This window comes from Vibrio sp. St2, assembly GCF_947311885.1.
Classification (GTDB): Bacteria; Pseudomonadota; Gammaproteobacteria; order Enterobacterales; family Vibrionaceae; genus Vibrio; species Vibrio coralliilyticus.
This window is the reverse complement of record NZ_CAMZNA010000001.1, coordinates 403701-460239: the sequence shown is the minus strand read 5'-3', so window position 1 is coordinate 460239 and position 56539 is coordinate 403701. Positions and strand designations below refer to the sequence as shown.

The window sequence follows — 56539 nt, the reverse complement described above, 5'->3', positions numbered from 1 at the left end:
CATTGAGGATGCAATCTTGAGCTGACCTGCCTTAACATTTTGTTCTGCGATATCGTATCAACAACCATCTTCAGCCCTCTTTTCTTCGGCTTAACCCCAGCCCAGCTACACCGGCAATAAGCACACTACCTAAACCAACGGTTACCGGAGTTTTGTTTGCGACGAGCCAGTTCTGGACATCGTCCCAATCGGAGTTAGGTTGAACGACTGGCTGATAACGGAAGTCTGCGGGTTGTAAGAACAAACTGATGTTTTCGTATTGCAAATCAGGAACCGCATTTTTAATCAGATTCCGTATCTGGGATTCTGAGTTACCTAAGTTCGCCTCCGGAGAGTACTTGATGTACACAGCAGCCGATTTTTCACTGGGTGCTGCACGTCCTGTATTGGTGTTCTTATCGCTTTGAGCAATTGATACTCGTGCGCTGATAACACCATCCATGCTAGATAGTGTTCTCTCCAATTGTTGCTCTTTTAAATAGCTCATCTTGGCGTCTTCCTGAGCTGGGGAAGAGACAAGCTGACCGGAAGGAAATAGCTGCTCGATACCAACGTATTCGGCCTTCGGATAACCATTTTGTCTTAACAATTCAACCGCATTAATGAATTGATCTTTTTCGATCTTCAGTGTTACCTTGCCCGTTTTTGCGTCAGTTTCTGAGCTTGCATCAATATGATTGAGCATAAGCAACGCCACCATTTGGTTGGCTTCAGACTGCGGCAGGTTTTGGTAGAGTTCGACTTTACAACCTGTCAACAGCAAAGCCATTACTAAGGCTAGCCATTTGAACTTTTTCATTGCATTGTCACCAGTTTGTTGATCGATTGAGAAACGCTACCAGCCGTTTTTGCTGCAAGATCGACTTCCACTAAAGCTCTTGTCACCATAGTTTGGCTCTGAATAGCCTGATCGGGTGAAATCCCCATAGGAGCATTCGAGTTAGGCATTGGGCCGATAATGTCATTGAGCTTGGCTGTTTCCTGTGTTCCCTGTTGCATTAGTTGGCTGAACTTATCCACCATGGCTTTATCTGGGTTGACTGTTTCAGCCTGCTTATCCAGAGCCGAATAGGTTGCTTTAGCAATTGCACTCAGTTCCATGTTGACCTCCGGTAATCAGTGAACAAATTTTCTGTGTGTCTGCACTTTCAGTGGTCGATACGTACAAATAACGCAAACCTTCAGCTTGAGGCGTATGTAACCCGTTCAAAGAGCGAATTGCCTGAGCTCTTTTGTCGAGAGCAAAATAGATCAAGCTGGCACAAACTCGTCTGTCTTCTTCATTTTCAATCAGTAAAGGGAAAACATTTACGATGCTAAGTGCATGTTTTTCTAGCCTGTGGTTTGCCGCTGCCAGTGCTGCTTCAACAAGCAGTTGTTTGTCTGAACTGTTCATATCTTCGCTATGATCCCCTGCACCATGTCTTTGACTGCTTTGATCAAGGCACTCTCATACCCTAGAAAGTTGGAATATTGCTGCACTGAAAATTGGGCTTGCAGCATTTGATCTGGGTTGTTGGGGTCCGCTTGTGCCATTTTGGTTTTAATGTCCTGTGCTGATTGGGCAGACATCTGGGACAATTGGTTGATAATCGCATTAAGATCCATATCGACCTCCTATCTTTTGCTACCCGCACGAAACTCGGATGGGCTGCATTGGTAGCGCTTTTTGAAAGCACCAATAAAGTGGGAGTGGCTACTAAAACCGGCATCAAAAGCGACGTCAGCGATCTTACGATCCGTTTCTAAAATCACTTGTTTTGCGTAGTTTAGGCGTTGCTCGGTCAACCAGGTTTTAGTTGATTGGCCGTAATATTTGTAAAAAGCCGTGTTGAGCTTAGTCACTTCCATTCCGAGCTTTTCGGCGTAGCGAGATACTGTCCATTGCTCGTATAGATGCTTGTTTACAAAATCAAAAACTTTATCGTTAGAATTCGCGTATAGGTTAAGAAGATTGGAGAAGTAAGGCTTGTCCATCTCAAGGCAATAGGTAAAGACGAACCGCAACATCACGGCTTTGTTTACTTTGTGAAGCTGCTGAATGACATTCACCAGTTCATCAAACACAGGAACCGCGTTCACTTCGCCAACTGCAGGTTGAGTAGCTGTATCGCTGGATTTAATCAGGTCCGTTAGTAATGGATAAACTAAACAAATTTCACCCGGATAAAAGAATACGCTCATCCAGTCATTGCGGTTTGCCGCATGTATTTCGGCCTCTTCCCCGACCATAACGAGCTGGTTCGCTGCCACCTCTGTTCGCTTTCCTTGATAATCGATATGACCAGGCTTATAGAACAACACCACTTGTAATGCTTTCATATCAACGACCTTCTGTTTTTGTTGTTGTGTTTAGTTTGCCTAGGTCAAGCTAAGGTCGGTATCAGGTGAACACCTGAGTTCTGCTTTAGGAGTGTGGAAAGTGTTTATTTATAAGGGGTTGAACGACTTTTCGCCGTATCCTTACAACATAAACTCGCCTTGAGTATCTGCTGACAATCAAGACGAGTTGTGGGTATTATTAGATAGTTCTGGTTTACCGTGCTTGTTTTGACTTTAGTAAATTAAAACCCATTGGGGTTGTCGATAATGTATAACCAACCACCGTCGACATATATCATCGTCTCAAGCGCCGTTCCTTTTGTGACATTAGGAATCTCCCAATCAGAACGAATCATGGCTATATCACCATTTATATGGACTGAAACACTGCGTGTGATGATTTCTACATCACCTTGCATGAAACTTTTAAGTGCAAGCTTTATCTCTTTATGGCCTTTAGCTTGGTTGCCGTTCTCATCCAAGATCATAACGGCATTTTCATGAAAGAGTGTGCCTAAACCTTCCAAGTCTTGTTGCGCAAAATATTGTCCAAACAGAGAGTGCAGCTCTGAAGGTGATTGTGGTTTTATGTAGTCAGCATTTGCTTGGAAGCTAAACGAGCAAAGAGAGACTAAAAGTAAGATCAAACGCATGGGTGCTCCTTAAACTGAAATCGTGAATATGGGCCAAGTACGTTGACTTAACCCCTGACAAATTACATTAAGGAAATTGTTCACTTTCTAAAATTAGGGTCTGAAAAGTAACTAGTTACCCATTGGTAACTAGTGGGCTGAAGTGAAATTGGCAGTTACACTCATATAGATATAAAAAAGCGCTTGGAATAACGAACCGTGAAAACTTTGCAGTCAGAAACAAAGCACCAACTCCAACCTGATGACTATTGCAGTGTAGATAAATACTTAACTCTTATTTCAACTAAATGGACTGCACATATTGTCTGGCTGTTGAGTGAGCATGAACAAATGCGTTTTGGTCAGATTCGTAAACAATTGGCTTTGGTATCCACCAAAGTTCTTACTGAGCGTTTGAAACTATTGCAACATCATGGGTTTGTATGGAGAAAACAAGAAGAAACTATCCCTGTTACGGTGAGCTACGGCCTTACCTCTAAAGGAAAAGAACTAGCACATGTTGTCGATATCATTGTGCAAAAAGCCGATGACTGGGATGCCATGTAATCAGTCTTCTTGAAACTAATAAAAATGTTACTTCACTGTTCTTAAGAAGCAAAAAGAGTCTGATAACATCAATCATATCAATACCCCTAATCAATAACGTGAACGATCGTTCAAGTTTGAATATACTAGAAAAGCATATGAAATTAATTTAGTAAAGCATCCCTCCTCGTTTACTGGTAATTACAATCAAACGAGGTATTTCAATGAGCATTTTAACCAAACCTTCAGTTATATATCCCGAATACCCCCTCACATCGGATGACATTGTCCATTTTATAGAGAGTTGTCACCCTGACTCCAAATACCGCTCAATCGCTATCGAAATGATAAAGCACACCACGATTCAAGAACGTCAAACCTGTATACCTTTTGATGCTATTTTAGACTTGAAAGGTTTTGAAAGTAGGCAAAACATTTACGAACAGTTTGCCCGAGACTATTCACAGATAGTCGCAGAGCGAGCAATCATAAACTCTGGGTTAACCACTAAAGACATAACCATGGTCATAGCTGTCTCATGTACTGGGTTTATGATGCCGTCTTTAACAGCCCATTTGATCAATGCATTAGATCTTAACCAGAGTACAATCCAACTTCCGGTAGCACAAATGGGCTGTGTCGCTGGTGCTTATGCCATGAATAGAGCTTACGAACATTGCCAACTGTCGAAGAGCAACAATGCTCTCATTGTGGCTCTAGAAACTTCCTCTCTATGCTTTGATCCCGAAGCAAATCAGCTTCAAGACTTTGTTTCTGATGCTATTTTTGGAGATGGTGCTGCTGGTGTTGTGATGAGAGGAGATGGCTTTGGTGAGGGTTTACAAATACAAAACTCAGAGAGCATTTTCTTAAAGGATACAGAAAATTACATTCAATATCAGATGACCGACAAAGGTTTCCAATTTTCATTGGATAAAAAAGTCATGTATTCAATAGAAAAGGTAGCTCCTTACTTACATCACTTTGCTACGACTTCAATAGGCAATAGTACAGGCTTTGACTTCATCATCGCTCATACGGGTGGAAGAAGAATACTGGATGAACTGCAAAAGCACTTAGGATTATCGCCAGATAAGCTTCAACATTCGCGAGAATCTTTAAGAGAACATGGAAATACATCAAGCGTATCAGTCATTGATGTACTACATCGCCACTACCTGACCTCTCAAAATGGTGAAAAAGGTATCGTTGTAGCATTTGGCCCAGGTTTCACATCAGAAGTACTGTATGGTCAATGGCAAAGTTAAGCGAATGCTATAGATATCTATGAATAATAAGTGTGTCATTTACTACGACATCATACATAACTCAGGTAATGAGATGGCGCTATGGCACGCTTACTTTTCAAAATGGACTACTCTGCTCAGTGTTGTTGTAACCCTTTGCGGAGCATGTATCTTCTGAATTAATTCAATACTGTGAGGATTAGTTTTAGGCTGGTTGTATTACGTTGTGATGGATAGTCAGAAGTCGAAGTAGCAATAATGTTTATCGTATTTAGCAGCTCTTATGAATGGCCAAGCTACTCAATATAAGCTCGTTAATACTGTATTTTTCAGTACAGTCTATGTTCTTAGCTCGCAGCATTAGGGTGAGAACAATAGAACACCTCAATGCTGGGCTAAGTACACCAAGTTTTTCGCGTCAAAAGGTTTTTTAGTTACGTCACTGAATGGCTGTATGAGCTTCTTCTGGCAAACCCAACCTTTTTAACGCTACTTTAAGTGCATTATCCGAATTTGTATTAATATCAGGGATAACTCCGCCCTGCTCCCAATTTTTATTAGTAATAGGGTTGATTGCTTCACCAATAGGGATTGCAACTGATAACTCAGCTGTTAACCCAAACAACCTACAAGGGTGAGCTGCACCACCCGTTGCTTCCCCAATCAACACCGCTCGCTCAAGACACTGAAGGTTGTAGGAGAACTCTTCGGCAGCAGACAGAGTGCCTCTATCTGTTAACACATATAGGCTCAAATCAGGGTAACAATGACTACTATTATCAGTCCAGAACTCTTCTAGACAAGAGTCACCTCGCCAGCGAATTGTGTTTAACAAAACAGACTCACTATTATCGAAGAAATATGACGTAACTAGCTTAACCATATCAGGATGCCCCCCACCGTTGTTTCGAACATCGATAATGAGGTGTTCGATACCTTTCAATTGACCCAATATTTCATGAGCAACATTCGATGCAAAAGAAGGTGAGCAGAAACGGGATAGCTGTATATAGGCTATTTTATTAGTAATAAAAACTAGCTTTTCAAAGCCATAGTTGATGCTTTTAAATCGCCTCTCAGGTGGGACTATAGAATCATTAAATATGATCTTGAAATGCTTGTCCTTACATAAAGCAAATATGTCCTGCGTTAGTTTTTCAACGAAGCCTTCAACTAAGTCTTCACTCAGATACAAGCCTCGATCATAGTTTTGTCTCAGCATTAGACTTAGCTCTTTACCAACAATAGGAAATACATAATTTTCCTCAAGCAGACGGGCTAACAAATCTACTATCTTTTGCTTATTTATTTCTTGCATCTGAATTCCTGCATATTATTAATTTACTTATTCGAATCGCTTTCAAAAACTTGTTCTAACGTGTTATTTAAGTAAATCAGGACGACAAGCGATCGCGAAAACACACTCGGATTTGGCGTTCAAGTTATTGTTTTAAGATAACATTCATTTCACTACTGCGATATCAAAGCCATTAAAAATCAACCAACATGTTCCAAAATCGTTGTCTAGTCGCGGGAGAATTGTCTCGGTGTGTGATGTACTGCGCGTGTGATTCCGAAGTCGCTGCAGGGGAAAGTTTGATACTCCACATGGGATCAATCTGGTTTGGTAGCATGGAATAACGGACATCAATAACGCTCAGTTTGTCATTTGGGTGGATAGCTAGATAACCGTTTGAAAAGTGGCAAAAGCGCTCAAGATCTTTAGCCTGTTGTGAATTCTTCTCTAGCCATGGAAGATCTCTATTGATGTCAAACTTGGCAATTGATTCGCCGCTATAAACTTTGGTAGAACTACCTACCCTAATGGCGTCTACGTGATAGTGTTCGTCTGTTTCATAAATCACTTTCCACACCAGTATATTAGCAAAGCTCGGTTTCACCTCCATTCGGTTTGGAGAATGATTTCGCTCTTGGGCCAATTGCCAGCCTTCATTGTAAGCTCTCTCTTTTTGTATGATGCCTAGGGATAGATAGGTTAACCCCCATAGCAAAGCGATCCTTGCTCCCCAAGGTGTTCGCTTTCGAAACGTAACGGCAAGGCATATCAAAATCGGTAAAGTAAAAATGGGGTCGACCACGGACACCATGTTCCATGCATACCGCTCTTGAGAAAAAGGCCAAAGCAACTGCGTGCCGTAGGACGTACAGGCATCAAGCAACGCATGGGTACTAAAGCCAAGTGCGCAATATAACCAGCTTTGACCAAACGCTAGCCCACACCTTCTAGCGAAGATCCAATGCAAGACCAAAGCACAAAGCAAGCTACCGAAAGGGATAAATAGAAGAGAATGGGTAAACTGTCGATGATACTCCAGAAACAATAAAGGATCGTTAGAAGAGCGAATGAGGACGTCCAAATCTGGTGACATCCCTGCAAACATGCCCAAACCACCGGCAACAAGTAAGTGCTTTTTATTGCATACTGACTGAGGCAAAGCAGCCCCAATTAACCCCTGCGTAAACGGATCCATGTTTCTACAAACCTGTACTCTTTTAAGAATCGAATCATCGAAATTTGTCCGAGTTTCAATTGGATAATGTTTAGTTAACTTGCGGTTTGCTCGCTTTCTGTTGTTCCTTTGTCGCTAAGTCTACTTGTTGGTCAACGAAGTTGAAAAAGTTATCTTTGCTAATAAAAGGGTTATTAGAGCTCTCCTCACCCACTCTATCTCGGTTGGAGAACAGATTGTTTTTATGAGGGTGATTAGACAAGTTAACCGTTACAACTGGGCTACTCTCGGCGATTTTTTTGATTCTTTTCATGCTCGCGAAGTATTGCTTAGCGAGAGCAGGATTTTGGAAATTGACTCCATGCCCACCAACGACAAAAGCGCGATATTCGCTTCCGCTATCTTTAACTAAGAAATCAATCGACAAGTCACCTTCGGTATGCCCTGGCGTGATGTAAAACGTAAACTTTGTGTCGCCTAACAAAACTTCAGATTTATCTTCAGCAAATTTAAAGACTTTCGGTGGCATGAATTTATTTTCACCTTTACTCTTTTCTGATTGCTTTTTAGTTAGTTCTAAGCCCTTTTCTGTCATGATCACTTTTGAATTGTAGATGGATTGGAGAAACTCTGCCCCACCCACATGATCGGAATGTCCATGCGTTACAATAATATAGCTCACTGCTTTATCACCTAACCCTAACTTCTGTAAGTTTTGGGGAATCCATTTACTGTACGGAAAATCAAGGGTATCAATAATCACTAAGCCAGATGACGTATCTATCGCATAGGAAGAAACCCATTTGTCGCCAATATAATAAACGTTGTCGAACATCTTAAACGGCTCAATATAGCCGTTCTCAGCACTCATCTTAGGTATACTCGTTTGAGAAAATGTTGATGCTGAGAAAAACACTGTCATCAAACATAGAACTAAGCGCATTCCTTTATCCCTAATGCCAATCAATAGCCAAAGTTCCACCGCCTTTGCCATTTTAGAATTAAACGTTGGTGTTTAGTTTGGCAAGCCTACCATACTGGATGTACAGACAGCACGTTATTATATGCATTTAGCTTAACATTCAATTACTTGGTATGTCGCTTAACTACCACACCCTGCTCATACACCAAATGAAAATTATCGACTCGAGAAATAATGACAAAATGTCATAGAAAGACAGAATTTATAAAAACGTCTAAGAATCATTCACAAGCGATTCTAGCTGAGGTATACCTTACATCAATTCCAATTAAGCAGCTCTACATCTATCCATATTGCTGACTGAACACCCTAATAGTTATCTACTCCTCATTAAAGTTGATCACAGTTCTAAAAGTTATTGGAATACTGCGATATAGCCGCAGCTAAAGTAAGAAAAATCACACATTTTTCAAGGTACTGATACTGCTATATTACTTTGCTGAAGGTAATTGAGATATCGATACGTCAAAGGCAATTAAACAGGTATGTTCTCATGAAAGTAAAAATCGGGGTTACATTCAGGACTGACAACAGAGGTAAAGCGCATTCTGACTATGATTGTGTCGCTATCAACAGTATCAACTTGTTAAAAAATGACAAGGGAGACCCCCTTTTTCCTTTTACGGTGGAAGCTGTTACTTTGCCAAAAGGCGTTTCTGGCTCTGAGACTCCAATCCATGATGCTTCATGGACGGATCTCGATGGTATCGATATGCTTTATATTCCAGGCGGGCCTTTTGCAAACGACACCCAAGTGGCCACATCCGAAGAATCATCTACTGACCATTTAAAAGAAAAAGACTTTAATCGAGTGAATCCAAGCCCGACTAAAGCATCTGATATTCGCAAGCACAAAGAACACCAATTCCGCACTCAGTTTGAGCTCAAGATGATTGGTTACGCCAGACAGCGTGGTATTCCTATTCTTGCTGTTTGTGCTGGTTCTTGGCGCTTATTAGAAGCATACGGTGGCAAAGTCAGAACGATGGAACTCAATGAGAGAGCGGTTCACCACAACCCCAAAAACCCTTGGAGTATCTCTCATGCCGTTAAGTTACTTGGCGGCAAAATGCTAACTCAACTCATGCACAAAAAAGGAGTCAGCCCTTCAGATTTAGCGAAAGTAAACTCCACCCATTGGGCTGTAGCCGTAACAAGAGATCACCTATTAGAAAGTCGTGACTCAGGCACAACTGAAGCCAGTCGGCATTTAGAAATCAGCGCTGTATGTCAGGATACGAAAACGGTCGAAGCCTTTGAATCTTTATATGGCACGCCTGTTTTAGGAATCCAGTGGCATCCAGAATCTTATTTACCCACTATGCCCGGTTTACCCGATACGCCAACTGATGAGGCATATCAGACAGCCATGAAAAGTCAGGCAATATTCTCTTTCATGGTTTGGGCAGCCTATGTCAGGCAAAAAGGCGTTCAGTCAGTCGCTGACGAGGTAAGAAAAGAACATGCCGCCTACCAACACCTAAAAACGGCCAAAGGTCTGTACACGAATAAAGATTTCGATAATGGACGTACGGCGATAAAACAGGCTGAAATTGCACTTCGCCCAGATGCGTGGACACCTAGGATGAAAAGGCTTCGCCAGGAGCTGTTAAAACTGATGGAGGCTCCCAATTGAGGCTGAAGACACACCTCTAATTAGACAATGATTTGGCAACAAGCCCCTAACTTTACTGCGCTCATACATTGAGAGATGGCAGCGTACCGATGAGACCGCTGCCATTCCAATATTTTTGTTACTTCCAGGGGTGAGCGGGTTGTTCAGGACCCGATGCCCATTTGTAGCAACCACCGCCGGATTGTTTGCCGCCATCGCCGCAACTATTAAGCTCATAGCATTGTTGCTTGCTCAGCTCCCCTTGAGGTGCTGGCACCCAGGAGAAATTGTCATAATTCTCCATCCAATAACAGCTTAAGCTGGGCAACGGGTTCGCCAGACTAAAAACAAATGAATAGTCGGTGGCGTAAGACTTACCCAACTCCTCTTCGGCTTCCTGAGCCACACTGGCATAAGCATGACAAGACAAACAGTTAAAACCCTGAGCATAGGTTTCCAGCATAGTGTTTGCCACGGGGACTTCACTCAAGGTTGGCGTTGCGCCGCTGGTAGATAGCGGTGTAATTGGTGGCTTTCCTGGAGGTGAATTGTCATTAACTGCCGCTGAAGACCAGAGGGTATTCACCAGTTGGTAGTTAGCGAAAACAGAGCCGGCGTTGGTCTCTGTAATCAGGGCCTGAGCGGCGGCATTAATGGAAGCCACTTTATTGTCTGTGGTGTCTTGGATCTTAAACAAGCGAGAGACCTGGATAGGATACGGATTACAGTCTTTCGTACCATCTAGATAAAATGCGGGTGAGACATTAACGTCACAGCTAGTTTTAGTGGTAGGCACATCATTGACCGTTTTCGCAGTACATTGGGATGGAACGTCCATCTCCGTGCAACTTTCGGAATAAAAGTTGTAATCACCCAAGTTTTTGGCAGTTGCTAGGTCAGCGTTGTCTGGTGCGTTCATTTTATGTTCAAAAGTTGCCCATATCCATTGTGGTTGGGATGCGGTCTTATGGATAATGTGCAACCCTACTAAAGCGAGGGTTTTATCACTGCATGTTTGTGTAGTTTCATCGTAAACAGATGCTGTAGTGAGCTTATAATCTGTCTTCCAGTTGCCTGTCTCAGGGTTTTCCACTTCCAGCCAAGCAGCTTTTAGTTCTAGTCCACCCAGAGTAACATCATCCGAGGGCTTCACCCCAATACCCAGAGGCATTGCGATGTTTTTGTTAGCTTTGATCATATCTACCTGACCATTGGTGTTGTACAGCTCATTATCTACGATGAAATCGTACTGGTCCTTGCTGAACAAGATCTCGTAATACACCAGATTGCCACGTTTGTCAGCCAGCCAGTTGGGATTATCACTGGGGAATGCCTGAGCCATATCTCCGGACATATTGAAGGTACCACCACTTCCCTCGGAGATACTAGCCTTACGGGAAGAGCTCATGATGCGGTAGGCTTTGTCATCGCTGACGCAGCTTTCCGGTGTAGGTCCATCTCCCCAGGGGGATGTGCGCGCACCAAAGGCTTTGGGTTTTGCACCGTTAGGTAAAAACACAGCATCAGAGTTAGCGTAAGTTTCCCATGTCGATACTGGTTGCGTATTTCCACTACCCGGTTTGCCAAAGTCTGTAGCCTTAGCACTGGAGCTGGGCTGTCCGGGAGTTTTAGTATCGGCTGGCCAGTTGAGACCAATGAATACCTGCCAGGCAAAGCAGTTCACACCATTTTGTGAGGTGATCATGGTGTCGCCTGGCACAAAGTCAGATACGGATGGTGCATTTAAGCAGGAAAATGAAGTCAATGACTGTTGTGATGATGAGCTACCAGAAGATGTAGTGGTGGCCATGGAGGCAAACGTGCAGCTGACAACCGTTAATGCACAGACAGCAGCTTTCAAATAACGCATGTTTTTTTCCTTGTTCAGGTGGTGAATTTCCATGATTGGCCCTCCTATGCATTGATGTAGATTAAGCCTGGCATGGGCTGGGCTGCGTCTGTCGACGCAGGGTTTTTGAGAACGAGCCCTCGAAGTCCAGCTGTCGCAAAGGCCGAGACACTCACTGTGATGTAAAAGTTGAAGTAGCCCCCCTGACTACCAGAACCACCACCCACAGGCGTACCGTCTGAGGTCAGTACTTTATTAACCACGACACTTACGTTGGGGTCAATAGTCGTACCATCACGTTCATATACTTCGAGGGTTGCTGTATTGGCATTATCTGAATCACTTATGTAGTAGGCTTGCAACAGTACATCGGAATAGATTTCGCCTGCTTGCATCGTGACAGGCAATGCCACAAATGGAGGGTTGGGGTTGACGTTAGTCATGGCCTTGTAAACTGAATCGCCAATGAGAAGAGCGGGATAACCATTGGGCTCACCGGTTTTCTGCCCTACTGCAGGCAACGGTGTTTGAGGCTCAGCATCGCCCGCCGGCACAGCCGTAGCGGCAATACCTACTTTGAAAGTATCGGCAATTTGTCCTGCGTATTTAATGGCTTTGGGTTGTTGACTTGGGCCGCTACTACCACCTTCAACTAAAGTACCAATAGTCACATCTTCCAGGGTATAGCCCTCTGGTGCTGAAAATCGCATGTGCAGGATCTGATCATAGGTTTGTCCGTCCTCTCCAGCACGACGACCACGTACTACACTAAACCAGTCGTCAACGGTGGTTCCTTCCGGAAATGTATAATTACTAAAGTCCGGGGCCTGTAAATACAATCCAAGTGGGTTGGTCAGCATAATTTTGACGCCAACGTTTTTAACCACCTGATTCACCTGCTGGCCAATGTGGGGATCACTGTTACGATAGGGGCGTCCAAAGGCACCAGCACACACGAGGCTTTGCATGTTGTAGTTCTCAGGAGCTAGGTCTCTAAGAAGAGTTGCCTGAGAAGCCAGTAGGATTTCAGCGCCAATGGTATTGGGCGGACTGGTCAGGTGAATTGCTCCGCCGCCATCTTTTGTGGCAATGGTACCGCTATTCCATTTGTTAAGTGGATTATAAGCTGGGACCCCAGTGAAGGGATCGTTAACAACATTCCCGTTTTCATCAGTGAGCTGTAAATCTTCTACTTTGACGACGTTACCGGTGTTGAGTAACTCGTTATATAGATCTGCCACTCTTTGCGGTGACACCTTCCAAAGGGTGTACCAGTATTCAGGGTTTTCGCAGGTATAGTTGATTTGGGTAATTTGGCCCTTGTCATTTCTCACTACAGACCATTCACAATACTCATCCAGCCAGCCTCTTGGTCCAAGTGGATCGTAACCATTCCAGGAATCTGGTAGTTCAGTTGAATCACTGGTGACATCTCCCCATGACATTTGCGGGCAAGTTTTTTCTGGTATTTTAAAGGGAAGTCCATTGTTGGTTGGAAACTTGGGCAGTTTACCTGAGTAATCCACATCACCAAAATCAGCTAGATGAAACACTTCGCCATCTGTCATGTTGTAGGGGCTTTTTTCATTGGCTGAAAAATAGATTTTCAGACGGTTTGGAAATGCCGTCCAAAACACTGATTCAACGACATTGATGGCAAGTGGAAATTGAATATCTGTCCTGTTGGCATACCAGTCGCAAGGGGCCTGATAGGTTGCCGTCCATGGGTTGCTAACAATAGCAGCTTGGTTGGCAGCATCCAAACCTGTGTTCCACAATTCATCCAGCTTATTCTGTAGTGTTGGATCATTGGGAAAGTCTTGCACTAATGCAGGGGTCAGATAAATATTGGAAGAATCCGCGTTATCGTTTCCATTCATGAGTAATATCCTATTTATTAAATAGACAGGTAACTGTTTATAAATTCCCTTCAGGAATCATATAGAATATGTACATGGTTTCATATTGTGCAAATTGTTTCTTTCTTTTGATGTGTTGTAATGGCGCAAGCTGTCGGTAAACCCTACCTAATTGATCAAGTAACCTGAAGGGGCTTCTCCTCAGTGGTTAGCACAACTTGTTTGAAAGGTGAATGAAGAAGGGGTCTAAGGTTTGCGTTTCTCTAGGCGGAATGAGCACTTATCACCGACATGCTAAGCAATAAAATTATCATCCTATGAACCGTAAACAACTGATTGAGCGTGTATCACAACAAGCAGAGCTCTCTGAACAAGAAGCGATAGCGTCACTAATTGTTATCATCGACGCCGTGATATTCCCTACGTTCAAAGGCGCCCACTGAGGGTATATTATGAGCCCAGATACTTGCCACTCCCAGCCTTGCACACCGAATGTGTTCCCTCTTCAACTTCAATGACAAACATTCTGTAGCTGTTTATAAAGCCATAGGCATTGCCGTGGCTTTGTCATCTCTGGAGCTAAAAACAGTTGTGCAGCAACCTTGTTGAACAATTAAGAAATAAGTGCGGAACGGTGGTTTCGTAATTTGGCTGCGGACTATTACCGCACTTATCGCTACGTGGGTGATTTTTATGGGCGGGCTGCACATTATCCCATTTTATCGAAGAGCTAACTGCCTATAAAAGGTTTGGGGCAAGAATGAGTTAGAGCAATCTGGCGAGATTATATCTGGGCGAGATTATTCTTAGCCCAGATTGATTTCCTATCTTTCACTATTTACTGAAGCAGAAGAGCAAGTTGACGAATATCAGGGCTCACATCATCTGAAAGCATCAATTGATTTAGTTTCTGTTGAAAGTTATCAATGACGTGATTTCTCTTTTCTAAATCCTTTCTTAACGAAGCATTAGCCGCATTTTTCGCGGCCAACAACATTGCGTGAGACTGCTCCTGTTGCTTAGCTTTCTCACTAGCTAGGTGAAGTTTTTCGTCTTTGTCTTGAACTTCACGGGTACGATCATCCCGCTCTTGCTTGACTGAGGTCAACTCATCAGACAAGCCAGACACCTTCGTAGACAGGCCAGAGATTTTACTAGACATCGCCGACGTCCTCATAGACGTCGCGCCAGACATCACTTCAACTGTAAGTTGGGATTTGATCTTATCTTTATGCTGTTTGAGTTCGTTGTCCGCTTTTTCCTTCGCCTTCTTGGTATTGTCTAAGTTAAAGCCCAGTATCTTGTCCCCTGCTGCACCAGCCCCAAGTTTGGCTAGCTTAGTCGTCGACATCACACTGCCCGCCGTACCAAGTACTGACGGCACAGAAACAGTGCCAGCGAATAGTGTGCCTATTGTCAGCCCAAGTCTTAGTACAGCCGAGGTGGCTTTGGACCAGTACTGCGCTCGGTCATCATTCATACCCATTTTTTCAAGCAGTTTATACGTTAAATTCGAGATGGTATCTGAGCCCATTTTCAGCCCTTCACCACCATGCGCTTTGCTATACCAATCTGCGGCTGCACAGCCTGCATCGGAAACCGCTAGCGCAAATGCCACTCCCGCCGCAGCGACAAGTGGCACTCCTAGTCCACCACTAAAGACAGTTGCAGCAATAGCCAGCCCTAGTCCCACTCCCGCTATCGCAACGTTAAACAGCTCTTTAAAGAATGTACATTTTGCTACGTCTACCCCAGCTTTCTTAGCCTGATCATAGAGAGCCGTTGATTTTTCGAGCAGTTGTTTGGATTCTGTCGTCGAGGTTTCATGATTGCTTAAATACTCTTTCTGAGCTGGTGTGATGGCTAAATCTAGATGATCGACCGTATCCGCTTGGTTTTGTAAAGGCACTTGTGAAATATCAAAGCTTCTTGCCTCTTGCTTAGGGGAAGATTTCGGCATCTCTAAGTCTAAATAATTGAGGCCAGCAAGCTGTTGAGAAGAGATCTCTATTGGCATGGTAATACTCCTACTACTTGTTAATCAGTAATCTCATCGAGTAATGACTGAGCAAGCGCACGAATCTCCGGTTGCTCCGGAATAATAAAGCTTTGCTCAATACAGGTGTGCAACGCATCTATCGCTTCTGGCTGCTTTTCCAGCGATAGATAACATTGACCGATTCTGAAGGTTACCCCAGCGTCACATGCATTCATTAAGGTCGAATAACCGTAGAAGATCAGCGCATGTTCAAATTGATCTAACGCGTGCAGCGTGGAGGCCATACCAAACATGTATTCGCGTCGCCAAGGATTGTTCATAACCAGATAAGTAAAATGTGTCAGAGCACCGGGCATATCTTCTTCTTGATATCGCTCCAGTGCGCTTTGATATGCCAGATCTAATTCTGACTCTTCAACACCATTTAATTGCGCCAGAGTTTTATGCCCGTTAACGACGTCCTGGATGGATTCGGCAACTTGATTAATGTCGACTGGAAGGAAATTTGTATTTGTCATGAGATATTCCATCATCGGTAAGGCACCGAATGAACGGTGCCCTACATTTGGTTTACGTAAAGAACGGATTAGTTGTGAACCGCTGATGCGATGCGCCCATGAAGTTCAACTAACTCTTTGACCAATGAACGCATCTGCTCTGAGATTTGACGTGCTTTATCACTGAGTTCGTTTACATTTTTGGCGTAGTTTTGGGCGTTCATTGCTTTGAATTCGCCGTCCATTTTTTCCATCTCAGCGTCTTTAGTAATGGAAGCTGAAACCATAGAGCCAGCCCCATCAACACTTTTTCCGAGTGCCTGACCTAGGTGTGTCGCGCCTTCACCAAATTTTGACGTTGCTCCGACACCGACCATACCAACGACTCCTGACAGGATCTGTAAGCCACCTGACCAAGCTGCAGATTCAAAAGCACTCTTAATTGCATCTCGTTTAGTGTCCATCGACGCTTTTTGCACATCCCATCCAAGTAATTGCTGCTTCTGGTTATACTCTTGAAGCACGTTGCGCAGTTTTTTAAAGATCTCTGCCAGTTTGACAATCAGTTCGTTAAGCTGAGCAATCGCATCCATCGCTTCACTGCCAGAGACATCATGGTCGTAGCTCGTAGAGCTTGCTGCATTCGCTGGTGCGTTATTTGAAACTTGTACTTCACTCATAATTTCCCCCTTAGCTACACTGCTGATGTGGCAATGCGAGCCTGTAACATGCCTGTTTCATTGATCACTTTGCTTGCACCATCTAAGGTGTCGCCTTGTTTATCAACTAAATCTTTGATGGTTTTGGATTGCTGTTCTTTGGCTTTGTCGTACCAGTCGTAGCAGAACTCCATCAGGTTTTGTTTCAGGATCAAATCTTCAATTTGTTTTTGAAGTTTGGCTTTTTCTTCAGTCACAATGCCGCTGGTGATGGCTTTGCCAGACCCGGCTGATGCACGAATAAGATCAAGTGAGGTATAGGTACACGCTTTGATGACGGTTTTGATGACTTCATTGCGTACCATAGTAGTGACCTGTTTAGTGATCTCTTGGGCAGTAACCTGCGCACCTTTCTCGATGGCCGCAGTTGCCGCTTTTTCTACCGATTTAGTCACAAGTTGCTGGATCGCTTCTTCACTGAATGCTTTACCTAAAGACTTAGCGATTTGACCACCCCGTTCCGCGACTTGCTCTACGCCCTTGCTGACGCCACTCATTAACTGTTTGCTGACCTGCTCTGCCACTTGTTCGGAGACTTGTTTACCAACTTGCTGCGCAATGTTTGTGACTTCCTGAGTGGAGCCTTTACCGATACTTTCGACTAGCTTCGGTGCGGCTTCTTTCATTGCCGTTTCTGTGCCTTTGGCGATAGAGCGAGTGGCTGAAATAGCTCGGCCTGCCTGGAAGATATCCAGTGCCATGCCCACGATCTCGGCACCCAACTGCACTTTACCGGCGACATCAATGACTTTCTGACATTTCTCTTTGTCCGCTCCACACAGAATTGCCGTTTCCGCAGCGGCTTTGACCATTCCGGCAATGCCTGCAGTGAGGTAAGCCGCGCCACTAGCCATATCCAATGCCCCACCTGCAACATCTCCTACGGCTATTCGCGCGGCACCTTCAATCAGTTTGAATACGCCGACAATGGCTTCCACAGCACCGACAATCCAGTCGAAGATCGCACCGAAGATACCGCCTTTATGGGCTTTCTCTGCTTGCTCGATTCGCTTAGCGAGCTGTTCCTGGAACTCTTTGACTTGCTGATCACGGAGTACGGCTTGAGTATCCGTCATTAGTCGACTGGCTTTAGCTGCTGCATTCGCTGTATCACCAAAGGTTTTAAGTCCTAGATTGGCTGCCATAAGAACCATGTCGTTCATGGAAGCTTTTTCTAGCTGACTTACTGTGACGTTGTCACCCTTGTGAAATGCCGATAGTACGCGCTGCAATGCCTGACTTGCTATGTCTGAGCTGACCACGCCCGTTTTTGTTTCGCGGTCAATTACATCAACAAGACCACCCGGTGTTCCAGACGAAGGCAAACGTGCTTTGGTTTCCTTACTTTTATCAAGACGCTCAGTTTCCGAAGTGCCCGTTACTGGCATTTGGGTATTGAAGTTAACACTAGTCATGATGCACCTCCTGAGTAAATTGAGCTAAGGCTTTGTTGGCCTTCTCGGCTATTTCATCCCAAACTCCGTCTGGGTGACAATCGCATACGCGTAATGCCGCTTTGTAGGATTTAATGGCGTACTCTTTATTACCAACAGCCAGATAGTTATTGCCTGCATAGTAAGGGCTACGAGGGTCTTCCACTTTGATGATGCCTGCACGACCAAAACAGAAAATCGCTTCTTCGTGTTCTTTGAGTTGCTGGCAACATGTGCCTAGTGCAAAGAAGTAATCAAAGTTCCACTGATCAATTTTCATTAGTAAATAGAAGATTCGCTTGGCACCTTCGTAATCCCCGTAGTTCATTAGCTGGGTTCCGTATCGATACAGAAGATCGAGATCTTTCTCTTCAACGTCAGCCAACATTTTTAACGAACCGCCTTGTTGCAAGAATGTCTGCAAGGTTTCAAAGTCTTTCTCTACCATAACGGCCCCCTATCGGATGTTTTGAGCAATGGACTTGTTCATCTCTGCCAGCATGGTTTGCATACTGTTCAGCAGGCTGACAGTGACATTGTAGGTTTGCATGATTTTCTGAAGCTGTAGCTGTGATTGGGAAACGAAGTCGGATGCACGGTTAGAGACTGTGTCGAGTGCCGCTTTTACCGCTTTGAGTTTGCCCTGATCTAGGCCACCGGCTGCTTGCAGAGTGTCTGCGATGTGCTGCATGTGTTCTTTGTTGATACGCTGACCAGACATATAGCCCACTTCAGGTAGGCTCCAGATGTAGTCGCAAGCCCGCTTTCCATCAACTTTAATACCGTGTTGATCCATATAAGTCACAACGTCCTGCCAGCTGTATGACTGCATACCCTCTGGGCCACTGGCGTCAATTTTTGCTTTCAACTTGTCGAGATATTTAGCTGATGGATCGTTGGTTTTGAGGTAGTCACTAATAGACTTACCGTCGACTGAGAAACCATTGTCCTTCATATACTTCACGACTTCAGGTGGTAGCTGACCTGTTGCTTTGTCGCCCTCTTTAGCAACTCGGGCAATCACTTCGTCAACACGGTTTGCCATGTCCTGAGCAGAGCGAGATACATCCGCTTTGGCTTGCATCTGACCGTATTTAGCATCAGCTAATTCAGACAGAAGATTCATGAATAAATATAATACCGCAGCACCACCTGATAATACGCTATCGCCTTTAATAGCATTTTCAATTTCTACTTTGTCATTTTCTTTAGACAAAGGAGCACTCACGCTGTTATCAACTTGAAGCATAACAACTCCTTACTATTATTTTATTGAACAGATTTATCGTTTAAATAATTAGCGAATATTCTGAGCGATGGATTTATTCATTTCAGCCAACATGGTTTGCATGCTATTTAAAAGGCTGACGGTCACGTTGTATGTCTGCATCAATTTTTGTAATTGAAGTTGAGATTGTGAAACGAAATCTGACGCTCGATTCGATACGGTTTCTAGCGAGGCTTTAACCGCTTTGAGTTTGCCCTGATCTAGGTCCTTACCGTTAGCTTCTAGGTATTTATCAATGGTCTTGCCATCGACGGTGAACCCGTTGTCTCTCATGTAGTTAATTACTTCAGGAGACAGTTGTCTTGTCGCTTTATCGCCTTCTTTAGCAGCTTCCGCGACTTTTTCATCGACACGGTTTGCCATGTCCTGAGCGGTACGTGACACTTCAGATTTTTTCTGCATCTGAGAGTATTTGGCGTCAGCCATTTCAGACAGTAGATTCATGAACATATACAGCACAGCGATACCACCGGACAGTACAGTGTCACCACGTGATGCAATAGTATTTTTAATATCTTCACTTTGTTGAGAGTTGATGATGCTAGTACCTTGAGTACCTGATGTATCATTAAGATTAACAGCCATAATATTTTCCTCTTATTAATAGGTTATTACTACAAGCTGGGTTCTAAATTGGAAAATCACCATTTAGCATCTCAGTTTGTAATTCTATATTACCGCCCGTTTGATCTTTTGATTTCTAATATCCCCAACCAGTACAAATTGGTGGTTCGACCAGTTTGTTGAATATATTTTCAAATATTAAAACAGTTACAAAAAAACCGGCATAACAATATCGCTATACCGGTAAGGGACCACAGTGGTCATTGACGAATAAGAGATGAACTTTAGAGAGTTACATATATTTCTTTAACACTCGTTTTTTGGGCTTAGGAGATGATTCCGGCTGCTGATCTTCGGAATCTCCCATGGTTTTGAGCCCTTCCTCCAAGCTTTTAAAGTTGCTCTCAAGCTGGGTCACTTTCGACATAATGGCTTGCTGAGAGTTTTGAAAACCCTCGGGAAATGCCTGATTCAGCTTTTCTAATTTTCTACGTGCATCTGGATCATGCGCAGATTTTTCGACCAAAACCTGAATTTCACTCTGCAGTTGTTCGAATTCCTTCATTTGTTCAGCAAGCATACTGCGACGGCTGTTGAGGTCATCCATTACGGATTTAATGTCGTTGAATGTATCCATAATTTTCTCCGGTTTTTAAAGTGGTACGGTAGAGTTCGTTTGATGTATAGAGCTTGTTACTGATATCGCTTAGCCAAAATACTGATCACGTCTTGAGCAGCGTAAATGGCATGGTAGAGACTTTCCGCAGTCTGTTTTGATCCTTTATTCAACTCATTTCGAGCCGCTTCTAACTGAGAAATCAATTCGTCTTTGCTTTCAGGATTCTCCTTAAGCGTGGATTCCAGTTGTGTAATTCGAGCCATAACGCCTCCTATAAAATGAATGGTATGTGTATAAGTTCGCCATCTCGACTGAGGTCTAGCCCTTTCAAATCAATGTGACTTACCACATAACCGCTATCGAGTTTGCTGTTCAATTTAAGTCGAGTTCCGTTGCTAAGCTCCACAAATGGGTGGCTGCTGTTACCACCAAAACTGACGATTTGCCCAGACAGATAACGGGATAAATTGTCCCTTACTGGGATGTTCTCAAATCGGACATCAATGCTTTGGCCTGTGTTCGCCATCAACTCACTACTCACCTGGCGAATCTGACTGCGGACATCATCTTGAAACTGCCCCGTTACCATGATGCTGTCTTGACGACGTTCCACCATCAGGCCTTGAAGTAGCCCTTTGTCTCTAAGTGCTTCAATGAATTTTTGCACATAGCCACCAATATCGTTTGCCACTTGCCAGTGTTTAAGCCCTTGAACTTGTTCTAATTCACGAGTCACTTTGTCCCACTTTTCACCAGATTGAATCGCACCTGAAATTCTGACTTCACCCATTCTTCGTGATGGAAGAACATTGATGTTCTGATAACCATTTGCGCTCAATACCGACTCAACGTTGCTGATCAATGTATCGGTACAAACCGCGGAGTTGGTGAAACGTATCGAATGCAGTTTCAACCCTTCTTTTAACTTGGCCATGGCGGTTGAGTTGTCGCAGTAACCTGTCAGCGTCACTACTCCATCAGGGCTCCAGTTTCCTTCAACCTGATGTAATGCCGGAACATTGAGTTGGTGTTGTAACCATAATTGCGGGTCGAACACGGGTTGTGTTTTAGCCGGTAACATCAAGGTAAATGCCATTAGAACGATGGTAATCAGTGTCATTGCCAGCAACACCATCTTTCTCCATCTGCTTTGGCTGGTTTTTACATGCGCCGGTAACTTTTGCCACTCTAATGCTTGCTCTGCCTTTCCTATAACCAGGCCGACACCACAAATTTCTATCGGTTCTCCCATCGGTAAGGCTTCTTCGGTATTTGCCAGAGAGCCATTTGCCCAGACTTTAACTGTATCCCTGACAAACACACCTTTTTCATCAACCCTGATATTCAATAACTCACGCTCAGCAAGTGGCACCATGATGTCACCGCTAGGCCCCATTGAGAGATCGCCCTGAGGTAATCTCAGCTCTCTACCTTGCATTGGGCCTGTGAGCCATAAGAGTTTGGTACTATTTTCCATAGCCACTCCCACTTATTGATTGACGGGTTCTGCCTTAATTAGGAACAGACGCATAACGCTTTGTTTGCTGTGGTCTGTACTACGGAAAAGTCCTCCTAGTAGTGGGATATCACCCAGTAATGGAATTTTGTTTTCTACGGTATGGTCTTTGTCCTGAACGAAACCGCCCAACAATAGACTCTCACCAGTTTTTAGTGTGGCTTGCGTTGCAATTTCTGAGTTCTCAACCTGAGGTAATGGATCTTTACTACTCACGGGCTTTGCTTGTTGGCCATCTTGAATATTTAGTGACAGCATCACTTTTTTAAAGTTGTTCTCATTGACCAGTCTTGGTGTCACTCTTAAAAGCGAACCTGTAGTTACGGATTCCAACTTGGCTACCTTCTCTCCTTCAATCTTGGTATAGAAGGTAACGTTTTTATCCAACACAGCTTGAACATTGTTGAGTGTGACAACTGAAGGTCTTGATAGCACTTTTGCTTTTGAGTTCTGCTCCAGTGCATTGAGTCGAACCATGAAGTTCCCGGTGTTGCCAATCACCGTCGAGAAGTTATCGCTGCTCAAGCTACCTTGGTTGAAGGTGACACTCCCTCCGCCAAATTTCGCGGCGGCAGACCAATCGATACCAAGTTGATTAAAGTCCGAAGTGTCAACATCAATAATGGTGACCGAAACTTCAATCATGGTTGGCGTGATGTCCAATTGCTTTATCAACGAAGCATACATCGCCATATCCATCTTGTTGGTTCGAATGATCACTGCGTTTTGGCGCGAGTCTGCTGAAAAACTAGTTGTGCCTTGATTACTGGCATCAGGTCCTTCATCTTGCTCCATTTGTTTGAGCACAGAGACCACACCTGGTACCGTAACGTCTTGGCTACGGTAGCTATATACGGTGTCTGTTGCAGACGCGTATTTCAGTGGGAATATTTTGACCGACTTCTGTGATTGCGCATGTTGCTTAGAATCGTTGTCCAGTTGCTGAACATACTTACTCACTGTATTTACACATGCCGGAACCCCATTGACTTGGATTGCGTGCAAGCCTGAAATCGATGTTACCTCACATGCTACTTTGTCAATAAAACCCGCTTTCGCGATGTAGCGAGTCGCTTCCTGATTAGAGAGTGAAGACAGAGAAATTACCTCATTGGTGACCTCTCTCGCCTTGTTAACATGCAATAAATCCCCGTCATAGTACCAGACTAAGCCGTACTGCTGCGCAAGCATGGTTAGGATCTGTTTTGGTGTCTGACCATCGATTTGACCACTGAAAGACTCGCTAATCTGGCTGCTCACTTCCATTGGGATTCCATAGTTCTTGCCCACTTCTTCAATCACTGACTTCAAAGGCGTTCCACGGCTATAGAATACAAACGGTTCCCCATGCCATTGAACCGCTGATATCGGTTCAGCATGAGCAAAGTTGATCGTAAAAAGAAGTAACCAGCATAGTAATTTCTTCATAGTTTGCTCCTCCAAATACGAGGTTTGCTGGCTGGAACAGGCTTCAACAACTCTTGCTCCAGATATCTGGACAGTGCCAGTTGCATTTTTATAGAGGAAATCAGTGCTTCGTCGTCAAGCTTATTTGGGTAGCAGCGCCACAATACCCACTCATCATCACGATTTTCTAGGCTGCAATCCCAGCCTTCTTCACATACAGCGAGCACAAGAGACGCTTGCGTTGACCAAAGGCGGTTTTGTGGTGGCTCAATTTGCATACCGATCGTCACGTAATGCTCTGACTGCAACCATCGAAGTCTTCTGCTTGCGCATTGGCCTTGCCACTGGCTGTCATCTGATGCGCTATCCGTATCCAGATACCCCATCGCAATTAAACGTTCGATCATTGAGAACCTCTTTCTCTGATTTCGAATTCAGTATGTATCGAGAGGTTTTTGTTCGGTATCAGGTGAACACCTTAGTCTCACCTGAGGGGAAAAGTTTTATTATCTACATCAAGGTAAAGATGGATCTTACGTGATGCTTCACGCTAAGGTAGAAAGAGCGAATCTTGAAATGATTGCGTTAAAAATCAATGACTACAGGAGTAGACATGAAAACTCGTTGGAATTCTTCACTGGTTACCAAACTCACCATTGCTTTTATATCGGTGTTTGTCGGTCTATGGGTACTGATTCAGATAAATGCATTCGATAACACCTACAACGGAACCTTAAAGCAAACGCTGAAGAGTTACGACCAAATCAGTGAGATTCGAGCGCAGATGAATCGTAGTCTTTTCGCTCAAGCAAAGGATGATACCGAGCAATTTGAGCAGCGTCTTGAGCAGTTCCAGACTATCGAAGTAGACTCTAACGCTGAATTGGTCGCTCATCAGTTCAATATCGGTGATACCAATCTACCTATAGAGCGCAAACAACTTTGGGCGCTACAAACCTTTGGCATCGCAGGCCAGCAACGTTATGTAGATAGCTTCATTATTGAGCCGGACAGGCAAGTCTCTATTTATGCTGCTTCAGAAATTGAACGTTCTCACCTTGATCAACGAGTCAATGAGATCATCGACCTTTCTCAACTTGATACGGAAGACGGTTTTCGCTGGAGTGAACCCAAATACGATGCCAGTAGAAACAGCGTCTACATTCTCCTTAGTTACACCTTAAATCCGGAAGATGAGATGGCGCGTCAGGTTGGCTTCGCAATTGACATTAAAGACGTCGTCACTGTCTCCAATGTTTATACCAAAGGCGACCAAAATGTATTTCTTACACCAGAAGGCGTTGTACCGTTTCATGGTCAGTCTAAACCGGACGAACCAACCAAAGCTCAGTTGAATAGCCAAATCATGAAAGCCGGTGGCGTAGAAAATGTCGGAGAGTTTTTTGAAACCGACAATTATTATGTCGTCAGTAAGTTCATCGATGGCCCCGATTGGTTGCAGATTTCCATGGTACCCAAATCAAGAATTGAGAAGATGGCTTACACACCGTTCTACAACGAGCTCAAATGGTCACTGGTCTCTTTCGCTGTAATGATTCTGGTCATGCTGTGGATCTTGTGGAAATCACTCGCCCAAACCATCCGTAAATTTGTCGGCATCATTAAAAGTGACCGTCAGCCAACTTTTTCAAGGCGCTTACCAGAATCTAGGAAAGATGAACTTGGCGATATCGCTCGCGCCTACAACATGTTGCTCGATACGATTAAATCCAGCTATGACGAGCTTGAGTCTAAAGTTGAACAACGAACCGTTGAACTTGCTCATGCAAAACAACTGGCTGAAAAGGCGACTGCTCGAAAAAGCGAGCATCTGACCAACATCAGCCATGAACTACGTACGCCTTTGAATGGCATCACGGGTTCGCTTGAGTTACTTCGCAATACTCAGATGAATGAACAACAAGCTGACTTAAGAAATACGGCTTATACGTGTGCTAAATCCCTACTCAGCATCATTAACAACCTGCTCGACTTCTCCAGAATTGAAGCAGATCAGATTGAGCTTAATCTTGCTAGCAATCCCCTTCTCAAAGTAGTCGATGAAGCGATGCTGACGATTCAATCTAATGTCATCAACAAGCCTGTTGAGTTAAAAACCGTTGTTGCCGATAACATTCCTGAAAGCTGCATATTCGACCCAATCCGAGTAAGGCAAGTACTGGTTAACCTACTCGGCAACGCGGCAAAGTTCACAGAGCAAGGACACATCTTCCTCTACATTGATAGCAAAGATGACATGTTATATTTCACTGTCGAAGATACAGGGCCCGGTATTGCAGCTAATAAGCTGGATGAAGTTTTCGAACCATTCAGACAATCTTCCCAGCATCAGGTTGGTACCGGACTGGGGTTACCTATCTCTCGCAAACTCGCCAGTATCATGGGCGGTAGCTTGTCTTTGAAAAGTGAGCTTGGTGTCGGTTCAACATTTATTTTTGCTATGCCACTGACTGAACCTGGAATGCGACTACGCCTTAAACAAGGCGTCATTGATGCGCCAGAAAATCTACATACACAGATTTCACTTTGGGGCGGTGAATGTGTCGATAAACACTCGGAATCACTTCAAAATGATGAACTCAATTATCTGCCTTGGCGACTTTGGAAGCGTTTGTACGAAGTTCAGCATGGTATTTCAACCGAGAAAACCACCGTTCCCGCCAAGGAAATGTTGCCTTGGAAATTGAAAGTACTCTTGGTTGATGATGTTGAAACCAATCGCGATATCCTCACCAAAATGTTGGTTGAACTAGGCCAAGAAGTGATTTGCGTGGAGAGCGGTGAGCTAGCGTTGCAAACCGGCGAACGCCATATCTTCGATCTAGTATTAATGGATATTCGTATGCCAGGCATCGACGGCTATCAAGCGACGCAACTCTGGCGTGAAAGCGAGGCTATTCTCGATACCGACTGCCCTATTATGGCGTTAACGGCGAACGCCAATCACTCGGAACACGATCAGTCTATGCACCTGATGAACGGCTATCTCACCAAACCTGTTTCATTGAAGGAGCTGGCAAAAGCTCTTGATATCGCAGCAGAGATTCAGATAGATCGCGACATGCAGCCGGACATCAATACCGACTCAGATACCCCTATCATGGATTTTGCTGAAGAGGAATTTACCCAACGACTCGCCAATCACTTCAAAGATATGGCTCAAGCCGCGCGCGAGAGTTTAGCGGATCAGAATTGGCAAGAACTCAGAGACATATTACATAACGTAAAAGGAAGTGCTGGTCTCGCTGGTATCAATGATGTTTCGAGCGCTGCTGCCGATCTAGAAAAGCAATTGGAGCAAACTAATCATATTGAAAGCGAAGAACTTGATCCGCTGCTCCTCGCTTTAGAAAACTATCAATCACGTTCATAGCGAAGTAGAAAAATATGACATACGAACAATGGGATGCAATTGCTGATGCCTACATTCCACTTATAGGTTGCATTAGCCTGATCGTAATCCTGATTACGAGTTTTAGGTCTGGTTTGAGAACCAGTACTAAGCAGCTGCTCGCAACTTTAGTATCAACGCTGTACATCTATGCACTGATGTTTGCAGATAACTATTTCCAAATTTGGCCTTCATTCGGGATGGACTATAGCACCCACACTGCGTTAGCACTGGTGTTCGTCACCTATCTGTTTACCCATAGCAAAGCACTAAAATGGGTAAGCGTGGCTTCAATGATCGCCTATGCCATTTTGATGATGTACCAACACTATCATACGTTTTCAGATATCATCACGACTGCACTCTGCGTTTTACCCGTGCTTTGGCTTTGTCAGACTCGGTTTGTAAAAGGGTTAAACACACAACCTTGTGCCTAACCAATTAAGCATTAAAAAAACGGCGAATTCAGTAAAGGCTGAATTCGCCGTTTCGTTAAACTGTATCTAAGTTAGATACCCATCCTATGGGCCCATTTCATTAAATCGGCAACATTGTGCGCGTCTAGCTTACGCATAATGTTCATCCGATGGGTTTCTACGGTTTTTAGACCAATCAACAGGGCTTCAGCAATATCTCGATTACGTTTACCTTCGAAGATCAATTTGAGAACCTGCTTTTCCCGCGGCGTTAAAACCGGGATATCCCCTTCTTCAACACCACTTAGTGCCTCAATATGTTTGGCGTCCAAAGCTGGGTCGAGGAAACTCTTACCTCGTGTCACGCTCTTTATTGCTGCGAGCAGTGTACTCTTAGAACCATTTTTCAAAACGTAACCGTTTGAACCGGCATCTAACGCTTCTCGTGCTTTGCGCTCTTCTTCAGAGGCCGTCAATACGATGATCATCATATCCGGCCAACGTTTACGTAACTGTCGAATTGCCTCGACACCGGACATGCCCGGTAGGTTAAGGTCCATGAAAACCATATCAGGCTTGAGCTTAAGACACTCCTCGTATACCCCTAGCCCATCTGTCACGAATCCTACTAACTCCAAATTTGGATATGGAGAAAGGCAGCTTTTTAAACCGTCGAATATAAGGTCATGATCATCCACGACCAAGATTTTTAAATGTGAATACTCGCCAAATGTCATCGTCATTCTCCACGTCAGAAATCGATGCATATAAGGTTCAATATAACCAAACTGCTACGAATTTATTGTTGTTATCGATATTCAATCTATCATTCAACGTGAAGTTATCAAGGGCGTTTTTCATTTAAGTGACATGGGTTCTCATAACGAGGCAGATCGCAGGGCGCGTTTAGTCTTCTCCATCGTCGTAAGAGACGTTCATCACCACGCGAAGTAACTCAGCAACAGGCTCAAACAATGATTCGGGAATGACCTGACCGGGCTCAACTTGATGATACAAGGCACGTGCTAGCGGAATGTTTTCAACCAGCGGAACCTCATGTTTCTCCGCCATTTCAACAACATGTAGGGCCATATGTTCTTGCGCTTTGTCTAAAACTAACGGCAACGGTGTTTCACCCGGTTGGTAATATAGGCATACCGCAATGTGTGTAGGGTTTCGGACAATGACTGTCGATTTTTTCACATTGGAAACCAACGATCCGTTCGCTGTTTCTCGTTGCAGTTCGCGACGTTTCTGCTTCACTTCAGGGTTACCCTCTGTTTCTTTGTATTCCTGTTTAGTGTCTTCTTTCGACATCTTGAGCTGTTTCATTGTCTGGAAATGGACGAAAGCGTAATCCCCAACGGAAAAGACAAGGTAACAAACAAGGAAGGCGCCCCATAACCATTTGATCAGAGTGAAAATGATCTCAACACCGCAATCTACACCACATGTAGGTAAATACTGGAACATATTCACATGCTGATGCAGCAGGTAATAAAAGACCAGACTGAGAACCAAAATCTTGAGCATGTTCTTACACAGCTCAAACAAGCTTTTCATTGAGAAGATGTTCTTTGCATTGTTGATGACATTCACTTTGTTAAAACTTGGTTTTAAGCTTTCAGACGCCCAAACCGGCCCCGTCTGAACCATGCAGCTAAACGCGACGGTAATCAACAAAATAAAGACCAACCCAGCAATAAATTGAATAAGGATATAAACAAACGCCGCAACAACGGTTTCTGCCGCCACTTTAAGTGGCAAATCGATAGAAGTAATGGCGAGATCGATCATTTTCCAAATCGCCTCCATCATGCCCTGCCCTTCAATAATGAAGTAACCGAGAATCACCGCCATCTGAAAGCCTGTCACAATCTCATTGCTTTTGATGACTTGGCCTTTTTTTCGCGCATCACGTAAGCGTTTTTGGGTTGGTTTTTCGGTTTTCTCAGCCATACCTAGCCCTTAAATAATTGGAACAGCGTTGAGATGTTGCTTTCAAACTGATTTATTTGATTGAGGTAGTGAGACAGTGCGAAATGCATGCTCACCAAAAGTAGAAAGACGACTAAAATGCTTTTTATGGGCATCGATAGGAAGAAAACGTTGAGTTGCTCAACAGACCGGTTAACCAAGCCAAGCGCAACATCAACCATGATCATGACGACCATTGCAGGCAGTGCAAAGCTCAAGCACATGTCAGACATCATCTGCCACTGTTGGCTGATAAATGACAGCAGGTCCTGATTAAAAGACAAGGCTGACTCAGGAGGTAACACGGTATAGGACTGGTATAGAGCGGTTAACAAGGCGTTAAAACCACCAGATACCAGAAATAACACTCCGAGTATCTGTGTGAAGAACATACCAAACACTGAGGATTGTAACCCCATCAACGGGTTGAGTACCGTCGACATCGATGCACCGCGCATTGTATCGATAACAAACCCGGCCATATCAATCGCCCAGAATGGAATGGCAGCACAGAAACCAACAATCAGGCCAATTAAGAGCTCTTCACCGTAAATTAATACTAGTTCTGTCAATGATTTAGCTACAAAGTCAACTGGGTGAGCTTGCATCATCGGGATGATGGGCAATGCAAACATCAGTACCAGTGTATTGCGAATCAACCCGCTTCCCATCGCTCCACCTTTGAAAAGCGGTAGCATTATCATCATGCCCAGTGGTCGCATCATGCAAAGTGCTAGAATCGGAACATATTGCATCAGGGTTGCCATTTAGCCCCCTATGTATCCAATCTGGTCGAAAGCCAGTCCGGCGTAGTTGAGCAGAGTGCTCCCCATCCAGTGATAGCTCACGGCAAGTGTGATGCAGACAGCCACCAATTTAATAAGGAATTGCAAAGACTGGTCTTGTATCTGCGTCAGTGCCTGAAACAAACTCACCAGAATCCCCACGGCAGAAGCCACAACGACTACAGGTAAGGAAAGAATGAGAACCAACCAAAGCAATTCAGACGTAAAATGGATAATCACCGCTTCGTTCATGAGAAAGACCCCATCAGTTGGCCAATCAGTTTGTCCCAGCCACCCATTAGTATGAAAATCAATAGCTTGAATGGTAAAGCAATCGTCATTGGCGATACCATCATCATGCCCATCGCTAGCAAGATGTTAGAAACGATTAAGTCGATGGCGACAAACGGTAAATAAAGCAAGAAACCAATTTTGAATGCTTCAATCAATTGGCTCATGGTAAACGCCGGGACCATAACCAGCAGTGAATCTTTGGATAGTTCGCTTTGGTATTGTTCAGGCCAGATTTTGTGCCCAATCTCAGAGAAGAACTGAATTTGGGTATCACTGGTGTTGTGGCTGAGAAATTGATGATATGGCGCGATTATCTGATCACTGATTTGGCTAAACACTTCCGGTGACGCCCAATCCACAGGATGCGCGGCCAAATTATCTCGAATAGCTAAACCAACAGGCGCCATCGTAAACATTGTCAGAATTAGCGCTAAACCATAAATTGCCATATTAGGCGGGATTTGCTGAATACCCAGAGCATTTCGCAACATGGACAGCACGATCGAAAGTTTTAAAAATGATGTCCCCATGACCGCAAACAATGGCAAAAGTGACATAAAAAATAATACTGCGATCAGTTGAATTGGATTATCCAGTAAGGCCATAAACACCTCCCAACGATGGTTACATGGTGAGTTTGAACTAGATAGCCATTGCTTAGTATCAGGTCAGGACCTGAGATATAAGTGACATGGAATTGAATAAAAATGGAGATATAACTTTTTATAATCAATCACTTCTGAATCTTCGACATATCCTTTAAAGCTAAGTAAACCTTAGAGGACATATGAAGATGAATATACGTACGCTTAGTCTAGGGCTAGTCGCAACCACCATGGCGTGGTTGACCAATGCAAGCCCTTCTTATCAGGATACTGACACGCACTACCTCGCGTTCGAAGCGGAGGACTACCACAACATTATTCGGCACAACGGAGACAATGACGGTTTCAACGTTGTCTCAATCGACGAATTCACCTCCGAATTTGGCACTTCAGTCTTACCCGCAAATTCAGCCTATCCCGCTTCAGAAAACCGCGCTTTGCTAGCTGATTTTCGCTACGAGTATGACATGAACCAATCAACCGTTGAGTACCAAGTCGTTTTTCAAACACCTGGAACTTATCGCCTTTATTACCGACGCTCTATGTTTGAAAAAGACAATGGGTCTTCCTACGGCGGAGAAGATTCATTTTTCTACGCGAACGAATTTGATGGACGAGATTTTGTTCAACATGGCAGCCGTCAATCTCAGGATAGTGATGGTGAATCCAATCCACAGAGCAACCCTTCTGAGGGAAAATTCTTTTGGTATCGAGTCAACAATGATTTCACCGTCACTCAGCAAGACGTAGGAAAGATTCTGACGTTTTCAATCCGAGACCGGGAAAAAGGTTTCGCACTTGATCGCTTTATCTTCAGCCTCGACCACGATTTAGATATGGAAGAAACGCCAAAAGATAGTGATGGAAATCAACTTGATGAGTTAGTAAATTCGCCAAGGCAGAAACCAGAATCTGTCCCCCACCTATTTCCAATGGATTATGTACCTCATTTCGAAAGCGATGAAGAGATCCATACACGTGAAGTAAAGCTCAAGAATATTCGTAATCAATATATTGCTTACTTATTTGAGCAAGACAGGCTTGGTCATAGCCAACAACTGATCGATGCGCTGATCGCCAAGAATAACGAACAGGATGATTCAAAATCTGCGCTTCGAACTCTAATCATGTTGATAACTGATGAATCTTTTTTCCCCCATTGGAGAGGTGACACAGTTAGTCGATTCTATGCAGAGGGGGAACTTGCGCGCGTCGAAGCTGAGCGAGTCATTGTTGAGAGTGATGGCAAGGTCAACGACCTTAAGCAAGTCACTCCCATTCGTCGTTACATGGACTACGCTTGGGGACTCTATATGCTTGGAGCATTTCACGATAATACCGAAGAATCAATACGCTTCCGTACCCAATTCGAGGGCTTCGTTACTCGCTACCTCGAAGGGCTCGATCCCTACTATAAGGGGGCGTATTACACCACAGGTTACAATAAAGAAGTGTTTGCCATGGACGTAGCATCAACCGTAGCTTTGCTCTACAAAAGCACGAGCAAGTTTCCAAATATGAAAGAAGCTTTTCATTCCTTCTGGCACAACGTCACCCAAATGTCATACGACGGTGACAACTCACCACACTACGACAACAGCACCGGCTTCCAAATCATTTTGAATATGGCGTTAAGGCATGGCCTTGAAAAGGATGTAATTCAGTCTGAGCATCTGCTAAGAGTCATGGATCGTATTTCGAGAACAGTGATGCCGAGTGGTCAATCTGCGAAATGGGGAAAATCGATGGAGAGTATTTCTTCCGGTCAGATAAGAATATCTGCTGGGGCTAACCTCCCATGGGTTTTAAAAATGGGCTACCGCTTGTGGCATCATCCTCATTACCTTTACATGGCGCGCAAATACCAGGCTTTTCTTTATCAAGACCATGGTCCATTTTCAGGCGGTGACTATTCACCAGATCTTTGGCCTGCGGGCATTGATGCTTTCAATATCGAGTTAGCTAAACCAAACATTGGCGACGTACCGTCTCGTACTACTCCTCGCATAACCTCTTGTTGTGAATATGACGGACTATTACTTGGCCGCGGTGATACCAACTATGTGGATGTACAGGATAAGCTGATACTTTCAACTGGGCATCACCCAAGAGCACCTTATATGTTGATGGATTTGAGCTATACCCAACATAAAGCCGCACATGACCATCGTTCTGGTATCGATAATCACAACTTTAATGGTGCTCATACTGTCACTAGAATGAAACGGTGGGCTGAAGCCAATAAAACCAATGGGATATACATTAACCCAGCTCGATATGAGTACCCCTCAGCACCTTATCCTTCAAAAGAAGTATCAGCGCCCGGTGATAATGAACGATTTAAGCAAGTCATGAACTATGAACCTTCATCTGGCTATGAGATTGAAGAATATAGTGCACAACAACTCTCTGATGACGCAGCCTATGGCGTAGTTAAATATCGCCGCTACCAATACGAAGATGTGGTTGCTAAGCGTGAAACCGTGTTACTCCACAATGGCGTTTTAGTGGTATTAGACACGCTATCTACTACACCAACCTACTCAGGAGATCATATCGGCGGCGCCCTTTATCAGGTATTACCACAACTAAAATCGTCACAAGGTAACAACTGGGTTCTTCTTAAAGGGCAACAAAAAATGTTACCAACAGACTTACCCTCAGGAGAGCTACAGCAACTCGATACCTTATTGGTGTTTGAAGCTTCCGATGAAGACGTTGAGGTGAAACTGACCAGAAACATTTGGGACAATGAAGAAAGGGAATGGTTTAGCGCTTCAAAGTCACTTGGCACAAGCGAGTCATTTAAAATTGTCTCTTTGATACTGCCATTAAGAAACAGTCACGCAATCCAGTCGTTCGTTAACGCTATAGACATAAAGTATGAGGCCGAATCAACACTGATCACTATTCCGTATAACTCAACACAGAACTTAAAGGTGGCTTTTCATTCCAATCAACCAGCTAACGTTAGCTACGATAATTTCAGTGAAAAAATCACACAAAGTGAATAATGATTTGCTGACTTAGAAATCCTCAAAAAAAAGGCCATTCGCTCTTATATATAGAGGGCGAATGGCCATAAATAGAAACAGTAAATATATCTAAACAAAAAGACAATCTAGGTATATTGGATTGATTTAAAATTTAAAGGCGGAACTTAACACCAATAATATTTGCTTCTTCGAGATCTTGAAGTGTTAGTTCAAAATCTTCTTTTGATGAGAGCTCAACCTCCCAACTTTTCTCTTTACTTTCGACTTTTAGCTGGGAATTTTCACTGGTTAACTGCCAATTTCCTGTCGGTTTTTCCACTACCAGTTTTGAGCCTTCCAAAACGGCATTGATAGAACTATTTTTAACATTAAAAGTACAACTTGGTTTCAACTCACATTCCACATTTCCTTGCTCTTTATATGCCATTGTTCGCCAAATAAACGCAGTAATTAAAAGGGTTAACATGATGATTATTTGAGCAAAACGACCACGTGTGAGTTTTTCGGCTGCCATTCGGTAGGGTTCTCCGTGTAACAAACTTCAAAGTTTTAAAATAAAAGGTCAAAACCTGACCGACTGTAAGGTTACTACCCTGTCATTGAATTGTTAAATGCAGTATAGTTGGCGGCTGAAAATGCCACTTTTTTATTAAAATCGGCAAGAAAGTTTAACCGACTGTTTCGGCGTCATTTTCTTTATGGTTTGGGTGGCATTACGACATGTGTCGTGTTGGAAGTAAAGTGTAGTTAATTAGAAATTGGAAGCATGCAAATGAGCCAAGAAAAGCAGCTTGAACAAAACTACAACTATACGGTCGTCCGTCAGTTCACCCTAGTAACCATTCTATGGGGTATTGTCGGTATGGGCGTTGGTGTTTTGATTGCCGCTCAATTAGTTTGGCCACAGCTAAACTTTGATACGCCGTGGTTGACGTACAGTCGTTTACGTCCTCTGCATACTAATGCGGTTATTTTTGCGTTTGGTACAAGTGCTCTGTTCGCAACGTCTTACTACGTTGTGCAGCGTACCTGTCAAACTCGTTTATTTGGTGGCCCTCTTGTTGCCTTCACCTTTTGGGGTTGGCAAGCAATCATCTTAGCAGCAGCTATCACTCTGCCTTTAGGTATGACCTCAGGCAAAGAGTACGCTGAACTGGAATGGCCGATCGACATCGCTATCGCAGTGGTCTGGGTCTCTTACGCTGTCGTGTTCTTCGGGACATTGATCAAGCGTAATACGTCTCACATCTACGTAGCGAACTGGTTCTTCGGAGCCTTCATCATCACAGTAGCGGTTCTTCATATCGTTAACAGCATGGCTATCCCTGTGTCTATGGGTAAATCGTACTCGATTTATTCAGGTGCGGTGGATGCAATGGTTCAATGGTGGTACGGACACAACGCGGTAGGTTTCCTACTCACTGCGGGTTTCCTAGGTATGATGTACTACTTTGTTCCTAAGCAAGCTGAACGTCCTGTTTATTCTTACCGTCTATCTATCGTTCACTTCTGGGCGCTTGTATCTCTATACATTTGGGCCGGCCCTCACCACCTACACTACACTGCTCTACCAGATTGGACGCAGTCAATTGGTATGGTGATGTCTTTGGTACTGTTCGCTCCTTCTTGGGGTGGTATGATCAACGGTATCATGACGCTATCTGGTGCTTGGCATAAGCTTCGTTATGACCCAATTCTTCGTTTCCTAATCGTATCTCTATCGTTCTACGGTATGTCTACGTTTGAAGGTCCAATGATGTCAATTAAGACAGTTAACGCACTGTCTCACTACACTGACTGGACTATCGGCCACGTACACTCTGGTGCACTTGGTTGGGTTGCAATGGTTTCTATCGGTTCTGTATACCACCTAGTTCCTCGCCTGTTTGGTCAAGAGCGTATGTACTCTGTGAGCATGATCAACGCGCACTTCTGGTTGGCAACAATCGGTACGGTTCTATACATCGTTGCAATGTGGATCTCTGGCGTAATGCAAGGTCTGATGTGGCGTGCAGTTAACTCTGACGGTACGTTGACTTACAGCTTCGTTGAATCTGTACAGGCTTCTTACCCGTTCTACTTCGTACGTTTCCTAGGTGGCTTTATCTTCCTAACAGGTATGTTCTTAATGGCATACAATACGTACAAGACTGTAACAGCGCCAAAAGATAGCTTAAAAGCTATCCCGCAGCCGGCATAAGGAGATTAAAAGAATGAGTTCTAATTCTAACAATCGCCACGAAATTGTTGAGCGCAATGTCGGTTTGCTAGCGATTCTTATTGTTTTTGCAATCAGCTTGGGTGCTCTTGTAGAGATCACCCCGCTTATTTTCCAAAAACAAACCACTGAGCCTGTTGACAATCTACGCCCATACACAGCTCTAGAGCTGGAAGGTCGTGATGTATACATCCGTGAAGGTTGTAACGTATGTCATAGCCAGATGATTCGTCCATTCCGTTCTGAAACTGAGCGTTACGGTCACTACTCTGTTGCTGGTGAAAGTGTTTGGGAACATCCATTCCTATGGGGTTCTAAGCGTACTGGTCCAGACCTAGCACGCGTTGGTGGTCGTTACTCTGATGAGTGGCACCGCGTTCACCTAATTGACCCGCGTGAGCTTGTTCCTGAGTCAAACATGCCTGGTTTCCCATGGCTGGCTAACAATGTTCTTGATGGTAAGAACACCGAGAAGAAGCTAACAATCTTCCGCGATCAGTTTGGCGTTCCATACACTGATGAGCAAATCGCAAACGCGTCTAAAGATGTAGAAGGTAAAACTGAGATGGATGCCATCATCGCTTACCTTCAGTCTCTTGGTCACGCAATGAAGTAATAAAGGGGTGAAATTATGGATATCGGTACTATTCATGGTATTTGGACCATAGTGCTTTTCGTGTGCTTTATAGGTGTAGTTTGGTGGGCCTACGGTAAAAACCGCAAAGCTCGCTTCGATGAAGCTGCGAACCTTGTTTTTGCCGATGAAGAGCAAGCACCCTCAAAAGAACAAGGAGTGACTAAGCAATGACTACATTTTGGAGTCTTTGGATAATCATCATCACAGTCGGTACACTGGTCGGCTGTGCTGCACTACTGTTTTGGTGCCTTAAAGATAAAATGGGCGTTGAAGAAGGTGCAGATATGGGTCACGAATACGATGGTATTCGTGAGCTAAACAACCCACTGCCAAAGTGGTGGACGTATCTGTTTGTAAGTACTTTCGTATTTGCAGCAGTTTACTTCACACTTTATCCAGGTATGGGTAGTTTCAAAGGCGTACTTGGCTGGCAGAGTTCTGACCAGTTGGTAACAACGCTTGAAGAATCAAAAGCATCTATCGCTAGAGCTCAAGAGAACAAAGAACTTGTGCAATACGCGAAAGAGCTAGACGATGCAGAAACATACTTCGGTGAAGCTTTCAAACGTCTAGCATATGTTGATGGTTCTTCTGAACTACGCCCTATTCCAGAAATTGCCGCTGATGAAGAAGCAGTAAAAGTAGGTCAACGCTTGTTCCTACAGAACTGTTCTCAGTGTCACGGCTCTGATGCTCGTGGTCAGAGAGGTTTCCCTAACCTGACTGATGACGCGTGGCTATACGGCGGTGAGCCTGAAGCAATCGTAACGACTGTAATGCAAGGTCGTATCGGTCAGATGCCAGCATGGAAAGACGCGCTAGGCGAACAAGGCGTTAAAGAAGTGGTTAGCTACACGCTAAGCCTTTCTGGACGTTCTGTTAACGCACGTGAAGCCGAAGCTGGTAAAGCTCGCTTCGTTGTGTGTGCTGCGTGTCACGGTACTGATGGTAAGGGTAACCCTGCTGTTGGTGCACCAGACCTGACCGATCAGGACTGGTTATTCGGCGGTTCACGCGCTGACGTAACTGAAACTGTAATGAATGGCCGTTCTGGTGTAATGCCAGCATGGAAGGACATTCTGGGCGAAGATAAAGTCCAACTTGTTTCAGCTTATGTCTGGAGCTTAAGCAACTCAGATAATAAGTAACATTTCAATAACGGCCCCTTTTGAAGGGGCCGTCTTTCCTTTACAGTTAAAGCCCTAATTTATTTAATTTTTTTATTGAGAACTTTTGTATGGAAAAGCCTTGGTATAAGCAGTTTTGGCCCTGGTTTATACTCTCCTTAACGGTCGGAGTGTCTATATTAACTTTGGTTCGAGTCGCAATACTTACCAACCACTCAATTCACTTAGTGACTGAGGATTATTACAAGAAAGGTAAAGGTATTAACGTCGACATCACTAGAGTCAAAGTCACTAAAGAGTTAGGCCTGGACGCTACGGTTCGCTCCGAAGGCGACACCGTGGTGATTCAGTTTGATAAAGGCCAGCTAAAGCATTACCCAGCAATTACCGCTATGTTTGCTCACCGAACTCTCCCTGACCATGATTTCACGAAGCTTGTTACATCAGACGCGAGTGGTCAGTACCGACTTAAGCTTGATAGTGAGCTTCAAGGTCCATGGTTTATTGAGCTAACCCCGCACGACGAGAAGTGGCTAATCCAAGGCCGTGTAGAGTTCCCAACATCGTCAGCAGTACAACTAACCAATTAAGAAGCGTCTATGTGCAAATCCTGTTATCACTGTGGTGAAGATGTACCAGCCAACACGGATTTCAAAGTCGAAATTTTGGGTGAAACACGAGATATGTGTTGCCCTGGCTGTGAAACGGTAGCTCAGACTATCGTCGATAGTGGATTGGTTTCCTACTACCAGTATCGAACAGCCCCTGCAGAAAAAGCCGATTTAGTGCCTGAGCAACTTCAGGCACTGATTCATTATGACAATGAAGAAGTTCAGTCTGAGTTTGTTAGAAACGCCGAAGACAAAGCCGAAGTGACCTTGTCACTAGAAGGCGTTTCTTGTGCCGCGTGTGCGTGGTTGATAGAGAAGCAAGTCTCAACTCGTACTGGCGTTCTCTCTATTCGAGTCAATACCACGACAAACCGTGCAATTCTGGCATGGGATAAAACCCAAACTAAACTCAGCGAACTGCTCTCTAGCATTCATCAGCTCGGTTACAAAGCTGCACCTTTTGAAGCAGACAAACAAGAAGCCGCTTATCATGAGTCCATGAAACAATATCTATATCGACTAGGTATTGCTGGCTTAGCAACAATGCAAGTAATGATGCTGGCTGTTGCACTATATCTTGAAGTATTTGGTGACTTGGAGCCTGAATTTAAAAGCTACTTTCGCTGGGTGAGTTTAATCTTCGCAACGCCGGTGATGCTATACTCTGCCCTTCCATTCTACCTCAATGCATGGCGTAGTATTCGTAGTCGAACGCTAGGCATGGATGTGCCTGTCTCATTGGCCATGATCTTCGCTTACTTTGCCAGTTTGGTAGCAACAGTCACCGAGCAAGGTGAAGTCTTCTTTGAATCCATCTCTATGTTTGCGTTCTTCCTCCTCGTAGGTCGCTTTCTTGAGATGCGAGCTCGACGCAAAGCTGCCGCAGCAAGCGGTAACTTGCTCAAGCTCATCCCCGCCATTGCGACTAAGTTAGATGGCGATCAGGTTCCTGTTAAAACGCTTAAACTCGGCGACCAAATTCGCGTTCTTCCGGGCGAGCATGTTCCTGCAGACGGGAAGATCATCAAAGGACGTGTCCATATTGATGAATCCATGTTAACTGGCGAGTCGGTGCCGGTGGTCAAGAATGTCGATGACTACGTATATGCTGGCACATTAAATGGCGAAGAGTCGTTCGAGCTAGAAGTAACTTCAACTAAAGCAGACTCGATGATTTCCAACATTGTCCGCTTACAAGACGAAGCTCAGTTGTCGAAGCCGAAAATCGCTCAAATTGCAGACGTTGTCGCCCGTTACTTTGTAGCGATTATTTTAGTAATTGCAGCAGGTACGTGGGTTTTCTGGCACCAGACTAAGCCGGATGACGCATTTTGGATCATGCTTTCAGTCTTAGTGGCCACCTGCCCTTGTGCGTTATCTCTAGCAACACCAACAGCGTTAACCTGCGCTACCTCTCGAATGGGTAACCTAGGCATTCTTCTGCGTAAAGGGCACGTATTCGAAACACTCTGTAAGATTAACCACCTTATCGTTGATAAGACTGGTACGCTGACTCATGGCGACATAGTGATCAGCGAAGTAAATACCTTCTCTGATACGTCAAAAGAAGAAGCCTTAGCGATTGCGGCCTCACTTGAATCCCACGCAAACCACCCAATCGCGAGAGCTTTTAAGTCATATCAAAGCTTGGAAGTTCAGGTAAATGATGTAGAAAACATTATTGGCTCTGGTATTCAAGGTACTTACCAAGGCCAAAACGTCAAGATCGGCAGTGCAAGCTTCATCTTGGGGGAGCAAGCAGAAGCGGAACCTAACTCCGTGTATCTGTCCTTAGATGGTCAACATGTCGCCACCTTCAACTACCAAGACCCAATTCGAGCAGAATCTAAGACATTCATCGAGCGCTTTAAGCAGGCGGGTATCAAAGTCACTTTGCTCACAGGGGATTCCCAATCAAACGCAGACGTAGTCGCCAAAGAGATCGGTATCGAGACAGTGGTTGCAGGCGCAAAACCTCAAGACAAACTTGAGTATCTGCAAAACGTCGATGACAGCGATGTGACCATGATGATTGGAGATGGAATCAACGATGCCCCTACCCTCGCGGGTGCCCATCTATCTGTCGCGATGGGCGGCGGTGCAGATGTTGCCAAAGCCTCTGCTGATATGGTCCTACTTGGCGATCAGTTGGACCGCATTCTTGAAGCTCGTAAGCTCGCTCTGCAAACACGTAAGATTATCCGCGAAAACCTCGCTTGGTCACTTGGCTACAACATTTTGATCTTGCCATTGGCCGTAGCAGGGTTTGTCGCTCCTTATTTTGCAGTTGTTGGTATGTCTGCAAGCTCAATTATTGTAGTATCTAACTCTCTACGCTTGCTCAAAGAACAAGGTAAATAAGATGGAAAGCCTTTATATTCTTATCCCAATTGCTATCGTTTTGGTTTGTGTTGCCATTGCAATCTTCCTCTGGGCGGTAAAAAGCGATCAGTTTGAGGATTTGGAGCGACAGGGTCACAATATTTTGTTCGACGAAGACGAGAAAAACGAGAGCAAGACCAAATGACGCCAGACTGGTTAGGTGCCTTGCTGATCGGTGTCATCGGTGCAGGACACTGCATGGGGATGTGTGGAGGCATTGCCTCCATGCTTACTATGGGGCAAGCCAATAGCTCGAAGCTAGTCCCTGTCTTCTACAACCTCGGTAGACTAATAAGCTATGCCATCATAGGTGCTATTGTTGGTGGCGCCATCTCTTCCATCGCTGAAGTCAGTACAATGAACAATGCGCTAACATGGCTAAGGTTAGGTGCCGCTGTGTTTATGGTTCTATTGGCTTTTTATATTGGTCGATGGTGGCAAGGGCTACTTTATGTTGAGAAGATAGGCCAGAAACTGTGGAAGTTCATCTCGCCAGCAGGTAAATCCTTACTGCCATTAAAATCCCCGCTCCATGCTCTTCCTTTTGGTTTTATCTGGGGTTGGTTACCATGTGGGTTAGTGTATTCCACATTAACTTGGTCTGCGGTATCGGGGAGCGCGTTAAATGGCGCTTTGATCATGTTAGCGTTTGGCGCTGGTACTCTACCTGCTATGCTGCTCATGGGCTTTGGCGCAACCTATTTACACAAGTTGCAACAATCGTCGATATTTCGTAACTTCGGGGCGTTATTGATCTTATCTTACGGGATCTACACGGCTTACGGTGCGGTAACTATATTATCACTAACATGATATACCCCTGTTTTTCTGAGGCTTTTTTAGCTACCCTTTAGTATTAATGAGTGCTAAAATATTGATGTATATCAAATCGTGAAAGGTTGTTATGATTTCTGAAAAGCCTGCAACAAAACGCATCCAATCCGGCGGATGTGCTATTCACTGTCAAGACTGTAGTATCAGCCAACTGTGTATTCCATTTACACTGAATGAGTCTGAACTTGACCAATTAGATCAGATTATTGAACGCAAAAAGCCAATCCAAAAAGGACAAGAGCTTTTTAAAGCGGGCGATGATCTTAAGTCTTTATACGCGATTCGTTCTGGCACAATCAAAAGCTACACCATCACAGAACAAGGTGACGAGCAAATTACAGCTTTCCACTTAGCTGGTGATTTGGTTGGTTTTGACGCCATTACTGGCGACCTGCATCCAAGTTTCGCGCAAGCACTTGAAACTTCGATGGTATGCGAAATTCCATACGAAATCTTAGATGACCTTTCAGGTAAAATGCCTAAACTTCGTCAGCAAATCATGCGTTTGATGAGTAACGAAATCAAAGGCGACCAAGAAATGATCCTGCTTCTATCTAAGAAGAATGCAGAAGAGCGCTTGGCGGCATTCCTATACAACCTGTCAACTCGATTCTCTCAACGCGGCTTCAGCCCTCGTGAGTTCCGTTTAACTATGACGCGTGGTGACATTGGTAACTACTTAGGTTTAACGGTTGAAACCATTTCTCGTTTGCTAGGTCGTTTCCAGAAATCAGAAATCCTCAGTGTTAAGGGCAAGTACATCACGATTCTTGATCACGATACCCTTATGGAACTGGCTGGCGTTTCGACAGAATCTTAATAACTTCAATGACGTAGCTCAAAACTGAGCTACGTCATACTTTTTTCACCTTCCTCACTGTTTTTCTAAAAATCTTCATCTAGCTAGGCTACATTAATCATATAACTCTCCCACTCCCAAGGAGTTACTATGAGTATCTATAACAAAATACTAGTTGTTGCTGACATTAATAAAGATGAACAACCCGCTTTAGCCCGTGCCATGCAGCTTGCTGCGAAAAGTCGTTCTCGTAGTCACGTGACTTTCTTCCTATCCATCTACGACTTTTCTTATGACATGACGTCAATGCTGTCTATCGATGAGCGTGACGCAATGCGCCGTGGTGTCATTGGCCAACGTGAGCAATGGATGCAAAACGTCGCTAAACCCTACATTAACGAAGACATTGATTTTGAAGTAAAAGTCGTGTGGCACAATCGCCCGTATGAAGCCATCGTCGCTGAGACATTCGCAGGTAGCCATGACATCGTGATTAAAGGCACGCGTAAGCACGATGTTCTAGAGTCAGTGATTTTCACGCCAACGGATTGGCACTTGCTACGTAAATGCCCTTGCCCGGTGTTATTGGTGAAAAATGCCGATTGGCCTGAAGATGCCAGCATTCTCGCCTCTGTTCATGTTGGCTCTGAAAATGACACCCACTTAGGCTTAAACGACAGTATGGTCGAACAACTCAAGAGCCTTACAGAACGCCTAGGCGCACAACCCTATCTGGTTAACGCCTACCCTGTGACTCCCGCTAACATTACAATCGAACTGCCTGAGTTCGATCCGACAACCTATAGCGATGCAGTACGCGGCCATCACCTAACCGCAATGAAAGCGCTGCGCCAAAAGCATGGTTACGACGAGCAACAAACCATTGTTGAGCAAGGCCTACCTGAAGACGTCATTCCTGAATCCGCTGAAAAGCTTAATGCAGCAATGGTTATCGTCGGAACAACAGGTCGCACAGGCTTATCTGCTGTGTTTATCGGTAATACCGCAGAACATGTCATTGATAAAATCAACTGTGACGTTCTGGCTCTGAAACCTAAAGGCTATATCAGCCCCTTAGACCCTAAAACAGCGGTATAACTTAGGACTTCGAATCCCCTCAAGGTAACTTGGGGGGATTTTTTATTGTCTTCTATTATTAGAACTGGCATCTGACTCATTTATCCGTATTATACGCACTTCATTTTGGTTTCATGATTGATTAAGACTGCAAGCGAATGACTGAGCAAACTCAAGAGCTAACAAAAGCTCAACAATACAACTTCAACAAGTTACAAAAGCGTATTCGTCGTAATACAGGCCAAGCGATTCAAGACTTCAACATGATAGAAGAAGGCGATCGCATCATGGTGTGTCTGTCTGGCGGTAAAGACAGCTTTACTATGCTTGATATTCTGATGAGTTTGCAAAAAAGCGCACCGATTAACTTCTCGCTAATTGCAGTTAATCTAGACCAAAAACAGCCGGGGTTTCCAGGCCATATTCTTCCTGAATACCTAGAATCTTTAGGTGTTGAATACAAAATTGTAGAGGAAGATACTTACTCGATTGTTCAGGACAAGATCCCTGAAGGTAAGACAACTTGTTCTCTATGTTCTCGCCTGCGTCGCGGCATTCTATACCGCACCGCGAATGAACTAGGTGCCACTAAGATTGCTCTAGGTCACCACCGTGACGATATTTTGGAAACACTGTTCTTGAACATGTTCCACGGCGGAAAGATGAAAGGCATGCCACCTAAACTGGTCTCTGATAACGGTGAACACGTCGTTATTCGTCCACTGGCCTACTGTCGTGAAAAAGACATCATTAAGTTCTCTGACATGCGTGGTTACCCTATCATTCCATGTAACCTTTGTGGTTCTCAGCCAAACTTGCAGCGTCAGAATATCAAACAAATGCTAAACGACTGGGATAAACGCTTCCCAGGCCGCATTGAAAGCATGTTCCGTGCAATGCAAAACGTTGTTCCAAGTCACTTAGCAGACCATGAGCTTTTCGATTTTAAATCGATCGACAAAGACTCTGGCGTTATTAACGGCGGCGATATCGGTTTCGACAAAGAAGAAATGCCAAAGCAGCCTATTGTTGATGAAGATATGGTTCAGGAATTTGATCCTAGCTTACAACTTGATGTCACCAACATCTAAACACATTTAGAATTAAAAAAGGGTCGCAGCAGCGACCCTTTTTGTATAAACACCCAGCGGATTAGTTCGCTTTAGGTAGGTAAGGCAGAACACGTGCTGTTTCTTGAGGCAGTGTCATCATACCGCCTTCACCGATATCTGATAGTGCGACCTGCACTTTTCCATCAACGATGTCTTTGCTCGAACCGTTAGAGAATTCTACTTTTGAATTCAGTTTGTTAGCAAACTCAAGCGTCACCCCTTCTACATCTGGAGTAAACCAGCTTGCAAACATGCCACCCAAATCTTCAAGCATGGCCTGCATCTGCGGCATCAGCTTTTCTACATCAGCGTAAGCGATCTCACCGTTAAAGGGTTCTTTCGTCATCACAACCATAGAGAAGTCACATCGCTGATCCATTGGCGTTTGAACAAAAACAAGTGGGTTAGCTGATTTAAGGTTGTTGTCCAGTGGAACAATCAACTCATGGTATGGCGAAGATTTCAGCTCTTCATAGTGTTCTTCTTTTTCCATCCATGCTTTCTCAATAACACAGTTTTGCTTTGTATCGGCATTAAGGAAGAAGAAACCGACTTTGACATCTTCATGCCCTTCTTTCACATTCTGCTTCATATGAGTGAAGAGCTTTGAATAGGTAAACATGTATTCTTGCGCAGAGGCAGGTAACGCCGCAGCAGAAGTCACCGCGGCAGTTAAAAGGGCTAACGATAATTTTTTCATTGAATGTAATACTTATTTTTTAGTAAGGGTGTCTTCCCAGAACGCCTGATTGTGCCTGATCATCGCTTGTAAGTCCTTGACGTATGCCTCACCTCGCTCAGAGTATTTCAGCAAGCCATTAGTCAGAGAAATAGCGGCATCAGTGTCTGTCAGGCTTTCACCTCTCAGATGGCGTTGATAGCGAATCTCACGCAATTCTTCGTAAGCACGATTACGGTTAACGTTCATAAAGTAGCCCTGTATGGACTGCTGTACAGAACTGAATTTTGCAACTTCATGTGTCATGCCCTCTCCCCGCTGTAGCGGAACGAGACCACAACCCGAGCTATAGCACCATTGGCCGAAATAATTGTTGGCTTGGGTGGCAAATCGCGACGTCCCCCAAGCAGACTCATTCGCGCCCTGCACTAGGACTAACGCTTCTGGAATGACATCTACACGATGAAACATTTGATCAAGCCATTGCTGGCTAATTCCTTTGGAGTCCAGCTCGACGTTATAAAGTTTTCCTAATCGCTTTGCGTAACTCGTGTCATCATTGGAAAGCTGATCAGATTTGAACTTAGCTTGTATTTTGTCTAATCGACTTCGCTCATTAAGAATGCGTTGATTTTCCAAAGCAATGCCTGGGCGCAGATAGTCGAAAAACGTTTGTTTCTTTTCCGTCACATTGGTGATAGCTGAAAAGTCAGGTGCTTTACCTACAGAATGACCATCAAACGATATAGATTGCTCTGTCGTTTGGGCCTGCTTTCTGCGCTCGCGTTCCTGAGCTTCGTTTTTCTCATAGCTATAAAAACTACAGCTGGCGATTAGGCCAGCTGCAGCGATAGCAATGAATTCACTTTTACGCATTGAACACTTGTGAATCGTCGTCATTGTCATCCTCATCTTTCGGTCTGTCCGTTGCGACAACCTTGAGTTTGATACCGAACATATTGCGATAGATGATGCCCTTCACGTGGAAGAAGAACGGTAAAACAAAGATCAACCCCAGACCATAGAACATGGCTCCTGCCACGAACATTAACATAACCAATGAATAGATCCCTGCCAAAACAAAAATCTTTTTATTCACCGCACGTAAAGACAGTAATAAAGATTGCATTGGTGGGATCTGCTTCTCACAAATGAGAAGGATGGAGTTGCTGAATGCAAGAGACAAATACATAGACAGAAACGGCAGGAGCATGCCTGCAATTCCTTGAAGCAATAAGCTAAACAAGGTCGCCAAAATAACAGGAACCGTATATTGAAGCCCTTTGCCAATATGGCGAGGCTTTGTTGATAAGCCAGCGGCATGGCTCATTGCCATTAAGCTAATACCTGCATAGATAGGTGCGCTCACTACTTCATAACTGAAGTTTGCGACAAATATTGCCTGGATGATTCTTGGATCAATACCTTCAGGGTTTGTCACTGCATCAAGAATGATTGAAGGGTCACCAAGTTGCAGTTTTAACGCAACATAGAAAATAGCGAGTTGGACGATAAGCAAAATGATAATAGCGGGAGAAAACGACAAGAAGTTTTTGATCGTATGACCCCACGCTTCTCTGAAAACTTCACCTGCTTTTAGTTCGTAGTTACCGGAAAGAGCACGTTCGACACTTCCACCTAAATTGAAATCTTTTTCAATGTCATTATTCATTATTGAATCCGGTGCTTAATGAATCTTTCACTAAGCTAACTTGTTGATTAAGAGTTATGTTGCGATATCCCGACATTATACTGAATCCTTTCCAAGTCCAAAATCGATTCACGCTCATCCGCTTGCTTTATTGCCTACATGGTTGATAATTGACCATTAAATGCGTAAGTAAAGCCAAAAGTTGCCTTAGATTTTCTATGTTTCAGGCATTAAATTTGTCTAAAAACAGTATGGTAAGGAATGTTTACTTTTACCTGCAAAATTTTTTGTGTTTCAAGGTAAGAAAATGCTTTGATTTCACACTTTTGGTGATTATGATGCGCGCCTCGAAATTGTGTAATTACAGGTCATTTTCTGTTGGCCGGAGTGGGAGAAAAACAGACGTTGAACGCTAAACCAAAAGCAGGACAACCAGTTATCCGTTTAACTGGCATCAGTAAAAGTTTCGATGGTAAAGAAATTATCGGAAATCTTAACCTTGATGTGAACCACGGAGAGTTCCTAACGATTTTAGGTCCATCCGGTTGTGGTAAAACCACGGTATTGAGAATGATTGCTGGCTTTGAGGCCGCTGACAATGGCGACATCATTCTTGATAATCAGAATGTTACTCAAGTCCCTGCTGAACAAAGGCACGTCAACACTGTATTTCAAAGTTACGCCTTGTTTCCTCACATGACAGTGTTTGAAAACGTTGCTTTTGGCTTGCGTATGCAAAAAGTGCCGGCAGCTGACATCGAACCGCGTGTTATGGAAGCATTGAAAATGGTTCGTCTTGAGAAAATGGCTCAGCGCAAACCACACCAGCTTTCAGGTGGTCAACAGCAGCGTATCGCCATTGCGCGCGCTGTCGTCAATAAACCTAAGGTGCTACTGCTTGATGAATCTCTATCTGCACTGGATTACAAACTCCGTAAACAGATGCAAATTGAGCTTAAACAGCTTCAGCGCCAGCTTGGCATCACCTTTATCTTCGTGACACACGATCAGGAAGAAGCTTTGTCCATGTCAGATCGCATTATTGTTATGCGTGATGGCGTTATAGAACAAGATGGCTCTCCACGTGAGATTTACGAAGAGCCTAAGAACTTGTTCGTTGCTCGCTTCATTGGTGAAATTAACGTATTCGATGCAACCATGATTGAACGCATGGATGACAAACGAATTCGCGCTGAAATCGAAGGTGTAGAGTCGATCGTTTACTACGATAAAGAAGCACTAACCGGTGACAAGCTACAAGTTCTGCTTCGCCCAGAAGATCTTCGCCTAGAAGAAATCAAAGAGTCCGAGCAAAAAGGGATTGTTGGCCACGTAACAGAACGCACTTACAAAGGTATGACTCTAGATTCTGTGATTGAATTGGAATCAGGCATGCGCGTCATGGTCAGCGAGTTCTTTAACGAAGATGATCCTGATGTGGACCATTCATTGGGCCAGAAAGTGACGATTACTTGGGTTGAAAGCTGGGAGGTTGTTCTCAATGATAAGCAAGAAGCTTAATCTGCAGAACGCCATCATCACACTGGTCGTCGGTTGGCTAGCGCTGTTTGTGCTTGTACCCAACCTAATGATTATTGGTACCAGTTTTCTGACTCGTGATGAAGCGAATCTAATTGAACTCACATTCACATTCGACAACTACATTCGTCTGATGGATCCGCTGTATGCGAAGGTGCTTTGGCATTCTTTCTATATGGCAATCATTGCAACTCTATTGTGTTTGGTGATTGGTTATCCTTTTGCTTATATCGTTGCGAAGATGCCTGAGAAATGGCGACCTATCATGCTGTTTTTGGTCATAGTGCCTTTTTGGACCAACTCACTGATCCGAACGTATGGTCTTAAGATTGTGCTTGGGACACAAGGTGTGTTGAACAAATCACTCATGGCAATGGAAATCATCGATAAGCCTATTCGTTTGATGTACACAGAGACGGCGGTGATGATCGGCCTAGTCTATATCCTATTGCCATTTATGATTTTGCCGCTCTACTCTGCCATTGAGAAGCTCGATAATACATACATTGAAGCAGCGAAGGATCTTGGAGCAAACAAGTTTCAGACGATCACTAAGGTCATTCTGCCGCTCACCATGCCAGGTATCATCGGCGGATGTTTATTAGTGCTTCTTCCTGCGTTAGGCATGTTCTACATTGCTGATCTACTCGGCGGGGCGAAAAACCTGCTTATTGGTAACGTGATTAAAAGTCAGGTCCTCAATGCCAGAGACTGGCCGTTTGGCGCCGCGACGAGTATCGCGCTCACTATTGCCATGGCGATCATGCTCTATGCCTACTATCGAGCAGGTAAGTTATTGAACAAGAAAGTGGAGCTAGACTGATGGGACATACAGTTAGATTTAGCTTTATGGCGTTGGTGTATGCGTTCTTGTACCTGCCAATCATCGTATTGATCGTTAACTCGTTTAATGCCAATAAATTCGGCATGAAATGGGGAGGCTTTACCACTAAGTGGTACGAAACATTAGTTAACAATGACAGCTTGATGCAAGCCGCTTGGCACTCACTGAATGTCGCTATTTTTTCAGCGACAGCAGCGACTGTGATCGGAAGTCTAACGGCTGTTGCCCTATTCCGCTATACATTTAAAGGAAAAGGCGCAGTCAACGGCATGTTATTCGTTGTTATGATGTCACCAGACATTGTCATGGCGATCTCTCTGCTTGCACTGTTCTTGGTATTGGGTGCACAACTGGGCTTTTTCACCTTGTTGATTGCGCACATCACCTTCTGTTTACCGTTTGTTGTGGTTACGGTTTACAGCCGCTTAAATGGCTTTGATGTGAAAATGCTTGAAGCAGCCAAAGACCTTGGTGCTAGCGAATGGGTTATTCTCAAACAAATTATTCTGCCACTGGCGAAACCTGCAGTGGCCGCAGGTTGGTTGCTGAGTTTTACGCTTTCTCTGGACGATGTAATCATCAGCTCGTTCGTGACTGGGCCAACTTATGAGATATTACCACTCAAGATCTACTCAATGGTTAAAGTGGGAATCTCTCCAGAAGTGAATGCGCTGGCAACTGTCATGCTGATTGTTTCACTAATCTTAGTCGTGATTTCTCAGTTACTGGCGAGAGAAAAAGTTAAATAGATTTGAATCTTCTTTCATGAAACAGAATGGCTTGATGTCATTCTGTTTTTCTATCGACCGCCGTTTATGCTTACGTGATTACTCAAGAGCATTCGGCAACGTTTGGTTTGGAGCTAACGTCAATGAAAAAATGGGCTACTTTTTTAGCTGGTAGTGCATACGCGCTTTCACTGTTCTCAAGTTCAGTGCTCGCCGATGAAAACAAAGAACTGGTATTTATGAACTGGGGGCCATACATCAATAGCAGCCTTCTGGAACAATTTACCAAGGAGACAGGTATTAAGGTTATCTACTCGACTTACGAGTCAAATGAAACCTTATACGCCAAGCTAAAGACACACAATCAAGGTTACGATTTGGTTGTACCTTCAACGTATTTCGTCGCCAAAATGCGCGATGAAGGTATGCTGCAAAAAATCGATAAATCGAAGCTGAGCAACTTTGATAATCTGGATAAAAACTATCTGGATAAACCTTATGACCCTAACAATGACTACTCTATCCCTCACGTTGTTGCGATTACTGGTCTAGCGGTAAACGCCGATATGTATGACCCGAACGATTTTCAGAGCTGGGCAGATTTATGGAACCCAGAGCTTGAAGGTCAGGTCATGCTGATGGATGATACCCGTGAAGTGTTCCATATTGCACTACGCAAGCTGGGTTATTCGGGCAATTCAACCGATCCGAAGCAAATCGATGAAGCTTACGCTGAGCTGCAAAAATTAATGCCCAACGTACTAGTGTTTAACTCTGATAATCCGGGCGCACCTTATATGTCAGGTGAAGTCGGCGTAGGCATGCTGTGGAATGGCAGTGCGGCGGCGGCTCAAAGTGAAGGTATGAACCTTAAACTGGTATTCCCTAAAGAGGGAGGAATTGGTTGGGTGGATAACTTTGCGATTTCATCCGGTGCAGCAAACGTAGACGCAGCGCATAAGATGATCGACTTCCTTCTAAGACCTGAAATAGCGGAGCAAATCTCTCGTGACACTGGCTACCTAACCGCCGTTGAAGCGTCGAACGCGAAGTTTAAAGATGTTGCCCCGCTCTTCCCTTCTCAAGAAGATCTAGATCGAGTTGAATGGCAAGATGCCGTTGGTGATCTGACTGTGAAATATGAAGATTACTTCATGAAGCTGAAAGCAGGTCAATAAGCATTCATTTTCTTCGAAATAGGCAGCATTAGCTGCCTATTTTCGTTATTGGCTGATATAATTCTTTTCTGTATGGTTTGTCGTTACGATAAACATCTTTACTCACGGCTTTATCTCCAAACATCGTCAGGGCTGACGGTTTACTGATTCAGCAAAAACAAAACGGAAAAAGAATGAAAAGTAAATTCTATGCAAGTGCACTTTGCGCAGCGTCTCTGATCGCTTCACCTGCAATGGCTGCTGATCAAGAACTCTACTTCTACAACTGGTCTGAATACATTCCAAATGAAGTTCTTGAAGACTTTACGAAAGAAACTGGAATCAAGGTTATTTACTCTACCTACGAGTCAAATGAAAGCATGTATGCCAAGCTTAAGACTCAAGGATCGGGTTACGATTTAGTAGTACCGTCTACTTATTTCGTTTCTAAGATGCGTAAAGAAGGTATGCTGCAAGAAATCGACAAGAAAAAACTGTCGCACTTCGCTGATCTTGATACAAACTTCCTGAACAAGCCTTTCGACCCGAACAACAATTATTCTATCCCTTATATCTGGGGTGCGACTGGCATTGGTATCAACTCAGACATGCTAGACAAGTCTTCCGTCACCAAATGGGACGACTTCTGGGACAGCAAATGGGAAGGTCAGTTGATGCTCATGGATGACTCACGTGAAGTATTCCATATCGCATTGACTAAACTGGGTTACTCACCAAACACGACGAACCCAGACGAAATTAAAGCAGCCTACGAAGAACTGAAGAAGCTGATGCCAAATGTATTGGTGTTCAACTCAGACTTCCCTGCAAACCCGTACTTAGCTGGTGAAGTATCTCTAGGTATGCTTTGGAACGGCTCTGCTTACATGGCTCGTCAGGAAGGCGCATCCATTGACATTATCTGGCCAGAAAAAGGCACTATCTTCTGGATGGATAGCCTAGCGATTCCTGCAGAAGCGAAGAATGTGGATGCAGCTCATAAGATGATCGATTTCCTTCTGCGCCCAGAAAATGCAGCGAAAATCGCTCTAGAAATCGGCTACCCAACTCCTGTTGCAACAGCGCATAAGTTGCTACCTGAAGAATTTGCAAACGATCCAAGCATCTTCCCGCCTCAAGAAGTGATGGACAGTGGAACCTGGCAAGACGAAGTTGGTGAAGCAAGTGTGCTATACGACGAGTACTTCCAGAAGTTAAAAGTTGACAACTAAAAACGTAAACTTGTTTTCAGTTATATACTTAATAAAGCGGCTCAAGCCGCTTTATTTGTTTTCTCATGGATCGAGGACGCTATGATTGTAAGGTACAAAAGATTCCTGTCTGGCTTCTGCGTGCTGTCTGGGCTTGCGATACTGGTTACGACAATCAGCTATCAAACAAACCCTGAATCCTATAGTGACCTTCTTTTTGAAGCCAATACTCTATTCGTTCTTCTTTTCATATACTTTGTTTCACGTGAATTGTACCGCAACAACACCTTCATAAAATGGGGGTTGATACTCCTAGTCGTCAATCAAGCTTATGATATCTTGACGGAAATTCCCGTTTTAGATCAATGGACAGACAATAACGAATTCACCCATACATTGATTGAAGATGGGGGAATCCAAATTGCCTATCTATTAATTGCTTTCGGTGTGACTCGGTTGTTTCGCCAAATGAGCGAGCATGCGTATACAGATGAGCTGACAGGGCTTTTTAACCGTAAGAAGCTGTTCTCGATCGCACGTAAACAGTTTGATTTAATCTACATCGACTTAGATGGCCTAAAGCAAATCAACGACACTCAAGGGCACGCCAGTGGCGATTTAGCCATCATCCGTTTCGCGCAAGCCGTCAATGCATCGGTAAGCCCTACGGATAAAGCATTTCGCATCGGCGGAGATGAGTTTGTAATTGTGGTTGGCCCGGGAGAAGGTGAAGCCTTCATCGATAGAATCAAAAAAGACTTGGTCGAAGAACAAATCTTATTCAGCTACGGCATTGAGGCCTCTACACCTGAAACCTTAAAAGAGAACCTGATAAAAACGGATAAAGCTATGTATGAAATGAAAAACTCTCAGCGCAAAGGCGCCGAGAGTGACTGAATTAAGCGTGTTTAACGTTTGGCTCTTGCAACGCTAAGATTTCTTCGACCAGCTTAGGTACCTCGATACTTGCTTTACCATAGCGTTTTTCTTCAAACTCACTCTCAACCGCACTAGGTTCAAGATTGATTTCAAGCGTATGCGCTCCATGCATTTTGGCATCATGTACAAACCCTGCGGCTGGATATACCACCCCAGACGTACCAATCGAGATAAACAAATCCGCTTTTTCTAATGATTCGTAGATATCGCCCATTCGCAAAGGCATCTCTCCGAACCAGACAACGTGAGGTCGCATCTGAGAAGGAATTTGACAGCAGTGACAAAGGTCTCCTGTCTTAACTTCACCCTTCTCTTCAACAACCTGATTAGATTCACTGCATCGTGCTTTCAGTAGCTCTCCATGCATATGAATCACATTCACACTTCCACCGCGCTCATGAAGGTTATCAATATTTTGCGTGATGATGGTTACTGTACCCTCGAGTTCTTTCTCAAGGCGCCCCAAAGCTAAATGGGCGGCATTGGGTTCTATACCCTCTTCCTGAAGCTTTAAACGACGCTGATTGTAGAAGTCCTGCACGAGGTCTGGATTGCGCTCAAAACCCTCGGGCGTTGCCACATCTTCAATGCGATGATCTTCCCATAAACCATCCTGAGCTCTAAAAGTCTGAATCCCTGACTCAGCCGAAATACCTGCCCCAGTAAGTACAACGACGTTTTGATACGGAAATTTCATACGACATTCCTTTCTCTTATGCTTTTTTGCTAGCTTAGCACTTAGAGTTAAGCATCAGAAGCGGTTGGAATTAGACCATGGTCGCACCCATTCAAGTTCTACTGTATTTATGTGAAGTGAAACAAAAAAGCGGCCCAAAGGCCGCTTTAAAATATTGTTTGTTTAGTCTTCATTGGTAGAAGAGATCTTATGGATAGCTAAATCTGCACCGTTAAACTCATCTTCTTCTGATAAGCGTAACCCTGATACTTTATGGATGACCCCATACACAATTAAAGCTCCTATAAGGGCAATTGTGATACCAGCTAAAGTACCGAGCACCTGTACACTGACACTAACGCCTCCCAGACCGCCTAGTGCGCTTTGGCCAAATATCCCTGCGGCAATGCCGCCCCACGCGCCACATACGCCATGTAAAGGCCAAACACCCAGCACATCATCAATCTTGGTTTTGTTTTGCAAGTACGTAAACAGGTAAACAAACAAGGCACCCGCAATACTACCTGTAATTAGAGCACCAATAGGATGCATCAGGTCTGAGCCAGCACATACAGCAACCAAACCAGCAAGTGGGCCATTGTGAATGAAGCCGGGGTCATTTTTACCCGCAATCAAAGACACAACAATGCCTCCTACCATCGCCATTAGAGAGTTCATTGCAACGAGGCCGCTGATTCCATTAAGTGTTTGTGCTGACATGACGTTAAACCCAAACCAGCCCACACACAAAATCCAAGCGCCAAGCGCGAGAAATGGAATATTGGAAGGAGCAAAGTTAGTGTGCTTTCCAGCGCGAATTCTGCCTTTCCTCATACCAAGGAACACTACCGCAACTAATGCGATCCAGCCCCCTACACCATGGACAACAACGGACCCTGCAAAATCATGGAATCCGTAACCAAAGTGAGCTTCAAACCAAGATTGAAGACCAAAGTTTCCGTTCCATATCATGCCTTCGAACACAGGATATACGAGCCCAACGGTGAAAAAGGTCGCAATAAGTACGGGATAAAAACGTGCTCTCTCTGCAATACCTCCTGATACAATCGCTGGTATGGCGGCAGCAAACGTCAGTAAAAAGAAGAATTTGACCAATTCATAACCGTTACCTTGAGACAAGGTTTGGGCATCGGCAAAAAAGTTAGCGCCATACGCAACCCAATACCCGATAAAGAAATAAGCAATTGCAGAAATACCAAAGTCAGCGAGTATTTTAACCAGTGCGTTAACCTGATTTTTGTGTCGCACCGTTCCAACTTCAAGGAAGGCAAACCCAGCGTGCATTAAAAATACCATAATGGCGCCGAGTAGAAGGAAAAGAGTATCGGAACTCTGGGTCAAGGTTTGAACCGCTCCGTGAACCTGACTGGCAGTTACGCTCATTGTAAAGTGTCTCCATCAATTCGCTACGCACTTATCCTGTGCAGTAGCACAATAAAATCACCAAAGTGGTGACATCAATTTGAAAAGCGAATGTGGAGCAACGACCGTGCCAGCAAATCAATGGGAAGTCGAGAGCACCTATCTAGTTGATAGGTATAAATTTAATAATTACAGCACGCCCATAGTAAATGATAGATTTAAAATTAATCGCACTAAGATGGTGACAGAGCACCATGCTGTAGCGCGTTAACTTGGTGCAAAAAAAGCCCTGAGATAACAGGGCTATGTACATTTAAAGGTTCGGTCCTTTATTGAATGAAAACGGCTGATTCGCCCGTAGTTTGGTCATACCTTGATACATACGTACAAACCAGACAGCAATCGCTATTGCCCCAAAGAGCATGCCGACATAGGGAATGTAGTAAGCGATATCATCAATAATATGGTTCTGATACCAGTAATCATTCACGCCTTTCAAAACCCCATTAGACGTTGCAACAGTGATGATAAGAACAACGAAATAGATCAGATTGAGAAAGAAAGTACGAATCAAACCAAAATAGTGTGAATCAATTACTTCTCCATCCTGACCTTTATCCAGCCTGTAACCCGCATAGACAATCGCTACAACACCTGAAATCAAGCAAGTAAGTGGCGTAAAAATACTTAGGATGTACGCTATCCAAATTCCTTTATGAGGTTTGTTCATTGGTTTGCACTCCTTTTACGCTATCAAGCTCCGAAGCTCCTTGGTGCTCTTTCGCCTTCATTTCCTCGTACCACAGGTCATGATGTTCTTTTGCCCAAGTTTCATCGACTTCGCCCGTCACCATGCCTTCCAGTGCGCCTTCCATTCCAAACAAA

The 56539-nt window shown here is 44.1% G+C and carries 61 protein-coding genes and 1 pseudogene (2 of these 62 only partly in view); 25 read left to right on the top strand and 37 right to left on the bottom strand.

Annotated elements, in window-relative coordinates:
* The 7 genes from QMA41_RS02085 to QMA41_RS02055 form a co-directional block, all read right to left on the bottom strand.
* Positions 1-68, bottom strand: partial view of a type III secretion system domain-containing protein gene (locus QMA41_RS02085; RefSeq protein ID WP_281628717.1) — the start only. The gene continues 511 nt to the left of window position 1, outside the view; only the first 68 of its 579 coding nucleotides appear in the window; the start codon lies at positions 66-68; its stop codon lies beyond the left edge, outside the window.
* Positions 69-70: 2 nt separating this feature from the next.
* A complete protein-coding gene (gene sctJ / locus QMA41_RS02080) occupies positions 71-799 on the bottom strand; it encodes a type III secretion inner membrane ring lipoprotein SctJ (protein ID WP_281628716.1) in 729 nt (242 codons plus the stop codon).
* Complete coding sequence (gene sctI / locus QMA41_RS02075; RefSeq protein WP_281628715.1) at positions 796-1101, bottom strand: type III secretion system inner rod subunit SctI; 306 nt, start codon at positions 1099-1101, stop codon at positions 796-798. Before sctI ends, sctJ begins: the two co-directional genes overlap by 4 nt.
* Positions 1079-1396, bottom strand: a complete 318-nt coding sequence (locus tag QMA41_RS02070) for an EscG/YscG/SsaH family type III secretion system needle protein co-chaperone (protein WP_006962222.1) — start codon at positions 1394-1396, stop codon at positions 1079-1081. The genes sctI and QMA41_RS02070 overlap by 23 nt, the downstream gene beginning before the upstream one ends.
* On the bottom strand, positions 1393-1608 hold the full coding sequence (sctF, locus tag QMA41_RS02065) for a type III secretion system needle filament subunit SctF (protein ID WP_006962223.1): 216 nt from the start codon (positions 1606-1608) through the stop codon (positions 1393-1395). Before sctF ends, QMA41_RS02070 begins: the two co-directional genes overlap by 4 nt.
* Positions 1609-1617: 9 nt before the next feature.
* Positions 1618-2322, bottom strand: a complete 705-nt coding sequence (locus QMA41_RS02060) for an AraC family transcriptional regulator (protein ID WP_006962224.1) — start codon at positions 2320-2322, stop codon at positions 1618-1620.
* A gap of 242 nt (positions 2323-2564) precedes the next feature.
* Positions 2565-2975, bottom strand: a complete 411-nt coding sequence (locus tag QMA41_RS02055) for a nuclear transport factor 2 family protein (RefSeq protein ID WP_021456314.1) — start codon at positions 2973-2975, stop codon at positions 2565-2567.
* Positions 2976-3182: 207 nt separating this feature from the next.
* Between QMA41_RS02055 and QMA41_RS02050 the strand changes: the two genes are divergently transcribed.
* Positions 3183-3521, top strand: coding sequence for a helix-turn-helix domain-containing protein (locus tag QMA41_RS02050; RefSeq protein ID WP_038514667.1), 339 nt, complete (start codon positions 3183-3185; stop codon positions 3519-3521).
* Between the two features lie 203 nt (positions 3522-3724).
* Entirely contained in the window at positions 3725-4768 is a 1044-nt protein-coding gene (locus QMA41_RS02045; RefSeq protein ID WP_021456316.1) for a type III polyketide synthase, read from the top strand.
* A 418-nt stretch (positions 4769-5186) separates the two neighbouring features.
* On the opposite strand, the gene QMA41_RS02040 is transcribed toward QMA41_RS02045, so the two are convergent.
* The 3 genes from QMA41_RS02040 to QMA41_RS02030 all read right to left on the bottom strand — a co-directional run bounded on the left by QMA41_RS02040 (position 5187) and on the right by QMA41_RS02030 (position 8161).
* Positions 5187-6065 carry a S41 family peptidase gene (locus tag QMA41_RS02040; protein ID WP_281628714.1) on the bottom strand — a complete coding sequence of 293 codons (879 nt, stop codon included), beginning with the start codon at positions 6063-6065 and terminating at the stop codon, positions 5187-5189.
* 172 nt (positions 6066-6237) lie between these two features.
* Positions 6238-7239: a metal-dependent hydrolase gene (locus tag QMA41_RS02035; RefSeq protein ID WP_281628713.1), complete on the bottom strand. Its 1002-nt coding sequence runs from the start codon at positions 7237-7239 to the stop codon at positions 6238-6240.
* Between the two features lie 70 nt (positions 7240-7309).
* On the bottom strand, positions 7310-8161 hold the full coding sequence (locus tag QMA41_RS02030) for an MBL fold metallo-hydrolase (RefSeq protein WP_031342684.1): 852 nt from the start codon (positions 8159-8161) through the stop codon (positions 7310-7312).
* A gap of 532 nt (positions 8162-8693) precedes the next feature.
* Between QMA41_RS02030 and QMA41_RS02025 the strand changes: the two genes are divergently transcribed.
* Positions 8694-9836 (top strand): gamma-glutamyl-gamma-aminobutyrate hydrolase family protein, encoded by a 1143-nt coding sequence (locus QMA41_RS02025; protein ID WP_165579628.1) that lies wholly within the window; start codon positions 8694-8696, stop codon positions 9834-9836.
* A gap of 118 nt (positions 9837-9954) precedes the next feature.
* On the opposite strand, the gene QMA41_RS02020 is transcribed toward QMA41_RS02025, so the two are convergent.
* Complete coding sequence (locus QMA41_RS02020; RefSeq protein WP_281628712.1) at positions 9955-11520, bottom strand: hypothetical protein; 1566 nt, start codon at positions 11518-11520, stop codon at positions 9955-9957.
* On the opposite strand from QMA41_RS02020, the gene QMA41_RS02015 reads away from it, so the two are divergent.
* Complete coding sequence (locus QMA41_RS02015) at positions 11519-11680, top strand: hypothetical protein (protein WP_021458135.1); 162 nt, start codon at positions 11519-11521, stop codon at positions 11678-11680. The genes QMA41_RS02020 and QMA41_RS02015 overlap by 2 nt on opposite strands.
* A 49-nt stretch (positions 11681-11729) precedes the next feature.
* Here the strand turns inward: QMA41_RS02015 and QMA41_RS02010 are convergent, their stop codons facing one another.
* Positions 11730-13544 (bottom strand): hypothetical protein, encoded by a 1815-nt coding sequence (locus QMA41_RS02010; protein WP_165579627.1) that lies wholly within the window; start codon positions 13542-13544, stop codon positions 11730-11732.
* Between the two features lie 296 nt (positions 13545-13840).
* Here QMA41_RS02010 and QMA41_RS02005 point away from each other — a divergent pair, with 296 nt between their 5' ends.
* Positions 13841-13966 carry a hypothetical protein gene (locus QMA41_RS02005; protein ID WP_021458131.1) on the top strand — a complete coding sequence of 42 codons (126 nt, stop codon included), beginning with the start codon at positions 13841-13843 and terminating at the stop codon, positions 13964-13966.
* 395 nt (positions 13967-14361) lie between these two features.
* On the opposite strand, the gene QMA41_RS02000 is transcribed toward QMA41_RS02005, so the two are convergent.
* From QMA41_RS02000 to QMA41_RS01945, 12 genes are all read right to left on the bottom strand, one after another.
* Complete coding sequence (locus tag QMA41_RS02000; RefSeq protein WP_281628711.1) at positions 14362-15540, bottom strand: hypothetical protein; 1179 nt, start codon at positions 15538-15540, stop codon at positions 14362-14364.
* 20 nt (positions 15541-15560) lie between these two features.
* Complete coding sequence (locus QMA41_RS01995; protein ID WP_281628710.1) at positions 15561-16040, bottom strand: type III secretion protein; 480 nt, start codon at positions 16038-16040, stop codon at positions 15561-15563.
* Positions 16041-16108: 68 nt separating this feature from the next.
* Complete coding sequence (locus QMA41_RS01990; protein WP_019274669.1) at positions 16109-16699, bottom strand: pathogenicity island effector protein; 591 nt, start codon at positions 16697-16699, stop codon at positions 16109-16111.
* 14 nt (positions 16700-16713) lie between these two features.
* Complete coding sequence (locus QMA41_RS01985; RefSeq protein ID WP_019274670.1) at positions 16714-18153, bottom strand: type III secretion system translocon protein; 1440 nt, start codon at positions 18151-18153, stop codon at positions 16714-16716.
* On the bottom strand, positions 18146-18619 hold the full coding sequence (locus QMA41_RS01980; RefSeq protein WP_038511426.1) for a SycD/LcrH family type III secretion system chaperone: 474 nt from the start codon (positions 18617-18619) through the stop codon (positions 18146-18148). Before QMA41_RS01980 ends, QMA41_RS01985 begins: the two co-directional genes overlap by 8 nt.
* 9 nt (positions 18620-18628) lie before the next feature.
* Positions 18629-19420 (bottom strand): secretion protein EspA, encoded by a 792-nt coding sequence (locus tag QMA41_RS01975; RefSeq protein ID WP_281628709.1) that lies wholly within the window; start codon positions 19418-19420, stop codon positions 18629-18631.
* Positions 19421-19468: 48 nt separating this feature from the next.
* Entirely contained in the window at positions 19469-20044 is a 576-nt protein-coding gene (locus tag QMA41_RS01970; RefSeq protein ID WP_006962244.1) for a secretion protein EspA, read from the bottom strand.
* A gap of 271 nt (positions 20045-20315) precedes the next feature.
* Positions 20316-20660, bottom strand: coding sequence for a hypothetical protein (locus QMA41_RS01965; RefSeq protein WP_281628708.1), 345 nt, complete (start codon positions 20658-20660; stop codon positions 20316-20318).
* 56 nt (positions 20661-20716) lie between these two features.
* The gene (locus QMA41_RS01960; RefSeq protein WP_006962246.1) at positions 20717-20905 is read right to left on the bottom strand and encodes an EscE/YscE/SsaE family type III secretion system needle protein co-chaperone; all 189 of its coding nucleotides are present in this window, start codon (positions 20903-20905) and stop codon (positions 20717-20719) included.
* An 8-nt stretch (positions 20906-20913) separates the two neighbouring features.
* Entirely contained in the window at positions 20914-22119 is a 1206-nt protein-coding gene (sctD, locus tag QMA41_RS01955) for a type III secretion system inner membrane ring subunit SctD (protein WP_281628707.1), read from the bottom strand.
* A 12-nt stretch (positions 22120-22131) separates the two neighbouring features.
* On the bottom strand, positions 22132-23586 hold the full coding sequence (locus QMA41_RS01950; RefSeq protein WP_281628706.1) for an EscC/YscC/HrcC family type III secretion system outer membrane ring protein: 1455 nt from the start codon (positions 23584-23586) through the stop codon (positions 22132-22134).
* Complete coding sequence (locus tag QMA41_RS01945; RefSeq protein WP_038159322.1) at positions 23583-23972, bottom strand: hypothetical protein; 390 nt, start codon at positions 23970-23972, stop codon at positions 23583-23585. Before QMA41_RS01945 ends, QMA41_RS01950 begins: the two co-directional genes overlap by 4 nt.
* Before the next feature lie 206 nt (positions 23973-24178).
* On the opposite strand from QMA41_RS01945, the gene QMA41_RS01940 reads away from it, so the two are divergent.
* Positions 24179-26959: a two component system sensor kinase gene (locus tag QMA41_RS01940; protein WP_281628705.1), complete on the top strand. Its 2781-nt coding sequence runs from the start codon at positions 24179-24181 to the stop codon at positions 26957-26959.
* Positions 26960-26973: 14 nt separating this feature from the next.
* Positions 26974-27414, top strand: coding sequence for a hypothetical protein (locus QMA41_RS01935; RefSeq protein ID WP_281628704.1), 441 nt, complete (start codon positions 26974-26976; stop codon positions 27412-27414).
* A 71-nt stretch (positions 27415-27485) separates the two neighbouring features.
* On the opposite strand, the gene QMA41_RS01930 is transcribed toward QMA41_RS01935, so the two are convergent.
* The 5 genes from QMA41_RS01930 to sctR all read right to left on the bottom strand — a co-directional run bounded on the left by QMA41_RS01930 (position 27486) and on the right by sctR (position 31054).
* Positions 27486-28160, bottom strand: coding sequence for a two component system response regulator (locus QMA41_RS01930; protein WP_227495683.1), 675 nt, complete (start codon positions 28158-28160; stop codon positions 27486-27488).
* Positions 28161-28299: 139 nt separating this feature from the next.
* A complete protein-coding gene (locus QMA41_RS01925; protein ID WP_281628703.1) occupies positions 28300-29352 on the bottom strand; it encodes an EscU/YscU/HrcU family type III secretion system export apparatus switch protein in 1053 nt (350 codons plus the stop codon).
* Between the two features lie 2 nt (positions 29353-29354).
* Positions 29355-30137 (bottom strand): type III secretion system export apparatus subunit SctT, encoded by a 783-nt coding sequence (sctT, locus tag QMA41_RS01920; RefSeq protein ID WP_281628702.1) that lies wholly within the window; start codon positions 30135-30137, stop codon positions 29355-29357.
* On the bottom strand, positions 30138-30407 hold the full coding sequence (locus QMA41_RS01915) for an EscS/YscS/HrcS family type III secretion system export apparatus protein (protein ID WP_006962254.1): 270 nt from the start codon (positions 30405-30407) through the stop codon (positions 30138-30140).
* Positions 30404-31054: a type III secretion system export apparatus subunit SctR gene (sctR, locus tag QMA41_RS01910; protein ID WP_006962255.1), complete on the bottom strand. Its 651-nt coding sequence runs from the start codon at positions 31052-31054 to the stop codon at positions 30404-30406. Before sctR ends, QMA41_RS01915 begins: the two co-directional genes overlap by 4 nt.
* A gap of 188 nt (positions 31055-31242) precedes the next feature.
* On the opposite strand from sctR, the gene QMA41_RS01905 reads away from it, so the two are divergent.
* Positions 31243-34068, top strand: coding sequence for a hypothetical protein (locus QMA41_RS01905; RefSeq protein WP_281628701.1), 2826 nt, complete (start codon positions 31243-31245; stop codon positions 34066-34068).
* Positions 34069-34201: 133 nt separating this feature from the next.
* On the opposite strand, the gene QMA41_RS01900 is transcribed toward QMA41_RS01905, so the two are convergent.
* Positions 34202-34564: a hypothetical protein gene (locus tag QMA41_RS01900; protein WP_019275491.1), complete on the bottom strand. Its 363-nt coding sequence runs from the start codon at positions 34562-34564 to the stop codon at positions 34202-34204.
* 258 nt (positions 34565-34822) lie between these two features.
* On the opposite strand from QMA41_RS01900, the gene ccoN reads away from it, so the two are divergent.
* The 11 genes from ccoN (at position 34823) to ttcA (ending at position 44826) form a co-directional block, all read left to right on the top strand.
* Positions 34823-36250 carry a cytochrome-c oxidase, cbb3-type subunit I gene (gene ccoN, locus QMA41_RS01895; protein ID WP_006962258.1) on the top strand — a complete coding sequence of 476 codons (1428 nt, stop codon included), beginning with the start codon at positions 34823-34825 and terminating at the stop codon, positions 36248-36250.
* A gap of 13 nt (positions 36251-36263) precedes the next feature.
* Positions 36264-36884, top strand: a complete 621-nt coding sequence (gene ccoO / locus QMA41_RS01890) for a cytochrome-c oxidase, cbb3-type subunit II (RefSeq protein WP_281628700.1) — start codon at positions 36264-36266, stop codon at positions 36882-36884.
* A gap of 15 nt (positions 36885-36899) precedes the next feature.
* Complete coding sequence (locus QMA41_RS01885) at positions 36900-37076, top strand: CcoQ/FixQ family Cbb3-type cytochrome c oxidase assembly chaperone (RefSeq protein ID WP_006962260.1); 177 nt, start codon at positions 36900-36902, stop codon at positions 37074-37076.
* Positions 37073-38053, top strand: a complete 981-nt coding sequence (gene ccoP / locus QMA41_RS01880; protein ID WP_006962261.1) for a cytochrome-c oxidase, cbb3-type subunit III — start codon at positions 37073-37075, stop codon at positions 38051-38053. The genes QMA41_RS01885 and ccoP overlap by 4 nt, the downstream gene beginning before the upstream one ends.
* Before the next feature lie 89 nt (positions 38054-38142).
* Entirely contained in the window at positions 38143-38622 is a 480-nt protein-coding gene (locus QMA41_RS01875) for a FixH family protein (protein WP_006962262.1), read from the top strand.
* A 9-nt stretch (positions 38623-38631) separates the two neighbouring features.
* The gene (locus tag QMA41_RS01870; RefSeq protein WP_281628699.1) at positions 38632-41004 is read left to right on the top strand and encodes a heavy metal translocating P-type ATPase; all 2373 of its coding nucleotides are present in this window, start codon (positions 38632-38634) and stop codon (positions 41002-41004) included.
* 1 nt (position 41005) lies between these two features.
* Positions 41006-41170 carry a cbb3-type cytochrome oxidase assembly protein CcoS gene (gene ccoS, locus QMA41_RS01865; protein ID WP_006962265.1) on the top strand — a complete coding sequence of 55 codons (165 nt, stop codon included), beginning with the start codon at positions 41006-41008 and terminating at the stop codon, positions 41168-41170.
* Positions 41167-41838, top strand: coding sequence for a sulfite exporter TauE/SafE family protein (locus QMA41_RS01860; protein ID WP_281628698.1), 672 nt, complete (start codon positions 41167-41169; stop codon positions 41836-41838). The genes ccoS and QMA41_RS01860 overlap by 4 nt, the downstream gene beginning before the upstream one ends.
* A 91-nt stretch (positions 41839-41929) precedes the next feature.
* Positions 41930-42679, top strand: a complete 750-nt coding sequence (locus QMA41_RS01855) for an FNR family transcription factor (protein ID WP_006962268.1) — start codon at positions 41930-41932, stop codon at positions 42677-42679.
* A gap of 129 nt (positions 42680-42808) precedes the next feature.
* Positions 42809-43756: a universal stress protein UspE gene (gene uspE / locus QMA41_RS01850; protein WP_006962270.1), complete on the top strand. Its 948-nt coding sequence runs from the start codon at positions 42809-42811 to the stop codon at positions 43754-43756.
* Between the two features lie 137 nt (positions 43757-43893).
* Positions 43894-44826: a tRNA 2-thiocytidine(32) synthetase TtcA gene (ttcA, locus tag QMA41_RS01845; protein WP_006962272.1), complete on the top strand. Its 933-nt coding sequence runs from the start codon at positions 43894-43896 to the stop codon at positions 44824-44826.
* Positions 44827-44887: 61 nt separating this feature from the next.
* Here the strand turns inward: ttcA and QMA41_RS01840 are convergent, their stop codons facing one another.
* From QMA41_RS01840 to QMA41_RS01830, 3 genes are read right to left on the bottom strand one after another with little or no spacing between them, the layout of a single operon-like run.
* On the bottom strand, positions 44888-45547 hold the full coding sequence (locus QMA41_RS01840) for a DUF2987 domain-containing protein (protein WP_281628697.1): 660 nt from the start codon (positions 45545-45547) through the stop codon (positions 44888-44890).
* Positions 45548-45559: 12 nt separating this feature from the next.
* Positions 45560-46402, bottom strand: a complete 843-nt coding sequence (locus tag QMA41_RS01835) for a glucosaminidase domain-containing protein (protein ID WP_281629154.1) — start codon at positions 46400-46402, stop codon at positions 45560-45562.
* Positions 46395-47198, bottom strand: a complete 804-nt coding sequence (locus QMA41_RS01830) for a hypothetical protein (RefSeq protein ID WP_019274971.1) — start codon at positions 47196-47198, stop codon at positions 46395-46397. The genes QMA41_RS01835 and QMA41_RS01830 overlap by 8 nt, the downstream gene beginning before the upstream one ends.
* 366 nt (positions 47199-47564) lie before the next feature.
* On the opposite strand from QMA41_RS01830, the gene potA reads away from it, so the two are divergent.
* From potA to QMA41_RS01800, 6 genes are all read left to right on the top strand, one after another.
* A complete protein-coding gene (potA, locus tag QMA41_RS01825; RefSeq protein WP_281629153.1) occupies positions 47565-48698 on the top strand; it encodes a spermidine/putrescine ABC transporter ATP-binding protein PotA in 1134 nt (377 codons plus the stop codon).
* Positions 48679-49539 (top strand): spermidine/putrescine ABC transporter permease PotB, encoded by an 861-nt coding sequence (gene potB / locus QMA41_RS01820; protein ID WP_006962283.1) that lies wholly within the window; start codon positions 48679-48681, stop codon positions 49537-49539. The genes potA and potB overlap by 20 nt, the downstream gene beginning before the upstream one ends.
* Entirely contained in the window at positions 49539-50309 is a 771-nt protein-coding gene (potC, locus tag QMA41_RS01815) for a spermidine/putrescine ABC transporter permease PotC (RefSeq protein ID WP_281628696.1), read from the top strand. The genes potB and potC overlap by 1 nt, the downstream gene beginning before the upstream one ends.
* Before the next feature lie 122 nt (positions 50310-50431).
* The gene (locus tag QMA41_RS01810; protein ID WP_281628695.1) at positions 50432-51466 is read left to right on the top strand and encodes an extracellular solute-binding protein; all 1035 of its coding nucleotides are present in this window, start codon (positions 50432-50434) and stop codon (positions 51464-51466) included.
* 173 nt (positions 51467-51639) lie between these two features.
* Positions 51640-52677 (top strand): extracellular solute-binding protein, encoded by a 1038-nt coding sequence (locus QMA41_RS01805; RefSeq protein ID WP_006962287.1) that lies wholly within the window; start codon positions 51640-51642, stop codon positions 52675-52677.
* Between the two features lie 81 nt (positions 52678-52758).
* Entirely contained in the window at positions 52759-53553 is a 795-nt protein-coding gene (locus QMA41_RS01800; protein ID WP_019274975.1) for a GGDEF domain-containing protein, read from the top strand.
* 1 nt (position 53554) lies between these two features.
* Here the strand turns inward: QMA41_RS01800 and cobB are convergent.
* The 4 genes and pseudogenes from cobB to QMA41_RS01780 form a co-directional block, all read right to left on the bottom strand.
* Positions 53555-54298 (bottom strand): annotated as a pseudogene (gene cobB / locus QMA41_RS01795) (Sir2 family NAD+-dependent deacetylase); the annotation flags it as partial.
* Positions 54299-54454: 156 nt separating this feature from the next.
* Positions 54455-55675, bottom strand: coding sequence for an ammonium transporter (locus tag QMA41_RS01790; protein ID WP_281628694.1), 1221 nt, complete (start codon positions 55673-55675; stop codon positions 54455-54457).
* A 292-nt stretch (positions 55676-55967) separates the two neighbouring features.
* A complete protein-coding gene (locus QMA41_RS01785) occupies positions 55968-56384 on the bottom strand; it encodes a hypothetical protein (protein ID WP_281628693.1) in 417 nt (138 codons plus the stop codon).
* Positions 56368-56539, bottom strand: the 3' portion of a protein-coding gene (locus QMA41_RS01780) for a formate dehydrogenase subunit gamma (RefSeq protein ID WP_281628692.1). Its footprint extends 875 nt past the window's final position; the window shows 172 of its 1047 coding nt (coding positions 876-1047); the start codon falls outside the window, past its right edge; its stop codon occupies positions 56368-56370. Before QMA41_RS01780 ends, QMA41_RS01785 begins: the two co-directional genes overlap by 17 nt.

What these genes read in the sequence shown, in the direction of transcription:
- QMA41_RS01855 (WP_006962268.1), top strand. Translation starts at nt 41,930, where the DNA reads ATGATTTCTGAAAAGCCTGCAACAAAACGCATCCAATCCGGCGGATGT.
- QMA41_RS01960 (WP_006962246.1), bottom strand. Translation starts at nt 20,905, where the DNA reads ATGGCTCGAATTACACAACTGGAATCCACGCTTAAGGAGAATCCTGAA.
- QMA41_RS01810 (WP_281628695.1), top strand. Translation starts at nt 50,432, where the DNA reads ATGAAAAAATGGGCTACTTTTTTAGCTGGTAGTGCATACGCGCTTTCA.
- QMA41_RS02025 (WP_165579628.1), top strand. Translation starts at nt 8,694, where the DNA reads ATGAAAGTAAAAATCGGGGTTACATTCAGGACTGACAACAGAGGTAAA.
- potC (WP_281628696.1), top strand. Translation starts at nt 49,539, where the DNA reads ATGGGACATACAGTTAGATTTAGCTTTATGGCGTTGGTGTATGCGTTC.
- QMA41_RS01875 (WP_006962262.1), top strand. Translation starts at nt 38,143, where the DNA reads ATGGAAAAGCCTTGGTATAAGCAGTTTTGGCCCTGGTTTATACTCTCC.
- QMA41_RS01800 (WP_019274975.1), top strand. Translation starts at nt 52,759, where the DNA reads ATGATTGTAAGGTACAAAAGATTCCTGTCTGGCTTCTGCGTGCTGTCT.
- QMA41_RS01930 (WP_227495683.1), bottom strand. Translation starts at nt 28,160, where the DNA reads ATGCATCGATTTCTGACGTGGAGAATGACGATGACATTTGGCGAGTAT.
- QMA41_RS01925 (WP_281628703.1), bottom strand. Translation starts at nt 29,352, where the DNA reads ATGGCTGAGAAAACCGAAAAACCAACCCAAAAACGCTTACGTGATGCG.
- QMA41_RS02040 (WP_281628714.1), bottom strand. Translation starts at nt 6,065, where the DNA reads ATGCAAGAAATAAATAAGCAAAAGATAGTAGATTTGTTAGCCCGTCTG.
- ccoN (WP_006962258.1), top strand. Translation starts at nt 34,823, where the DNA reads ATGAGCCAAGAAAAGCAGCTTGAACAAAACTACAACTATACGGTCGTC.
- QMA41_RS01885 (WP_006962260.1), top strand. Translation starts at nt 36,900, where the DNA reads ATGGATATCGGTACTATTCATGGTATTTGGACCATAGTGCTTTTCGTG.
- sctI (WP_281628715.1), bottom strand. Translation starts at nt 1,101, where the DNA reads ATGGAACTGAGTGCAATTGCTAAAGCAACCTATTCGGCTCTGGATAAG.
- sctJ (WP_281628716.1), bottom strand. Translation starts at nt 799, where the DNA reads ATGAAAAAGTTCAAATGGCTAGCCTTAGTAATGGCTTTGCTGTTGACA.
- QMA41_RS01830 (WP_019274971.1), bottom strand. Translation starts at nt 47,198, where the DNA reads ATGAATAATGACATTGAAAAAGATTTCAATTTAGGTGGAAGTGTCGAA.
- QMA41_RS01950 (WP_281628706.1), bottom strand. Translation starts at nt 23,586, where the DNA reads ATGAAGAAATTACTATGCTGGTTACTTCTTTTTACGATCAACTTTGCT.
- QMA41_RS01965 (WP_281628708.1), bottom strand. Translation starts at nt 20,660, where the DNA reads ATGGATACATTCAACGACATTAAATCCGTAATGGATGACCTCAACAGC.
- QMA41_RS02060 (WP_006962224.1), bottom strand. Translation starts at nt 2,322, where the DNA reads ATGAAAGCATTACAAGTGGTGTTGTTCTATAAGCCTGGTCATATCGAT.
- potB (WP_006962283.1), top strand. Translation starts at nt 48,679, where the DNA reads ATGATAAGCAAGAAGCTTAATCTGCAGAACGCCATCATCACACTGGTC.
- QMA41_RS02035 (WP_281628713.1), bottom strand. Translation starts at nt 7,239, where the DNA reads ATGGATCCGTTTACGCAGGGGTTAATTGGGGCTGCTTTGCCTCAGTCA.
- QMA41_RS02020 (WP_281628712.1), bottom strand. Translation starts at nt 11,520, where the DNA reads ATGATCACCTCACAAAATGGTGTGAACTGCTTTGCCTGGCAGGTATTC.
- uspE (WP_006962270.1), top strand. Translation starts at nt 42,809, where the DNA reads ATGAGTATCTATAACAAAATACTAGTTGTTGCTGACATTAATAAAGAT.
- QMA41_RS01940 (WP_281628705.1), top strand. Translation starts at nt 24,179, where the DNA reads ATGAAAACTCGTTGGAATTCTTCACTGGTTACCAAACTCACCATTGCT.
- QMA41_RS01805 (WP_006962287.1), top strand. Translation starts at nt 51,640, where the DNA reads ATGAAAAGTAAATTCTATGCAAGTGCACTTTGCGCAGCGTCTCTGATC.
- QMA41_RS01785 (WP_281628693.1), bottom strand. Translation starts at nt 56,384, where the DNA reads ATGAACAAACCTCATAAAGGAATTTGGATAGCGTACATCCTAAGTATT.
- QMA41_RS02010 (WP_165579627.1), bottom strand. Translation starts at nt 13,544, where the DNA reads ATGAATGGAAACGATAACGCGGATTCTTCCAATATTTATCTGACCCCT.
- sctT (WP_281628702.1), bottom strand. Translation starts at nt 30,137, where the DNA reads ATGGCAACCCTGATGCAATATGTTCCGATTCTAGCACTTTGCATGATG.
- sctR (WP_006962255.1), bottom strand. Translation starts at nt 31,054, where the DNA reads ATGGCCTTACTGGATAATCCAATTCAACTGATCGCAGTATTATTTTTT.
- QMA41_RS01860 (WP_281628698.1), top strand. Translation starts at nt 41,167, where the DNA reads ATGACGCCAGACTGGTTAGGTGCCTTGCTGATCGGTGTCATCGGTGCA.
- sctF (WP_006962223.1), bottom strand. Translation starts at nt 1,608, where the DNA reads ATGGATCTTAATGCGATTATCAACCAATTGTCCCAGATGTCTGCCCAA.
- ttcA (WP_006962272.1), top strand. Translation starts at nt 43,894, where the DNA reads ATGACTGAGCAAACTCAAGAGCTAACAAAAGCTCAACAATACAACTTC.
- QMA41_RS01835 (WP_281629154.1), bottom strand. Translation starts at nt 46,402, where the DNA reads ATGCGTAAAAGTGAATTCATTGCTATCGCTGCAGCTGGCCTAATCGCC.
- QMA41_RS01840 (WP_281628697.1), bottom strand. Translation starts at nt 45,547, where the DNA reads ATGAAAAAATTATCGTTAGCCCTTTTAACTGCCGCGGTGACTTCTGCT.
- QMA41_RS02055 (WP_021456314.1), bottom strand. Translation starts at nt 2,975, where the DNA reads ATGCGTTTGATCTTACTTTTAGTCTCTCTTTGCTCGTTTAGCTTCCAA.
- QMA41_RS01915 (WP_006962254.1), bottom strand. Translation starts at nt 30,407, where the DNA reads ATGAACGAAGCGGTGATTATCCATTTTACGTCTGAATTGCTTTGGTTG.
- QMA41_RS01990 (WP_019274669.1), bottom strand. Translation starts at nt 16,699, where the DNA reads ATGAGTGAAGTACAAGTTTCAAATAACGCACCAGCGAATGCAGCAAGC.
- QMA41_RS01995 (WP_281628710.1), bottom strand. Translation starts at nt 16,040, where the DNA reads ATGACAAATACAAATTTCCTTCCAGTCGACATTAATCAAGTTGCCGAA.
- QMA41_RS02070 (WP_006962222.1), bottom strand. Translation starts at nt 1,396, where the DNA reads ATGAACAGTTCAGACAAACAACTGCTTGTTGAAGCAGCACTGGCAGCG.
- QMA41_RS02000 (WP_281628711.1), bottom strand. Translation starts at nt 15,540, where the DNA reads ATGCCAATAGAGATCTCTTCTCAACAGCTTGCTGGCCTCAATTATTTA.
- QMA41_RS01985 (WP_019274670.1), bottom strand. Translation starts at nt 18,153, where the DNA reads ATGACTAGTGTTAACTTCAATACCCAAATGCCAGTAACGGGCACTTCG.
- QMA41_RS01790 (WP_281628694.1), bottom strand. Translation starts at nt 55,675, where the DNA reads ATGAGCGTAACTGCCAGTCAGGTTCACGGAGCGGTTCAAACCTTGACC.
- QMA41_RS01945 (WP_038159322.1), bottom strand. Translation starts at nt 23,972, where the DNA reads ATGATCGAACGTTTAATTGCGATGGGGTATCTGGATACGGATAGCGCA.
- QMA41_RS02015 (WP_021458135.1), top strand. Translation starts at nt 11,519, where the DNA reads ATGGTGTCGCCTGGCACAAAGTCAGATACGGATGGTGCATTTAAGCAG.
- ccoO (WP_281628700.1), top strand. Translation starts at nt 36,264, where the DNA reads ATGAGTTCTAATTCTAACAATCGCCACGAAATTGTTGAGCGCAATGTC.
- ccoS (WP_006962265.1), top strand. Translation starts at nt 41,006, where the DNA reads ATGGAAAGCCTTTATATTCTTATCCCAATTGCTATCGTTTTGGTTTGT.
- QMA41_RS01900 (WP_019275491.1), bottom strand. Translation starts at nt 34,564, where the DNA reads ATGGCAGCCGAAAAACTCACACGTGGTCGTTTTGCTCAAATAATCATC.
- QMA41_RS02045 (WP_021456316.1), top strand. Translation starts at nt 3,725, where the DNA reads ATGAGCATTTTAACCAAACCTTCAGTTATATATCCCGAATACCCCCTC.
- QMA41_RS01870 (WP_281628699.1), top strand. Translation starts at nt 38,632, where the DNA reads ATGTGCAAATCCTGTTATCACTGTGGTGAAGATGTACCAGCCAACACG.
- ccoP (WP_006962261.1), top strand. Translation starts at nt 37,073, where the DNA reads ATGACTACATTTTGGAGTCTTTGGATAATCATCATCACAGTCGGTACA.
- QMA41_RS02005 (WP_021458131.1), top strand. Translation starts at nt 13,841, where the DNA reads ATGAACCGTAAACAACTGATTGAGCGTGTATCACAACAAGCAGAGCTC.
- sctD (WP_281628707.1), bottom strand. Translation starts at nt 22,119, where the DNA reads ATGGAAAATAGTACCAAACTCTTATGGCTCACAGGCCCAATGCAAGGT.
- QMA41_RS01905 (WP_281628701.1), top strand. Translation starts at nt 31,243, where the DNA reads ATGAATATACGTACGCTTAGTCTAGGGCTAGTCGCAACCACCATGGCG.
- QMA41_RS01975 (WP_281628709.1), bottom strand. Translation starts at nt 19,420, where the DNA reads ATGCTTCAAGTTGATAACAGCGTGAGTGCTCCTTTGTCTAAAGAAAAT.
- QMA41_RS01935 (WP_281628704.1), top strand. Translation starts at nt 26,974, where the DNA reads ATGACATACGAACAATGGGATGCAATTGCTGATGCCTACATTCCACTT.
- QMA41_RS01980 (WP_038511426.1), bottom strand. Translation starts at nt 18,619, where the DNA reads ATGGTAGAGAAAGACTTTGAAACCTTGCAGACATTCTTGCAACAAGGC.
- QMA41_RS01970 (WP_006962244.1), bottom strand. Translation starts at nt 20,044, where the DNA reads ATGGCTGTTAATCTTAATGATACATCAGGTACTCAAGGTACTAGCATC.
- QMA41_RS02030 (WP_031342684.1), bottom strand. Translation starts at nt 8,161, where the DNA reads ATGCGCTTAGTTCTATGTTTGATGACAGTGTTTTTCTCAGCATCAACA.